At 64.1% G+C, this 49,387-nt stretch carries 41 protein-coding genes and 1 pseudogene (1 of these 42 only partly in view); 16 read left to right on the forward strand and 26 right to left on the reverse strand.

Annotated features, from left to right (window positions below; translation table 11 throughout):
• A protein-coding gene (locus tag HNQ71_RS06625; protein ID WP_184871727.1) for a Crp/Fnr family transcriptional regulator crosses the window boundary here: on the forward strand, positions 1–197 show its final stretch. Its footprint begins 523 nt before the window's first position; only the last 197 of its 720 coding nucleotides appear in the window; the start codon falls outside the window, past its left edge; it ends in the stop codon at positions 195–197.
• Between the two features lie 685 nt (positions 198–882).
• On the opposite strand, the gene HNQ71_RS34715 is transcribed toward HNQ71_RS06625, so the two are convergent.
• Positions 883–1,392, reverse strand: a complete 510-nt coding sequence (locus tag HNQ71_RS34715) for a hypothetical protein (protein WP_246461225.1) — start codon at positions 1,390–1,392, stop codon at positions 883–885.
• 298 nt (positions 1,393–1,690) lie between these two features.
• Between HNQ71_RS34715 and HNQ71_RS06635 the strand changes: the two genes are divergently transcribed.
• Positions 1,691–2,461, forward strand: a complete 771-nt coding sequence (locus tag HNQ71_RS06635) for an alpha/beta fold hydrolase (RefSeq protein WP_184872262.1) — start codon at positions 1,691–1,693, stop codon at positions 2,459–2,461.
• A gap of 125 nt (positions 2,462–2,586) precedes the next feature.
• Here the strand turns inward: HNQ71_RS06635 and HNQ71_RS06640 are convergent.
• Positions 2,587–3,572 (reverse strand): annotated as a pseudogene (locus HNQ71_RS06640) (aldo/keto reductase).
• 163 nt (positions 3,573–3,735) lie between these two features.
• On the opposite strand from HNQ71_RS06640, the gene HNQ71_RS06645 reads away from it, so the two are divergent.
• The 5 genes from HNQ71_RS06645 to HNQ71_RS06665 all read left to right on the forward strand — a co-directional run bounded on the left by HNQ71_RS06645 (position 3,736) and on the right by HNQ71_RS06665 (position 8,425).
• Positions 3,736–4,950, forward strand: a complete 1,215-nt coding sequence (locus HNQ71_RS06645) for an ABC transporter substrate-binding protein (protein ID WP_184871728.1) — start codon at positions 3,736–3,738, stop codon at positions 4,948–4,950.
• A 121-nt stretch (positions 4,951–5,071) separates the two neighbouring features.
• On the forward strand, positions 5,072–5,944 hold the full coding sequence (locus HNQ71_RS06650) for an ABC transporter permease subunit (RefSeq protein WP_184871729.1): 873 nt from the start codon (positions 5,072–5,074) through the stop codon (positions 5,942–5,944).
• Positions 5,941–6,978, forward strand: coding sequence for a branched-chain amino acid ABC transporter permease (locus tag HNQ71_RS06655; RefSeq protein ID WP_184871730.1), 1,038 nt, complete (start codon positions 5,941–5,943; stop codon positions 6,976–6,978). Before HNQ71_RS06650 ends, HNQ71_RS06655 begins: the two co-directional genes overlap by 4 nt.
• Positions 6,975–7,697 carry an ABC transporter ATP-binding protein gene (locus tag HNQ71_RS06660; protein WP_184871731.1) on the forward strand — a complete coding sequence of 241 codons (723 nt, stop codon included), beginning with the start codon at positions 6,975–6,977 and terminating at the stop codon, positions 7,695–7,697. Before HNQ71_RS06655 ends, HNQ71_RS06660 begins: the two co-directional genes overlap by 4 nt.
• A complete protein-coding gene (locus HNQ71_RS06665; RefSeq protein ID WP_184871732.1) occupies positions 7,694–8,425 on the forward strand; it encodes an ATP-binding cassette domain-containing protein in 732 nt (243 codons plus the stop codon). Before HNQ71_RS06660 ends, HNQ71_RS06665 begins: the two co-directional genes overlap by 4 nt.
• A gap of 8 nt (positions 8,426–8,433) precedes the next feature.
• Here HNQ71_RS06665 and HNQ71_RS06670 read toward each other — a convergent pair whose 3' ends face one another.
• Entirely contained in the window at positions 8,434–9,174 is a 741-nt protein-coding gene (locus HNQ71_RS06670; RefSeq protein ID WP_184871733.1) for a FadR/GntR family transcriptional regulator, read from the reverse strand.
• A gap of 127 nt (positions 9,175–9,301) precedes the next feature.
• Between HNQ71_RS06670 and HNQ71_RS06675 the strand changes: the two genes are divergently transcribed.
• Positions 9,302–10,207: an NAD(P)-dependent oxidoreductase gene (locus tag HNQ71_RS06675; RefSeq protein WP_184871734.1), complete on the forward strand. Its 906-nt coding sequence runs from the start codon at positions 9,302–9,304 to the stop codon at positions 10,205–10,207.
• Between the two features lie 41 nt (positions 10,208–10,248).
• Here the strand turns inward: HNQ71_RS06675 and HNQ71_RS06680 are convergent, their stop codons facing one another.
• From HNQ71_RS06680 to HNQ71_RS06695, 4 genes are all read right to left on the reverse strand, one after another.
• Complete coding sequence (locus HNQ71_RS06680) at positions 10,249–11,139, reverse strand: ankyrin repeat domain-containing protein (protein ID WP_184871735.1); 891 nt, start codon at positions 11,137–11,139, stop codon at positions 10,249–10,251.
• A gap of 212 nt (positions 11,140–11,351) precedes the next feature.
• Entirely contained in the window at positions 11,352–12,233 is an 882-nt protein-coding gene (locus HNQ71_RS06685; protein WP_184871736.1) for a GyrI-like domain-containing protein, read from the reverse strand.
• Between the two features lie 211 nt (positions 12,234–12,444).
• On the reverse strand, positions 12,445–14,199 hold the full coding sequence (locus HNQ71_RS06690; RefSeq protein WP_184871737.1) for an adenylate/guanylate cyclase domain-containing protein: 1,755 nt from the start codon (positions 14,197–14,199) through the stop codon (positions 12,445–12,447).
• Positions 14,200–14,302: 103 nt separating this feature from the next.
• On the reverse strand, positions 14,303–14,488 hold the full coding sequence (locus tag HNQ71_RS06695; RefSeq protein ID WP_184872296.1) for a hypothetical protein: 186 nt from the start codon (positions 14,486–14,488) through the stop codon (positions 14,303–14,305).
• Between the two features lie 95 nt (positions 14,489–14,583).
• On the opposite strand from HNQ71_RS06695, the gene HNQ71_RS06700 reads away from it, so the two are divergent.
• The gene (locus HNQ71_RS06700) at positions 14,584–14,898 is read left to right on the forward strand and encodes a hypothetical protein (RefSeq protein WP_184871738.1); all 315 of its coding nucleotides are present in this window, start codon (positions 14,584–14,586) and stop codon (positions 14,896–14,898) included.
• Position 14,899: 1 nt separating this feature from the next.
• On the opposite strand, the gene HNQ71_RS06705 is transcribed toward HNQ71_RS06700, so the two are convergent.
• Both HNQ71_RS06705 and HNQ71_RS06710 read right to left on the reverse strand, forming a co-directional pair.
• Entirely contained in the window at positions 14,900–15,613 is a 714-nt protein-coding gene (locus HNQ71_RS06705) for an SOS response-associated peptidase (RefSeq protein WP_184871739.1), read from the reverse strand.
• A gap of 290 nt (positions 15,614–15,903) precedes the next feature.
• Entirely contained in the window at positions 15,904–16,068 is a 165-nt protein-coding gene (locus tag HNQ71_RS06710; RefSeq protein ID WP_184871740.1) for a hypothetical protein, read from the reverse strand.
• Between the two features lie 234 nt (positions 16,069–16,302).
• Between HNQ71_RS06710 and HNQ71_RS06715 the strand changes: the two genes are divergently transcribed.
• Positions 16,303–16,866 carry a DUF45 domain-containing protein gene (locus HNQ71_RS06715; RefSeq protein ID WP_184871741.1) on the forward strand — a complete coding sequence of 188 codons (564 nt, stop codon included), beginning with the start codon at positions 16,303–16,305 and terminating at the stop codon, positions 16,864–16,866.
• On the opposite strand, the gene HNQ71_RS06720 is transcribed toward HNQ71_RS06715, so the two are convergent.
• Complete coding sequence (locus tag HNQ71_RS06720; RefSeq protein WP_184871742.1) at positions 16,747–18,594, reverse strand: reverse transcriptase domain-containing protein; 1,848 nt, start codon at positions 18,592–18,594, stop codon at positions 16,747–16,749. The genes HNQ71_RS06715 and HNQ71_RS06720 overlap by 120 nt on opposite strands.
• A 306-nt stretch (positions 18,595–18,900) precedes the next feature.
• Between HNQ71_RS06720 and HNQ71_RS06725 the strand changes: the two genes are divergently transcribed.
• A complete protein-coding gene (locus tag HNQ71_RS06725; RefSeq protein WP_184871743.1) occupies positions 18,901–19,503 on the forward strand; it encodes a DUF2971 domain-containing protein in 603 nt (200 codons plus the stop codon).
• A gap of 64 nt (positions 19,504–19,567) precedes the next feature.
• On the opposite strand, the gene HNQ71_RS06730 is transcribed toward HNQ71_RS06725, so the two are convergent.
• Together HNQ71_RS06730 and HNQ71_RS06735 are read right to left on the reverse strand one after the other, a co-directional pair.
• Positions 19,568–20,356: a FadR/GntR family transcriptional regulator gene (locus HNQ71_RS06730; protein ID WP_184871744.1), complete on the reverse strand. Its 789-nt coding sequence runs from the start codon at positions 20,354–20,356 to the stop codon at positions 19,568–19,570.
• A 7-nt stretch (positions 20,357–20,363) separates the two neighbouring features.
• A complete protein-coding gene (locus HNQ71_RS06735; RefSeq protein ID WP_184871745.1) occupies positions 20,364–21,803 on the reverse strand; it encodes an FAD-binding oxidoreductase in 1,440 nt (479 codons plus the stop codon).
• A 161-nt stretch (positions 21,804–21,964) separates the two neighbouring features.
• On the opposite strand from HNQ71_RS06735, the gene gloA reads away from it, so the two are divergent.
• Positions 21,965–22,378, forward strand: coding sequence for a lactoylglutathione lyase (gene gloA / locus HNQ71_RS06740; RefSeq protein ID WP_095080570.1), 414 nt, complete (start codon positions 21,965–21,967; stop codon positions 22,376–22,378).
• An 83-nt stretch (positions 22,379–22,461) separates the two neighbouring features.
• On the opposite strand, the gene HNQ71_RS06745 is transcribed toward gloA, so the two are convergent.
• The 4 genes from HNQ71_RS06745 to HNQ71_RS06760 all read right to left on the reverse strand — a co-directional run bounded on the left by HNQ71_RS06745 (position 22,462) and on the right by HNQ71_RS06760 (position 27,318).
• Positions 22,462–23,430, reverse strand: coding sequence for an ABC transporter permease (locus HNQ71_RS06745; RefSeq protein ID WP_184871746.1), 969 nt, complete (start codon positions 23,428–23,430; stop codon positions 22,462–22,464).
• Between the two features lie 153 nt (positions 23,431–23,583).
• Entirely contained in the window at positions 23,584–25,086 is a 1,503-nt protein-coding gene (locus HNQ71_RS06750) for a sugar ABC transporter ATP-binding protein (RefSeq protein WP_184872263.1), read from the reverse strand.
• Positions 25,087–25,091: 5 nt separating this feature from the next.
• Positions 25,092–26,075 carry an ABC transporter permease gene (locus HNQ71_RS06755; protein ID WP_184872264.1) on the reverse strand — a complete coding sequence of 328 codons (984 nt, stop codon included), beginning with the start codon at positions 26,073–26,075 and terminating at the stop codon, positions 25,092–25,094.
• A gap of 160 nt (positions 26,076–26,235) precedes the next feature.
• Positions 26,236–27,318, reverse strand: a complete 1,083-nt coding sequence (locus HNQ71_RS06760; protein WP_184871747.1) for a sugar ABC transporter substrate-binding protein — start codon at positions 27,316–27,318, stop codon at positions 26,236–26,238.
• Positions 27,319–27,531: 213 nt separating this feature from the next.
• Here HNQ71_RS06760 and HNQ71_RS06765 point away from each other — a divergent pair, with 213 nt between their 5' ends.
• Positions 27,532–29,127 (forward strand): GMC family oxidoreductase, encoded by a 1,596-nt coding sequence (locus tag HNQ71_RS06765; protein ID WP_184871748.1) that lies wholly within the window; start codon positions 27,532–27,534, stop codon positions 29,125–29,127.
• Between the two features lie 22 nt (positions 29,128–29,149).
• Here the strand turns inward: HNQ71_RS06765 and HNQ71_RS06770 are convergent, their stop codons facing one another.
• The gene (locus tag HNQ71_RS06770; RefSeq protein ID WP_246461229.1) at positions 29,150–29,980 is read right to left on the reverse strand and encodes an NAD-dependent epimerase/dehydratase family protein; all 831 of its coding nucleotides are present in this window, start codon (positions 29,978–29,980) and stop codon (positions 29,150–29,152) included.
• Positions 29,981–30,138: 158 nt separating this feature from the next.
• On the opposite strand from HNQ71_RS06770, the gene HNQ71_RS06775 reads away from it, so the two are divergent.
• On the forward strand, positions 30,139–30,870 hold the full coding sequence (locus tag HNQ71_RS06775) for a FadR/GntR family transcriptional regulator (protein WP_184871750.1): 732 nt from the start codon (positions 30,139–30,141) through the stop codon (positions 30,868–30,870).
• A gap of 33 nt (positions 30,871–30,903) precedes the next feature.
• Here the strand turns inward: HNQ71_RS06775 and kdgD are convergent, their stop codons facing one another.
• The 4 genes from kdgD to HNQ71_RS06795 all read right to left on the reverse strand — a co-directional run bounded on the left by kdgD (position 30,904) and on the right by HNQ71_RS06795 (position 35,057).
• Positions 30,904–31,836, reverse strand: a complete 933-nt coding sequence (gene kdgD, locus HNQ71_RS06780; protein WP_184871751.1) for a 5-dehydro-4-deoxyglucarate dehydratase — start codon at positions 31,834–31,836, stop codon at positions 30,904–30,906.
• Between the two features lie 76 nt (positions 31,837–31,912).
• Entirely contained in the window at positions 31,913–32,740 is an 828-nt protein-coding gene (locus tag HNQ71_RS06785; RefSeq protein WP_184871752.1) for an ATP-binding cassette domain-containing protein, read from the reverse strand.
• The gene (locus tag HNQ71_RS06790; protein ID WP_184871753.1) at positions 32,737–33,810 is read right to left on the reverse strand and encodes an ABC transporter permease subunit; all 1,074 of its coding nucleotides are present in this window, start codon (positions 33,808–33,810) and stop codon (positions 32,737–32,739) included. The genes HNQ71_RS06785 and HNQ71_RS06790 overlap by 4 nt, the downstream gene beginning before the upstream one ends.
• Positions 33,811–33,965: 155 nt before the next feature.
• Positions 33,966–35,057, reverse strand: a complete 1,092-nt coding sequence (locus HNQ71_RS06795) for a substrate-binding domain-containing protein (RefSeq protein ID WP_184871754.1) — start codon at positions 35,055–35,057, stop codon at positions 33,966–33,968.
• 187 nt (positions 35,058–35,244) lie between these two features.
• On the opposite strand from HNQ71_RS06795, the gene HNQ71_RS06800 reads away from it, so the two are divergent.
• Positions 35,245–36,273 (forward strand): aldo/keto reductase, encoded by a 1,029-nt coding sequence (locus HNQ71_RS06800; RefSeq protein WP_184871755.1) that lies wholly within the window; start codon positions 35,245–35,247, stop codon positions 36,271–36,273.
• A gap of 96 nt (positions 36,274–36,369) precedes the next feature.
• Here HNQ71_RS06800 and HNQ71_RS06805 read toward each other — a convergent pair whose 3' ends face one another.
• A complete protein-coding gene (locus HNQ71_RS06805) occupies positions 36,370–36,525 on the reverse strand; it encodes a YjiS-like domain-containing protein (protein ID WP_184871756.1) in 156 nt (51 codons plus the stop codon).
• Between the two features lie 235 nt (positions 36,526–36,760).
• On the opposite strand from HNQ71_RS06805, the gene HNQ71_RS06810 reads away from it, so the two are divergent.
• A complete protein-coding gene (locus HNQ71_RS06810; RefSeq protein WP_281391359.1) occupies positions 36,761–37,630 on the forward strand; it encodes a LysR family transcriptional regulator in 870 nt (289 codons plus the stop codon).
• A 40-nt stretch (positions 37,631–37,670) separates the two neighbouring features.
• On the opposite strand, the gene HNQ71_RS06815 is transcribed toward HNQ71_RS06810, so the two are convergent.
• The 4 genes from HNQ71_RS06815 to HNQ71_RS34720 all read right to left on the reverse strand — a co-directional run bounded on the left by HNQ71_RS06815 (position 37,671) and on the right by HNQ71_RS34720 (position 43,588).
• Positions 37,671–39,404, reverse strand: a complete 1,734-nt coding sequence (locus HNQ71_RS06815; RefSeq protein ID WP_184871758.1) for a tetratricopeptide repeat protein — start codon at positions 39,402–39,404, stop codon at positions 37,671–37,673.
• 47 nt (positions 39,405–39,451) lie between these two features.
• On the reverse strand, positions 39,452–40,864 hold the full coding sequence (locus HNQ71_RS06820) for an HlyD family type I secretion periplasmic adaptor subunit (RefSeq protein WP_184871759.1): 1,413 nt from the start codon (positions 40,862–40,864) through the stop codon (positions 39,452–39,454).
• 21 nt (positions 40,865–40,885) lie between these two features.
• On the reverse strand, positions 40,886–43,192 hold the full coding sequence (locus HNQ71_RS06825; RefSeq protein WP_184871760.1) for a peptidase domain-containing ABC transporter: 2,307 nt from the start codon (positions 43,190–43,192) through the stop codon (positions 40,886–40,888).
• Between the two features lie 216 nt (positions 43,193–43,408).
• Entirely contained in the window at positions 43,409–43,588 is a 180-nt protein-coding gene (locus tag HNQ71_RS34720) for a hypothetical protein (RefSeq protein WP_184871761.1), read from the reverse strand.
• Between the last annotated feature and the right edge of the window lie 5,799 nt (positions 43,589–49,387).

The raw sequence follows: 49,387 nt of genomic DNA on the forward strand, positions 1-49,387 counted from the left end.
ACAACAGCTTCGAATGCCCTCTCACCCAGTACGATCTCGCGGACGCTCTCGGCCTCACGCCGATACATGTCAATCGAATGTTGCGGGAACTGCGCGAGCGCAAGTTTCTCGAATTCCGCCAAGGCCAAGTGCGCGTGCTCGATCAACCGGGCCTGACCAAGTTTGCTGGATTCGAGCACGAATATATCGAAGGTTAAGGCGTATCGGCCTGCGACGGCACTAAAAGCGCGTCGCGTGGAAACGGATCCAACCGGCATGTGTGCGTCGGCGGCATTCCATTGCGGTCCGGCAGTGCCTGGTCCTGCTTCCGCGATAACACCATAGGCGCCAGCGGTCCGTCTGTTAGATTTGTCGGGTGGCGGATCCATTCCGCCTGGCCGGCGCCTTGACCCCAACCAGGCCCCCCGCCCAACAGGCGCCGGCCATTTTCAGTTTTCGCTTCCTGGCGTCATCTGTCCGATCCGCACCTTGTCACCGATCTCCTTGGCGATGTCAGAAGCCTTCCTGTCATTCGTCGTCAAAACGGTACGCCAGCGAGGCTTCTCGAACACGCAGGATGAAGGTCGTCACGGTTTGTCGGTCACCGCCGGACCGTTGTGTTCCCTCCTTCGGATGGCTTCACTTTACATTAGCGGAGGCGCATAAATCGGCCAGCCGGCGGCATTGTTCCTCACAGGCATCCTGTCGGTTAGGCCCGGTGTCCTAGCTCATCCCAACAGAAGGGATGCCGGGCCGCTCCAATCAAGCCGCGGGAAGAAGAGGCACGCGTCAAGACGATCGCGTCAGTTGCGTCCTTCACGGTGGCCATAGGAACGCTTGAACAGTCCGAGATGAACCTGAGGTCGATGCGCAATCAATGCGGCCGGTTGGATGGTTCTGTGATCATTGCTTGATGAACGGGCCGGTGTAGGTCTGGCCGGCAAGCGCAACGGTGCCGGCTAAGGTTCCTTCTGGCAGCATCACAAGACTGACGTCCGCGCCATTCGGGAGGCGTTTGAGCTTCAGTGTATTCCCCGCAATTCTTCCAGCGCCGGCTGCCTCTCCCGGACTGTTGTCGCCCAGATTGCCCCAGGCAACGGTGGCGGTCACATCGCCTCTCGGAGAAATCGTCTGCACAGCGACTTTGGCTTCGGACGTCCCCTCCAATCTTCCAGCCCACATGCCTGAAAATGCGGCGTACTTTGCTGGAACGCCCTTCGCTGGCGGGGTGATCGTTGTGGATTGATCCATTGTTGCCGAACCAGGAGCAGCAGCGGCGGGATCCAAGGTGGACAGGGGAGCAATGGCAGCGGGGTTCGACGCAGGGTCGGGAGCGGCCGATTGCGACGCTTCAGGAGCCGATTGGCACGCGGCCAGGGCAAGTGCCGCGAAGCCCAGTATCGTGTTCCGCATCAAGCTCTCCACTTCGTACCCAAACCATTGGTGGCCGCAGACCCGTCGAATTGCGTCATTCTACGCTACCGCCCCGCGCATCGAAATAGCCGGGCGAACCTGTGGATAGTCGTGGAGGAAATGCATCCTGAAGGACGCAGCCCGAGGCAGGCGATCACGAAGCGGTGACGGCTGTAACGAAGGCGCGGTGGGCCGCGAAGATTGGACGTGAGCGCTGCACAAAGCGCTTGCGGCTCGCCTCCGCCGAAGTTTCGGCACAAACTGGATCCCCATCTGCCAACCTCCCAAGGAATTCACGATCATGATAAATCGGCGTACTTTTTCCACCGCACTTGTCGCCGGGGTGGCGACGGGCCTATTGGCCGGCTCCCACAAGACGCAAGCGCAGACGGGCCCCAAGGTCCGCAATGTCGTCCTGGTCCATGGCGCTTATGCGGATGGTTCGTGCTGGTCGGAAGTGGTTGGCATCTTGCAGCAGGCCGGCTTCAAGGCAACCGTCGTCCAGCACCCGCTGACCACGCTGGAGGCGGGCGTCGAGGCGACGCGGCGAGCGATCGCGCTACAGGATGGACCGACGATACTTGTCGGACATTCCTTTGCCGGCATGATCGTCACCGAGGCAGGGATGGATCCGAAGGTTTCCTCGCTCGTCTATGTCGCGGCGCGCGCTCCGGATGCGGGCGAGGACTACACGGCGCTCGCCAAGACCTTCGCGGCGCCGCCCGCCTCCGCCGGCCTTGTCTGGTCGCAGGGCTACGGCAAGCTCAGCGAGGAGGCTTTCCTGCGGGATTTCGCCGGCGATATTGCCCACGAGAAGGCGCGCATCCTCTATGCCGTCCAGGGGCCGATCTCGGATAAGCTTTTCACCGGAAAGACGACGCAAGCGGCCTGGCGATCGAAGCCAAGCTGGTACGCCATCTCGACCGAGGACCGCACGATCAATCCGGATCTCGAGCGCTTCATGGCAAAGCGCATGAACGCAAAGACCATCGAGGTGAAGGCAAGCCATCTGTCGCTGATCTCGCACCCGCACGAGATCGCCCAGCTCATCTCGCAAGCCGCCGGCTAGCTCAGCCAGCGAAGTCGGCTGAGCTAGGGGAACCCGATGGCGGGCAATGTGGGCGTTCAGGACACGCTTGAGCCAGCCATCAGGTCCGCCGCGCCGTGAATTGACGAAGCCTTGCAGGCCTTCGATCACCAGCGCTGGTGCACATGGGGCTTGATGTCCTGGTCGTAGATATCTCGGATCTTGCCCATGAGTTCACCCGACAGCGGCGCAAGGTCCGCCGCTTCGGCATTGGATATCGCCTGCGCCGGATTGCGGGCGCCCGGGATGACCACCGTGACCGCGTCGAACATCAAGATCCAGCGCAGGGCGAATTTGGCCATCGTCGTGTCGCCGGAAACCAGCGGCCGGATGCGCTCGACCACCGCCAGTCCGACCTCATAGGGCACGCCCGAGAAGGTCTCGCCGACGTCGAAAGCCTCGCCATGGCGGTTGAATTTGCGGTGGTCGCTGTCGTCGAATTTGGTGTCCGCCTTGAACTTGCCCGACAGCAAGCCGCTGGCCAGCGGGACGCGGGCAATGATCGCCACATCGTTCTTTTTCGCCAGGTCGAAGAACAATTCCGTCGGCCGCTGGCGGAAGGCGTTGAAGATGATCTGGATGCTGACGACGCCGGGATACTGCATCGCCTTCAGCGCCTCCTCGACCCGCTCGACGCTGACGCCGTAATTGCGGATCTTGCCTTGCTCGATCAGCCGGTCGAGCCGCTCGAACACTTCGGGATGATAGTAGAGGTCGGTCAGCGGGCAATGCAGCTGCACGAGATCAGCGTGTCGGCCTCGAGATATTTCAGGCTGCGGTCGATCCAGTCGGTCAGGTTCTTCTCGCTGAACCCCTCGACCGTCTGCTCGGGCAGGCGCTTTCCGGCCTTGGTGGCGATGAACGGCCGCTCGCCGCCGCGCTCCTTCATCACCCTGGCAATGAGTTTTTCGGAACGGCCGTCGCCATAGACGTCGGCGGTATCGATGAAGGTGACGCCGGCGTCGAGGGCGGCATGCAGGGCGGCTACCGCATCGTCATCATTGACCTCGCCCCAGGCGGCGCCGATCGCCCATGAACCGAAGCCGATCTCGCTGACGTCGCGGCCGGTGCGGCCGAATTTCCGTGACTGCATGTCCTGTTCCTAACTGCGGCTTGGTGGTGATTCCTGATCTGCGGGCCGCCTTTTATCGCATGGCAACGCGATTGACATCCCTGTTCGTTAGATTTACCAGATAACAGGGTTGTATGACAACCCGGTAAGACTGCAATGATTTTGGAGTCGGGAGGATCTCAAGTTGAAAACCGTTCTGAAAATGGGCGCGTCGGCGGCCTTGTGCCTTGGCGTGCTTGCTCATCCGGCATTCGCCGAGGACAACATCGTCAAGATCGGCGTCGTCGCGGCGGAGTCGGGCTCGTTCGTTTCCGCCGGCCATACCTTGCCGGCAGGCGTCGGACTTGCCGTGAAACAGATCAACGACGCCGGCGGCATCAATGTCGGCGGCAAGAACTACAAACTGGAAATGGTCAAGCGCGACGACCGCACGGATATCGCGACCGCAATAGCCGCCACCCAGGAACTGGTGCGCGACGTAAAGGTGCAGGCGATCTTCGGATCCGAAACGCATGACTTCACGCTGGCCATGGCCAAAATCACGCAGCCGGCCAAAATCATCCATTTCGCCGGCAATTCGACACTGGCGAAAATCCTGACACCGGACTCGGTCAAGCCGGGCGGCGAGGATCACTACCTGTTCCAGTCCGAACCGCAGGAGTTCCAGCGGTCCGGGTCGACCGCGCGCGGCGTGCTCACGCTGCTCGAGCCACTGCTCGGCTATAAGCCGAAGAAGTCGGTCATGATCGTCGGCAACGACGCAACCGGCCAATTCCTGTCGTCCTACTACTTCAAGGCGCTGAAGGCCGAGGGGCAGGACGTCCCCGACATCATCTTCTATCCGCCTGACACGACCGACTTCTCGCCGTTCCTGACCCGCGCCAAGAGCCTCAATCCGGATATCATCCATTTCTGGTACAATGGCGATTCAACGCTGACGGCGCTGCCGCAGGCGCTCGAACTGGGAGCCGCCAAGAGCTACTTCCTGTTCGGCGTCGACCCCGGCATCTGGAAGGAAAAGCAGCTTTCGGCCGACGTGCCGGTGGCGATGAGCTGCGTGCCGGTGTGCTGGGGCGAGTCGTCCAACCCGAAGGCCAAGGCTTATTTCGACGCCTATTTCGCGGCCGGCGCGCCGCACGGCGTGACCTCGTCGGTGTCGCTGCTCTACCACGACTATGTGCACTTCCTCGCCGAAGCCTGGGAGAAGGCCGGCAGCTTCGATCCGGACAAGACGGTCGAGGCGTTGCTGACACTCCACCATCAGGGCGTGGTCTCGGATGATTTGACCTTCAATCCAACCCACCAGGTCACCCATGCCACCGAGGTCTGCGCCGCGGCACCCGGCGGCGCCATCTCCTGCTCGATGCAACAGCCGCCGGCTGAAGCGCCGAAGAGCTGATCTGGCGAACCGAGCCTTGAGTTGGCGGCGTCATCGCGCCGCCAACTCATGCCTCTCAGGCACAGGCAGGTCCGCCGGACACCACGTCAACAGCCCACCACGTCAACAGCGGAAGCGAGCCGTGGACATTTTCATACAGCAGATCCTCAACGGGCTTTCGATCGCCAGCGTCATCACACTGATCGCCATTGGCGTTACCCTGATCTTCGGCCTGACCGGCATCATCAACTTCGCCCATGGCGAATTCCTGATGATCGGCGGCATCGTCACCTGGCTTGCCGTCAGTGCCGGCCTCGGCTTCCCGCTGGCGGTGGTGCTGGCGATCCTGGCGGTCGGGCTGATGGGCTACATCCTCGAGCGCGGCCTTTTCCGCTTCACGCTGGAGCGGCCGACCAACGGCTTCATCGTTTCGCTCGGCCTCATCGTCGTCTTGCAGCATGTCGTCGTGCTGTTCTGGAATCCCAACCAGAAGAGCATTCCGCGCCCGCTGACCACGGTCTGGGAGGTCGGCGGCGTGCGCATCGCCTCGGTGCGGGTCATGGTCATCGCGATCACCATTGCCGTGGTGGCGCTGAGCTTCCGCATGATCACCGCCAGCCGCTACGGCCGCGCCTTGCGGGCGAGCGTCGAGGACCGCGACACCGCGGCCCTTATGGGCATTCCGGTGCGCCGCTACATCACCGGCGTGTTCGTGCTCGGCAGTGCACTGGCCGGGCTCGGCGGTGCGCTGCTGATCGCGCTGTTTCCGATCACGCCGTTCACCGGCGGCACCATGGTGATGAAGGGCTTTGCCGTGGCGCTGATCGGCGGACTCGGCAACATCTACGGCGCCGTCGCCGCCGGGCTCATCCTCGGCATCGTCGAGGGCTTCAGCGCCGGCTACGGCTTCTCGCAATGGACCGACGCCTATTCCTTTGCCCTGATGATCCTGGTGCTGATCGTTCGCCCGCACGGCCTGTTCGGCGGCACCAGCGGACCCAGGATGGCGTCATGACGGAAGGCCTCCACCAGGATCGCGCCGGTTGCGGCCTCAAGGCGTTGCGATCGCTGCTGCCGGTGCTGGTCATTCTGGCATTGATCGCGCTGGTGCCCTTGTTCTCGCCGAGCAACCGCTTCCTGTCGCTGGCGATCTCGGCCGGCATCAACGTGATCGCGCTCTACGGCCTGTCGGTGCTGTTCGGCCAGACCGGCATCCTGTCGATGGGGCACGCCGCCCTGGTCGGCGTCGGCGCCTATGCGGCGGCGATCCTGGCGCGCGACTTCGGCGTGGGGTTTTGGGCAGCGCTGCCCGCGGCAGCCCTGGCAAGTGCTGCGTTCGCGATGATCGTCGGCATTCCGTCGCTGCGCGTCGGCGGCCATCACTTCGTCATCATGACCTTCGCCTTCGGCCAATTGCTGGCCATTGTGCTCACCAATGGCGGCGACTATACCGGGGCTGCGACGGGGCTCGACCTGGCCGGCCCCGTCACCCTGTTCGGCGCCGATATGAGCGACCTGACGCGCTACTATCTGATGGTGGTGGCCTTCGTGACGACCGCGGCGGTGGCGAGCTGGGCGATCATCAACTCGTCCTATGGCCGCACCCTGCGCGCCATCCGGGAGAACGAGAAGCTCGCCGCATCGCTCGGCATCAATGTCGGCCGGCACAAGATCGGCGCCTTCGTCGTCAGCGGCATCTTTGCCGGCATCTCCGGCGTGCTGCTGGCCTATTTCCTCGGCCACATCTCGCCGTCGCAGTTCTCCTCGTTCCCCAGCATCTACCTGGCGCTGATGGTCATGATCGGCGGCGCCCGCCTGATCGAGGGACCGCTCGCCGGCGGCATCCTTGTCGCCTTCCTGCCGGAAGTGCTCAACCTCGACCCGGTGCAGTCGCGCATCGTCTACGGCGTCTGCCTGATCGCGGTGATCATGCTTTTGCCCGACGGCCTGATCGGCGGCGTTGTGCGAGCGCTTCGTGCGGCGCTTTCGGGTAAGCCGAAACCGGAGACGCAACAGCGCAACGCGACGCCCTCGGAGGCGCGCCGATGAGCCCGATCCTGGCGATCAATGGCTTGAGCAAGCAGTTCGGGGGCGTCACCGCCCTGGCCGGCGTCGACCTCGCCATCGAAGAGGGCGAAATCCTCGGCGTCGTCGGCCCGAACGGCTCGGGCAAGACGACGCTGTTCAATGTCGTCACCGGTGTCCACAGGCCAAGCGGCGGCACCGTGCTGTTTCGCGGTCAGGACATCACCGGCCTCAAGCCGCACGCGATATCGCGGGCCGGCATCGGCTACACCTTCCAGCAGGCGATGGCCTTTGCCGGCCTCGGCGTGCTGGAGAATGTGCGGATCGCCGGCGAACATGTGGGGACGGACAGCACCGCCAACCCGTGGCCGACGCCGCAAGCGCTGCTCGACTTCGTCGGGCTGAGCGCGGTTGCCAATGAAAAGGCCGGCGTGCTGCCGTTCGGCAGCCTGCGCCTGCTCGGCCTTGCGCTGGCGCTCGCCACGCGGCCGTCGCTGCTCCTGCTCGACGAACCCGCCGCAGGCCTCAACGACCGCGAGACCACGGCCCTGGTCGGGCTCGTCCGCCAGCTTCCCGGCCACGGCATATCCGTTTGCGTCATCGACCACGACATGAAGCTGATGCAGATGCTGTGCCGGCGCCTTGCCGTGCTCGATTTCGGCTCCAAGATATCAGACGGGCCGACCGAGGCGGTGCTTGCCGATCCCAAGGTGCTCGAAGTCTATCTGGGAGGCGATCTGTGAACCTGCTCGCCGTTTCCGATGTCGTCACCGGCTACGGGCCGACCATCGTCAACCGCGGCGTCTCGCTGACGCTCGGGGCTGGCGAGATCGTCACCATCCTCGGCCCCAACGGCGCCGGCAAGTCGACGTTGCTCAAGGCGATCGCCGGGCTGATCCGGCCGAACGCCGGCAGCATCTCGTTCGACGGTGCCGAGGTGACCGGGCTTGCCGCCGATGTCATGGCCAGGCGCGGCGTCGTGCTGGTGCCGGAAGGGCGCAAGATCTTCGTCGAGATGAGCGTCGAGGAGAATTTGCGCCTCGGCGCCTATGCACGCCGCGACGACGCGGCCGTGGAGGCCGATTTCGCAACCATGCTTGCCTTCTTCCCGATCCTTGCCACCAAGCGGCGCGACAAGGGCGGCTCGCTGAGCGGCGGCCAGCAGCAGATGCTGGCCATCGCGCGCGGGCTGATGACGCGGCCGCGCGTGCTGCTGCTCGACGAGCCGTCGCTCGGCCTGTCGCCGCTGCTGGTCAAGGAGATCAAGGCGATCATCCTCGGCATCGGCGAGCGCTTCGGCGCTTCAGTGCTGCTGGTCGAGCAGAATGCCGGCCTGGCGCTCTCCGTCGCGTCGCGCGGCTATCTCATGCAGAACGGCCGCATCGTCGTCTCCGGGCCGATTGCCGAATTGCGCGACATGTCGCTGATGCGGGAACTCTATCTTGGCGGCGTGGCGGGAGCCACGGCATGAGCAAGCGCTCAGTCGTGGCTTGCCCTGTCGCGCAACTCCTCGAAGCGGGCATAGCTCTTGGTCAAATGGCTGCGCATGGCGCGCCGCGCCGCGTTGGCATCCCTGGCCTCAATTGCGGCGAGAATGGCGCGGTGCTCGCGCTGCATGCGGGCCAGGTATTTCTCCCGCTCAGGCAGGGTCATCCGGTCGAGCCGTATCCATTGGCGCGGGATCATGGCGCTGCCGAAGGTGTCGAACAGCCGGGTGAAATTGGCGTTCTGCGTCGCCGCGAGGATGGCGCGATGGAAGCCGAAATCCTCTTCCGAGCCCGACCCGCCGGCGCGCACCGCCGCCTCCAGCGCGTCCAGCCGCGACCCCATCTGCTCAAGTGCCGCGTCGCTGCGCCGCTCGGCCGCAAGCCCGGTCGCTTCGACCTCGATACCCATGCGCAGTTCGAGCACGCGCAGCACCTCGTCGATCGATTCAAGGTCGTCGGGCAGGATGGAAAAGGTCCTCGGCAGCGGATCCTTGGCAACGAAGGCGCCGAGGCCCTGGCGCGTGGTGATCAGGCCACGGGCGCGCAGCGCGGCGAGCGCCTCGCGCACAACGGTGCGGCTGACGCCGGTGGCGGCGACGATCTCCTGCTCGGTCGGCAGCCGCTGACCCGGCGCCAGGTCGCCGGATTCGATCTGCGCGATCAGCGTGTTGACGAGCCCGGTCCGCAGATTGGGCGCTTGCGGTATGGCATCGAAAAGCATGGGCTCCGCCATCGGGGGATACGGCCTCCGGTCCGATTCTTCGGCAAAGGCCGATTCTTCTTCGAAGGATTGCATCGACAGGTGCCCGCCGCAAGGTGACGAAATGCGGCCCGCCAACGTGGGCCATTTGGAGGATTGCATGAAAGAACGCATCGGCTTCATCGGTCTGGGCAGCATGGGCGCCGGCATGGCCGACAATCTGCTGCGCAAGGGCTGGCCGCTGGCGGTGTGCGTGCATCGCAGCCGCACCGCCGCCGACCGGCTCATCGGAGCCGGCGCCACCGAGGCGGCAAGCCCGCGCGCGCTCGCCGCCGCCTGCGACGTCGTCATCCTGTGCGTCACCGGTTCGCGCGAGGTCGAAATGCTGGTCAAGGGACCGGATGGACTGGCCGCGGCAGGCAAGCCGCTGCTGGTCATCGACTGCTCGACCTCCAACCCGTCGTCGACGACGGCACTTGCGGCCGACCTCGCGGCACTTGGCGCGACGCTGATCGATGCGCCGCTGGCGCGCACGCCCAAGGAAGCGGCCGAAGGCAAGCTCGACGTGATGGTCGGCGGCCCGGCCGAAGCTGTTGCCCGCGCGCGGCCGGTGCTTGAGGCCTTTGCCGCGCGCGTCGTCCACACCGGGCCGACCGGCAGCGGCCACACCATGAAGCTGCTCAACAATTTCGTCTCGATGGGCTATTCGGCGATCTACTCGGAGGCGCTGACGCTCGGCGCCAAGGCCGGGCTGACGCCGCAGGTGTTCAACAGTGTGATCTCCGGCAGCCGGATGGATTGCGGCTTCTACCAGGCGTTCTTCGACTTCGTGCTGACCCGCAACGAGAATGCGCAGCGCTTCGCCATCGTCAATGCGCTCAAGGACATGACCTATCTCGCCTCTTTCGCCCAGGCCGCCGATGTCGCCAACCCGATCGGTGCGGCGGTGCGCAACGGTTTTGCCACCGCGGTCGCAACCGGCCATGGCGAGAAGTTCGTGCCGGCGCTGTCGGATATCATCGCCGGCCTGAACGGCGTCTCGCTGGTTGAGCCGCCGGCAATGTGAGGGGGCCGGGCCGATAAGGCACGGCCCGAGAGATCATCGATTCAGGGCAGCGGGATCGGCTTGTCACTGAGCGTTCGCAAGTAGGCGATGACGTTGACCCGTTCCGTCTCGTCCGGGACACCAGGCGTCTCCATCTTAACGCCCGGCGTGGTGAGCATGGGCCCGAAGAGATATCTGTTCAGGTCCTCGTACGTCCATACACCCTCCCAGCCCAGCAAGGCGTCGGAGTAACGCATATTTGCCATGGATGCCTTGTCGCGGCCGACGACGCTCCACAAGTTCGGTCCTGTTTTGGTCACTCCCGCTCGCTCCGCGTTGTGGCAACGGACACACGCGTGGGTGAAGTAGGTTCGGCCTTTCTCGACATCGGCAGAAGCCAACTTCATCGAGATCGGGGCCGGTGTTGGCAAGACGACGCCGTGCGACAAGAGATAGTCGGCAACTTCGCGTTGCCCCCTTCTTTTTGCCAGATGGAGCGGCGTCTTGCCGTCCATTGTCTTCGCATTCACGTCTGCGCCGGCCTCAACCAGTGCCTTCACGCAGTCGAAGCAATCGAGATTGACGGCGACATGAAGGGCGAATTCGCCGCCACGGTCGGAATTGGGATCTGCACCCCGCTTCAGCAACAGACTTAACAGATCGATCTTACCTACCCCCACGGCCGCCATCAGCGGGGGACCCCAAGTCGTCTGGGCGTTGACGTCCGCACCACGTTCTATGAGCAGCTTTGCCGCTTCGATGTGGCCCATCCAGACCGCAAAATAGAGCGGCGTTGCGGTTCCATCACTCTCATCAATGCCGGCGCCTGCATCGAGCGCCGCCGCGATCGCCGCGACATCGCCGTTCATGGCGGCGTCGTGAATGGCGGCGGCATGCGATACGATCGGGGTGTGTGCAAGCAGGAGTGGAATGACGAGCAAGGACATGCGCATTGGCATCTCCCAAGGCAAACCGCCGTACGGCGTCACGCTTTCAAGGCGGCAAAAGTATACTACGAATGCCTGATCCTAGCCACTCCCATCGGTTCGACGCGACCGAGATACGAACGTTCGTGAGTTCACGTCGAGGTTGGGCGAATGCGGAATGACCGGGTGGGCAACGCCCGGTCCGCTTCCGGCGATCGGAAGGGCGCCGTCCAGCGGTCCTATTTCAGCGGCAGGAACAGCTCCGCGACCGTCTCATGTTCCGGCACCTCGGGGAAGAAGCTCAGCCGCTGGCAATAGATCGGGAAGTCGCGTGCTTCCTCGCCGCTGGCCGGCAGCCAGTCGCGATAGAGGTAGAGCGCGGCAGGCTCCAGATTGTGGGTGTCTCCGACGACGCGCAGCACGGCGCAGCGCCCGCCGGGGATCTCGCCGGCTTTGACCTGCCCGCCGTTCGCCTCGATCGGTTGGCCGGTCCCGACACAAAGGTCGACGCTATAATCGGCGGGCGACGCAGGACGCCGCTCGGAACGCCAGACATTGAAGGTCGGACTTGTCCTGGGGTGCAGGCCGGCGGCCTTGCGCCAAGCGATGAACCGCTGAATGGTGGTGCCGAGCAGCGCCGGGTCGCCCCGATGCTCCATGATCGCCACCGGTGTCGGGGCCACATCGCGGATCGTCACGTCGTCGGTGGTAAAAGTCTTGCGCATCAGCTTGCTCCTGGCGTTGTCGAGAGGCCCGAAGGCAGCAAGCCACGGCTCCCATTCGGGAGACTTCCGGAACGACGACGGCGATTGCCCGAACCGCTGCCGAAAGGCGCGGGCGAAGGCATCGGGTGCGTCGTAACCGGCATCCATCGCTATGTCCGTAACGCTTTGGGCGTCCGTGTAGGCTAGCCGGTACGAAGCGCGCTTCATGCGGGCGAGTTGGACATAGCGATGCACGGACAACCCGAAGATGGACATGAACTGCCGGTGGAAATGGTATTTCGAGAACGCCGCGACGCCGCTCAACGCATCCAGGCCCAGATCGTCGTCGAGATGCCGGTCGATGTGGTCCAGCACCCGCTGCATCCGGGCATGGTAGTTTTCAAGTGGCGCCTTCACCGTCTCTTCCTCCGTGGCGGCACCAGCTAGGCCCTTCGGGATATGTCGCGCTCGACCGATCTTGCGATTTGGCATGGCTACCAGCACGGCATACAGGCAAGCCCGCTCTGCGTGGACGGCGGGACATGGGTCGGCGAAAGGCTGACGAAGACACTGCGATAGGAGCCCACCCTCACCGGGTACGCCGATGGCAAAGCGCCGGCGTTTCGTCTCATTCCCGCATGCCGGCCCTGCGTAAATTCTCGCGAAAGTGTTCCAGGTCACTTGAATTCTTGTATGGCGCCATGTCCGAGGTCGTTCTCACCGTGATTGTGGCTCGTGGCTCCAGTTCCAAAACATGCTCAATGGCCTGCTGCGCTTCGCCTTCGCTCCCTAAAGCCGCGTAGCTCGCTGCCAGGTATAAGTGTTGGTATACGGTGTCGAGGGTTCGTAGACCTTCCAACGCCGCAATCGCTTCATGATATTTGCGAACGTCGTAGTAAATCTGGCCAATCTGTAGAATGTACCACTCGGGGTAGTGAGGGTTGAGACGCATGGCTTTTTGCGCGGTCTCAAGGCCTTCCTGTGCCCTCCCGCAATAGCTTAGGCAGGAACCAAAATCCAACAGCACGTCGGCATCATTTGGATTGAGCTCAAGGGCGCGTTGATACTCAATGATAGCGCGTTCGTATTGTCCGCAAAATAGGCAATGCGCTGCGAGAGCGTAATGCCCCCATGCCTCGGCGTCGTCGCGTTCGATCGCCAGATTGGCGTATTTCAGGCCATTTGCCAGTGAGGCCTCGGGATTCTCGCTCCAACCGTCGTTTGCGTCGATCATGTGCGTCCAAGCGAGCTTCGCAAACGCTTTTCCGAACTTCGGATCGAGTTCACCCGCCTTTTCAAAAAGTTCGCGGGCACGCAAGTTGTCCTCTTTTGTGTAACGGTTGACAGACTCCATGCCGCGCACGAAATAGTCCAGGGCCTCAAAGTTCCGTGTCCCCGCGACTTCCGGGCGCTCTTGCCACGCCTTTAACAGTCGGCCTCCGTACGCTGTGGCTAAACTGCCGATTATCCTTTCAGTGACATCGTCCTGCACGGCAAAGATATCATCGATGCCTCGGTCGTAGCGCTCTGCCCAAAGGTGCCGCCCGGTCTTGCCGTCTATGAGCTGGGCCGTAATCCGGACACGGTCTTTCGACCTTTGTACGCTGCCCTCCAGGATATAGCGGGCACCCAGTTCCCGACTGGCATCTTGTATCTTCGTGGGTTTGCCCTTGTAGGCAAACGTCGAATTGCTCGCGATGACGAAAAGATCGCGAAACCGGGACAATCCGGTGATGACGTTCTCTGTGATCCCATCGGCAAAGTAGTCCTGCTGACGGTCGTCGCTCATATTGACGAACGGCAGCAAAGCGATGGAGGGCTTGTCAGAAAGCGAGGTCGGCGAAGTGGGGGGACCGTCGAGACGCACCGCATAAGCTCGCACGGGGCGCTCAATATTTTTAAGTATCTGCTCACCGTTGTCGTCGAATTGCAGGTCAAGCCGGTTTCCGAGGTGATCTCGCACGGTGCCCGAAACCATGACACCTCCAACAGGAGCGATGCCTTCGAGCCTCGCCGCCACGTTCACGCCGTCACCGAACAGATCGTCACCCTCGACGATTACGTCGCCGAGGTTGATCCCAATGCGGAATTGTATCGCCCGATGTTCGGAGACGGCCCCGTTTCGGTCCGACATGGCCCGCTGGATATCGACCGCACAAGCCACGGCGTTGACGACGCTTGGAAACTCGGCGAGGACGCCATCGCCGGTCGTCTTGAAGATGCGGCCTTGGTGCTCGGCCATCTTGGGGTCGATAAGGTGGGCCCGTATCGTCTTCAGTTCGGCAAGTGTGCCGGCCTCGTCGCTGCCCATCAGGCGCGTATAACCCACCACGTCAGCGGCCAGGATTACGGCAAGACGGCGTTGGACGCGTCCCTCGGCCATTCGCGAGATTGTCCTTCAAGCGCAGCAGAGCCGCGATTGTACGGGCGACGGCTGGCCGAGTCCACGAGCCGCAACATCGCCGTGGCCATTTGCGGTCCCTCCCCTAGCGGCTTGCCCTGCGCGGGGCCGAGAGCGCCTCAAGTCGCTCTTGAAGGTGCCCGTTGAGCACGATCATTTCCTTGAGCGCCTTCATCACGTCGCCCTTGTGGACTGCAATGAAATCCTCGGCATGGGCCTGGAGGGCGGCCTCCTGACGGCTGTTGAGTGTGACAAATGCTATCCATGGCAATTCCTCCAAACGCTGTATGGTCGCAGTGAACAAAAAGGGAACGAAAATGTCAAGGACGAATTGACTCGGAGAGGAATGGGTTCCTATTTTCGGCCATGCCGGAACAGAGCAGACGACCGCGCCGCCTTGTGCAGACCCTGTGCCGAGCGCATGAGGTCGGGCAGCTCATCCGCGTCCGCTGCATCAACTGCAACATCACCCGCCACTACCTGCCGGGGGACCTCGCCAAGCTCGTCGGGGACATTCCGTTTTGGGACGTGGCCCGGCACATGCGTTGCGAGCGGTGCAAACGCCGCGAGCTCGACGTGGATATCCTGCTGCCAAGCGCATTGGAGGGCATGAAGATACGCGTCAGGCGGCTTGTCGAAATCCGCATGGTGCGGCGGGTGATCTGGAGGGATGACAGCTAGCCTAGAACAGTGAGCCCTGAGCCGGTGCCGGCGGTGCCTGCTGCGGAAACTTGATCTGCGTGGCCGGCTTCTCGACAATCACAAGGGCATCGTCCGGTGCCGTGCGCTGCAGCCGCTTCGCTTCCGCCCATGGCGCTGTCAGCCACGTTTCCGTTTCCTCCTGCGTCCTCAGGATCACCGGCATGGCCTTTTCGTGGATCGGCTTGATGAGGGCGTTGGGGGCGGTCGTCATGAATCCGTAAAGCTCGAAGTCGCCGGGGCCGTCCTTGACCTTGCGCACCCCATGCCATGGCGTCCAGAGGCCGGCGAAGAAGAACAGCGGGCGATCCTCGTTGAGCGCGAACCAATAGTTTCGCTGGATGCCCGTCTCGGGGTCCTTGTCACCGGGCATCGGGCTCGGTTCTGCAAAGCTCGTCACGGGGACCACGCAGCGGTTCTCGACACCGACATATTGCTGCCAATGGCCATACTGGGGATTGCGTATGTTGGTGGTGCCATAGTCGGCCTTGCCCTTCATCCGCTCAGCGGGTGTCGGCATACCCCACAGCAGGTTGGCAAGCTCGCGCTGCCCGTCCAGAGCGTTGCGCACCACCGGGCCGGGTTGGTTGGGGTAGATGTCGATGGACGGCTCGAGGTTGCCCAAGATGTCCCGCAAAGTCCGGGTCCACTGGCGGATAGCTTCTTGCGACGTGGTGATGTTGTAGAGGTTGCACATGGCCGCACTCTGCCGTGAGAGCACTCTGCCGACCAGTCGAAAAATTCGAACCCAGCGACCGGCAGCAAATGTCGATGGAAGAGTGGACGGCAAGGTTCGCGCCGAAAGCCAACTGACCGCTTTCGCCATCAGCATCTTGCTGCGCCCTCGCAGTGCTCGCCGAGTCGCGGTCGGGCCACTCGCGCTCGTAACCCGGCTTCGAGCCGAGATAGCCAATCGCATTGTTCACTGAAATGGAAAAGCCCAGCGCGGTGGCTGGCTGTCCAAAGTACTCCGAACCGGAATAGTTTTCAGTTACGGTTCGGCGGCTTGTAGCTCTCCCACCGCGATAGACGGGTCTCGATGTCGAAGCGGGACGCCTCGAAGTTGGTGCCGGTGTTATCCTTGTTTTTGCCGTCGATCAGCCGATACAGCTCCTCGTTCTCGACATCGTCAACAGGGTGGGTCGATCGCACCACCCGCAGCCATAGCGATTGTGCTCGATCGCAAACGTCCTGACCCGGCTCATTTCTTCCTCCCGTCGGTCTCCGTGCTGCTCGAGGTTTTCACCGCACACACGATGGCCGGGCCCGCCCGGGGCTCGGTCGGTGCGCTCAACTTGCTCCTGATCTGTCAACCCGTCAATGTCATCGCATCCAGTCAGGTCACCGACATCATCAGTCGCGAGGCAAGGCAAAGCTCCGAAGCACGTGAGCCCGGCGCGTCGAAGCAGCAAACGCCGCTTCGATCCCGCCGGCAGCGCATCCCCCTGGCATTTCCAGCAGACGGGGGCGGGCCATATGGGGGCGCTGCCTGATGCCGACGCTCCAGATAGGCCGAAGGCAAATCCCCTACGAACTTCGTCGCTCGGCTGCGGCATCGGACGCCGCATCACCGTCACGCCGGGCCATGTCGAGGTGCTGGCCCTCACCAGCGACGACGACCACGACATCGCAGACTTCTTGGAGCGCAAGCGGCAGTGGGTGTTCAACACCGTTCGCGAGATGGAGCGGGTCATCTCCAACCGGCATGCCGTGCCGCGCTTCATGACCGGCTCGAAGATACTGTTTCGGGGCCGCCGCATGAATCGCCCGGCGCAAGGCGAAGAACTCGACTATATCGCAATTCAACAGACCGATAATGTATCCGAAATCCTATATTCGAATTTTGTTGATCACCTTCACATAAATCGGGTCATTCAGGTACACCAGAACCTCGTTCTTAAGTTTGCGGCGCAGCGTGACGTCGATTTTGCTGCAGGTCAGGACATGTAAGCAAATCAAAAACCGCGGAATCGAATAAGTGCCCAAATTGCGCCCATTCAGAATATAAAGTCGTACCTCTGGCCTGATGGCATTGGCCAATTCGACCACACGATCGAACGATCTCAAAACGGAGGTGGCGGAGGCGAACCGGAGCTGATTGAGTTGTTGCCTAACGACTTCGCCTTCACGATGGAACCGGAATTTCCCGTAAGTCGAGGCTACCTGTCTCGCGAGAAACTCCGAATGGGTCCAAATATCGATATTGTCTTGGATGACCGGCAAGATGTGCCTTCTCATCCCATACTTCGCGAGAAGCCAAAGTGATGTAACGAAGAAAAAAGGGTTGCGCTGGGCATAGGCCTTTCCGCCGATCAACTGTCCTAGCGTTCGAATGTCGCGATGCAACCTGCTGTTTGGCTTAACGTGCCATGCTGTTAGTGTCTTCGCGATGTACATTAAGGATGCATCATCGAGGACATGATCACTCAGGACGTAGGCTCGCATTGATGAGAAGGTGTCGCGGCGAGGGCCGAGTTCCTCAAAATATCTAAACACGTTTTCGCGAAGCCCCGGCTCTGATTGAACTGAAGCGGCGACGAATTTGACGGCGTGATCATCTAGCGTTGCGGTGAAATGACTAAGATATCTCTTGACGATTTTTTCCGAATGACCGTAACCGGGACGAGCGCGAAATTCATCGAATTTGGTCCGTACCCTTCCGAGAAGCTTCTGCCGCCTTTTACTGGAATGCCCATATTTATTCAGGCGATCTTTTACGTCGTCAAGAAACTTATTTTCGTCGGAATGAAAGAATTTTCTCGCTTGTACGGCAGAAAGTATCTGTGTTTTTCCCGCGTTTAATCTAAGACCACGTGTAAGTAGTAGGTGGTCAAGGTCTCTTAGTAGAATTTTGCCAGCGGCGATTGACGACGCAGTAACCGTAATATCATCGACCCACCGCACAAAGCTGTTCGAAGTGACACCTTTGAGAAAGGCATCTACCTCGTACAGATATACATGACTTAAAAGTCGCGGCGCATCAAAATTTACCTGAGGGAGGCTTCTCTCGGGAGAGGGAAGATAATCTGGCCGCCAACTGATCCGATCCAACACTGAAAATAAGATATCGAGTGTGACCTCCTCAACGTTATTTAGCATCGAGAGAATGTTACGGAGGTGGGAATAATCAATGTTATCAAAATAATTTGCAATGTCGGTAACACATATATAGCTGTGGTTGCTTATCATTTCAAATCGAATGTTGGAGAATTTTGCCCATCTTCTGAACCAGATATAATCTCTCTCAAACGTGAACCGAGCGTCCTGAAAGCCGTGGCTTCGGCTAAAAAACGAGTTGCTGGACGGCTGTTTCTTCAGCGCCTCAGGTAAAATGTCTTCGACTATGCATTGTAGGACTATGCAGTCCTCGGGCGAAGGGAGGACTAGTGTCCTAGTCACCCCAAGCTTTTTTTCAACACTAACTGGTGTTGATCTCTGAGGAATGTATCTGCCAGAACAAAGTGAAGTGTGGAGCTTCGTGAATATTTGTTTTCGATCCCAGTGAAAATCGTTGTAGTCGTGGAGGTCAAGGACCTCTTGGTCACGAAGGCCCGGCCGGACGTATTTTTTCCAGACCTTGTCCATCGAGGATTCCGAGAAGACTTTCTCGATTGCTGCACGGCGGCTCGCCAGTCGTTTGGTGTGAAAGGTGTGCGATTGGAATGCAGATTTAGCCACAGGTAATTATCCCCCAGTCTGGAGGTACCATTAGCAAGGAGAAGTAAACGCAGGACGAATAGGAATGGAATCATCAGTGCGTGACGTGCAGCTTGCAGTTGATTTTGCGGTGGACATGGAATTTGGATAACCAACCGACTATTGGCACGCAACTGGCGGGAATTGAACTCGGCATCGAGTGATGGGGTTGATGTGGCGACCATAGACACATACGCACGACCGACTTGGCTATATCGATATCGGCCCCTTGGCGCTGAACGCGCAGACGGTAAATCTCGGGCGAACGTTGCGAAGCTCGAACGCGAATTGAACGCTATCGAGCTGGGTTACATTTATTGCTCGACGTTCAATCAGATGAACGACCCGATGGAGGGGTTTTACCGATCAAGCGAACGCGTTCGCTCTCACCCGCAGTTTGACCAGTTTTCCGAGCGCGTACGAAACGAGAAACTGAACCTCGGCATCGCCTCGCTGTCGGAAACCTGGAACAACGAGTTGATGTGGGCGCACTATGCCGGTGGCTTCAGTGGCTTGTGCGTTGGTTACTCGGTGTCGAGCCTTCTTGCCGGCTTGAATGACCAGCACGCGCTGGCGAGAGTCGCATATGGTGACAAGCCGTACCTTCTCAATCTCAACGGCGTTAGGAACGAGGACGAACGCGCTCGCGCGATCCTATCCACTAAGAATCTGAAATGGTCCTATGAGCGCGAATGGCGGCTGTTCGCTGCCATGCCGGGGTTAGCGAAGCATGGGCACGGCGCAGTCACCTCAGTTTTCCTCGGAATGCGTATGGCCGAAGCTGATCGCAAGATCATCCGCCGACGCTTGCGCGCGGCGGGAATTCGGGTCTCGCAAACGCTGGTCGACGGGTATTCGGTGAAGCAGCGTCGAAATACAGAGCAAGAGTAGCGGTGGCCAAATGGTGCCGTTAGAATGGGATTTCATCATCCAGCTCGCCCGCAGGAGGGCGACCTCATCCCGCGGCTTGCCCGCGGATAGCCTTCCTCAACCTTGAGTGTTGCACCGCAGGTTTTGCCTCCGCAACCGCCTCACCACCATCCTGCAACCCAACCCGCAGGGCCGCGCCCGCGAGGTGGTCGCGCATCGCGGTCTGCGCGGCCTCGGCGTCGCCGGCGCGGATGGCGGCCAGGATGCGCTCGTGCTCGCCGAGCGTGATGCGGGCCATGTCGTCCGATTTCTGCTGGTTGCCGGCGGCAAGGATGCTCTCGCGAACCCGCTCGGACACGAAGACCAGGAACTGGCCCATATAGGCGTTGCGCGTCGCCTCGGCGACGGTGCGGTGGAACTCGAGGTCGCTGCGCAGCCAGGCGACGCTGCCATAGGGTGCCTCGCGCATGCCGGCCAGCGCATCGCCCATCGCGGTGAGATCGGCTTCGGTGCGCCGCCTTGCGGCAAGGGCGGCCGCCTGCACTTCGAGGATGCCGCGCAGTTCGAACAGGTTGCGGAAGGAGTCGGCGCGCTGCAGCGCCTCGTAGTCGATGGTCAGCACCGTCGGGTTGGTGCTCTCCACCACGAAGGCGCCGCGCCCCTGCTGCGACCAGATGCGGCCTTCCGAGCGCAGCCGGGCGATCGCCTCGCGCACGACGTTGCGGCTGACGCCGAACGTGGTCGCCAGCGCCTGCTCGGTCGGCAGCTGGTCGCCGGGCTTCAGGCGCCCCTGTGCGATCTCGCGCGAGATCGAACTCGCAACCAGGGTTGAGAGGTGCGGACCGCGATTGACCTTGTCGAGCTTCAGCGTCATCGCTCACCTATAGACCATGATTGGCCTTGCTTGCCAGAATGCGGCCATTGCTCAGGATATGGCGCGGATCGAAGACTTGCTTGATGCCGGTCGCCAGATCAAGCGTCACCGGATCGATCCGGTCGAGGAAAGCCTTCTGCTTGACCCGGCCGATGCCGTGCTCGGCGCTGATCGAGCCGCCATAGCGGTCGACGACGGCAAAGATCTCGGCCTCCGCCTCCTCGAACAGTTGCTCCACCGCTTGCGGGTCCATGCCTTCCGGCGGCACGACGTTCAAATGGATGTTGCCGTCGCCGACATGGCCGTAGGTGACGGCGAGCGCGTCGGGGCGCGCGCGCTGCAATTCGAAGAGCGCATCGGTGACGAAATCGGCGAGTTTGGAGATCGGCACCGAGACGTCGGTGCGCAGATAGCGGCCGCCCCTGCCCTGCCGCTCGACCATGATCTCGCGATAGAGCCACAGCCGCTCGGCCTGCGCCCGGGTCGAGGCGACGATGCCGTCCTCGACGATATCGGCGACACCGCCGAGAAAACCCATGAGCATGGCCGACAGGTCGATCAGCCCGCCGGAGGAAACCTCGATCAGCACATAGGCTGGATAGGCTTTTGCCAGCGGATCGGCAAAATCCGCGCCCTCGCGCATGGTGATCTCGATGCCCTGGCGCAGGATCAGTTCGAAGGCGGTGAGAAGATCGCTGCAGTCGCGCCGCGCCCGCGCATAGAGTGCCATCGCGTCCTCGACCGAGCGCAGGCCGACCAGCGCCGTCTCGATCTGCGTCGGCTTGGGAAAGAGCTTTAGCGCGGCGGCGGTGACGATGCCGAGCGTGCCTTCCGAGCCGATGAATATCTGCTTGAGGTCGTAGCCGCGATTGTCCTTGCGCAGCACCTTCAGCCCGTTCCAGATCCGGCCATCGGCCAGCACCACTTCGAGGCCAAGCACCAGGTCGCGCGTCATGCCGTAGCGCAGCACGTTGAAGCCGCCGGCATTGGTGGCGACGTTGCCGCCGATGCGGCAGCTCCCCTGCGCCCCGAAGGTGATCGGCAGCAGGCAGTCGCTCTCCCCGGCGGCGCGCTTGGCATCCTCGAGGATGCAGCCGGCCTCGACCACCATGGCGAAGTCGATCGGGCTGATCGAGCGGATCCGGTTCATGCGCTCCAGCGAGATGACGACCTCGCCACCATCGGCGGCGACCGCCGCTCCGACGAGGCCGGTCAGGCCGCCTTGCGGCACCACCGGAACGCGCTCGGCATGGCAATGCCGCATCAGCGCCGACATCTCCTCGACCGAGGCCGGACGCGCGACCGCCAGCGGGCGGCCGAAATGGTCGCCCGACCAGTCGCGGCTGTAGCGCGCCAGGTCTTCGTCGCTGGTCAGCAGCCCGCCATCCGGCAGCACGCCGGCAAGGGCCGATAGCAGCGATGCGGAAGTAGGCGGCACGACATTCATGACCTGGTTCCGGACCCTCTGGGAAAACGACTGGACAACCACCTTGCTTGTCGTGTTATCATACAACCCTGATTTAGAACATCAAGCGAGGCCATGTTCCCGCCAGCTGCTTGATGTGGACGGTCAGACCAGCCAATCACCAAATTCGGAGGACTTCCCCAATGAGCGACGCCCCGGGCTTTCGCTATATGCACACCATGATCAGGGTTCTCGACCTCGACAAGTCGATCGCCTTCTACACCGAGGTTCTCGGCATGACCTTGCTGCGCCGGGAGGACTATCCCGGCGGCAAGTTCACCAACGCCTTTGTCGGCTATGGGCCGGAGGACAAGGAAGCCGTCGTCGAGCTGACGCTGAACTGGGGACGCGAGGAGCCCTACGAGATCGGCACCGGATTCGGCCACCTGGCGCTCGGCGTCAACGACATCTACGCCGTCTGCGCCGAACTGGAAAAGCGCGGCGCCAAGATTCCGCGCAAGCCCGGGCCGATGCAGCACGGCACCACCCACATCGCTTTCGTCGAGGACCCGGACGGCTACAAGATCGAGCTGATCGGTCTCGACACGATGCAATGACCTGAGCGGGCGGGGCCGCATCGCGCCTTCGATGCGACCCCGTCCGGTCCGCGCTTGCTCGGGAGGCGGTGCGGATGGATCTGTCACTTGATGACCGCGATCTTGCTGCGGTCGATGGTGATGGCGACGGCGGCGATGAGCACCGCGCCGAACACCATGTTTTCCAGGAAGATGTTGACGCCGACGAAGGTCATGCCGATGCGCACGATCGAGATGATCAGCGCGCCGACCGCCGTGCGCGCGACGCCGCCCAGCCCGCCGGTGATGGCGGTGCCGCCGACGATGACGGCGGCAATGGCCGGCAGCAGCAGCTGGTTGGCCAGAACCGGCGAGCCGCTCGACAGCCTCGCCGCCAATACCACGCCGGCGATTGCGGCAAGCATGCCGGAGGCGGCGAAGGCAATGATCTTGGTGCGGTCGACATTGATGCCCGCCGCCCAGGCGGCCGGCTCACCGGCGCCGACGGCGATCGCCTGGCGGCCAAAGCGCGTGTAGCGCAGCGCCAGGAAGCTGGCGATGCCGATAACCGCCGAAATCAGCACCACCACCGGCAGGCCGGCGACCGTGGCGTTGATCCAGGCGGTGTTTTCGCGGCCACCTTCCTCGATGGTGATGGCGCGGCCGTCCGACACCCACAGCGCGATGCCGGTGACCACGCCGCCGGTGGCGAGCGTCGCCACAAAGGACGGAACGCGCAGCTTGACATGGACGATGCCGCTCAAGGTGCCGAAGGCGAGCCCGGACAGGATCGCCACCGGGAAAGCGGCCAGCCCAAGCGAGGGCAGCAGCTGCGCCAGGATGACGCTGGCCAGCGAGGCGACCGCCTGGATCGACAGGTCGATGCCGCCGAGCAGGATGGCGAACGTCACGCCGGTCGCCAGGATGAACAGCACGGCGGTGTTGGCGAACAGAAGCGCCACGGTTTCGCCGGTGAGAAAACCGGGCGCGGCGATCTCGATGATCAACAGCAGGGCGACAAGCAGGACCAGCGGAATGGCGCCTTGCGTCCACTTGCCTTCGAAGATGCGCCGCAGCGATAAAGCTTCATTCATCGGCCTGCCTCAGAGACTGTTTCGAAACTCGCTCTGGCGAGTCATATGATGGTGGTTTCGAGAACCGGGGCGCAGCGGACGTTGGTCCGTGAGCACCGGAAGCGCAGAAAACGCCTTCAGATGGCGGCCGGAGTAGAGTTTCCAAACGGTCTCTCATACCATCGCCCGCAACAGTTCCACCTGGTTCGGCTTGTTGCCCGGGCTGGCGTCGAAGCGCGCCGTGATCTCGCCGTCGCGCATCACCAGGACCTGGTGCGACAGGCCGATGGTCTCCTCCAGCGTGTCGGAAATCAAAAGGATCGCCACGCCTTGCGCGGAGAGATCGCGGACCAGTTCGTAGACCTCCTCCTTGGCGCCGACATCGAGGCCGCGCGTCGGATGGTCTAGCACGAGGATGCGCGAGCCCGCCGTCATCCAGCGCGCCAGCACCACCTTCTGCTGGTTGCCGCCGCTGAGCTTGCGGCAGGCGGCATCGGGGCCCGGCGCCTTGATGCGCAGCCGCTTGATCCAGTCGGCTGCGAGCCGGCGCTCCTTGCCATAGTCGATGGCGCCATGGCGCATGACGCTCGACAAATCGGCCAGCGAAATGTTCTCGGCGATCGACAGGAACATCACCAGCCCTTCGAGCCTGCGCTCGCGCGGCACATAGCCGATACCCCTGCGCACCGCGGGTTCCGGCGAGGCGAAACGCACCGCGTCGCCGGCGATCTTCATTTCGCCGGCATCGTGCTGGAGGAAGCCGCCGATGGTGCGCGTCACCTCCTCGCGACCGGAGCCGACGACGCCGGCGATGCCGACGATCTCGCCGGCCCTGATCTTGAGGTCGACGCCATGATAGGCGCCGCCCGCCCCCAGCCCCTTTGCCTCGACCATGACCGTCTCGCGCGGCGCCTGCTGGCGGGCCTCGCGGTAATATTCCGCCTGCAGGCCGCGCCCGACCATGATCTCGTGCAGTTCCGGCGCGGTGACATCAGCCGCGCGATGCTCGGCGACGACCGCACCGTCCTTCATCGTGTAGACGCGGTCGGAGATTGCAAGCACCTCGTCGAGACGGTGCGAGACGAAGACGAAGCTGGCGCGCGATTTGAGCGAGCGCACGCGCGCGAACAGCACCTCGATATCGGCGGCGTTGAGCACCGAGGTCGGCTCGTCGAGCAGGATGAGCAGCTGCCGCTCGACCACTTCCTCAAGCGTCAGCGCCTTGGCCAGCTCGACCATCTGGCGCGCGGCGAAGGTCAGCTCGGAGGTGCGCGCGGTGACGTCGATGTCGATGCCGATCTTGGCCAGCTGGCGCCGCGCCGCCGCGTTCATGGCGCGCCAGTTGACGATGCCGAAGCGGGTGAAGCGGTCTTCCTCGCCGAGATAGATGTTTTCGGCGACCGTCAAATTGAGCACCAGCGACTGTTCCTGGAACACCATGCCGATGCCATGCCGGGCCGCATCGCGCGGACTGCGCATGCGCAGCTGGTCGCCGTCGAGGGTGAGGCTGCCGCCGTCCGGGCGGTAGCTGCCGGCCAGCACCCGCATCAGCGTCGACTTGCCGGCGCCGTTCTCGCCGATCAGCCCGACCACCTCGTTCGGCCGGACCGCGATCGAGACGTCGCGCAGGGCCCGGACGCCAGGAAAATTCTTGATGATGCCGGAAGCGCTCAGCATGGCGGTCACTTGACTATCCTGAGGCGGACGCGGTCGAGCGACAGCGCCACCGCGGCGATGATCATCAGGCCCTGCACCGTCTGCTGGATGTAGGGCGAAATGCCGAGCAGGATCATGCCGTTGGCGAGCACGGTGACGATCAGCACGCCGATCAGCGTGTTGACGACGCCGCCTTCGCCGCCGGTCAAGGCCGTGCCGCCGACGACGACGGCGGTGACCGCGGCAAACAGCCGGCCGTCGCCGATGACGGCGTGCGACTGACCGAGTTGTGCTGCGGCAAGCACACCGGCAATGCCGAAGAAGAAGCCGGCGAGCGCGAAGGCGGTGACGCGCACGCGAACCACGTTGACGCCGGAAAGCTTGGCGACGTCCTCGTCACCGCCGATGGCCAGGATGTGGCGGCCAAGCTTGGTGTGATACTGGATGACTGCGGCGAGCAGGAATGCCCCGGTGGCGACCCACACCGCCAGCGGCAGGCCGAGGAAGCGGGTCAGCGCCAGGTCGCGGATCGAGGCGTCGTTGAGACGGATCGCCGAACCGCCGAGCATATAGACCGACAGGCCGAGGCCGATGAACCACATGCCAAGCGTGGCCATGAAGGATGGGATGCGCAGCATGGTCTGGACGAGACCGCTGACGAAACCCATGGCGGTGCCGGCGACGATCGCGGCCAGCACCGCCCACCAGCCATAGTCGTTGCCATTGCTGTCATTGGCGGCGAGCAGCACCACCACCATCGCCGATACCGACAGCGTGCCCTCGACCGAGAGGTCGATGCTGCCCATCAGGATGATGAAGGTCAGCCCCATGGCCAGCGTCAGCGGCACGGCGGCGGAGTTGGCGAGGCGCACCAGGTTGCGCAGCTCGATGAAATTGGGATTGGCGATGGCGATCAGCAAGCACAGCACGACCAGCACCGCCAGCGGCGCCAGGCTGCGCCAGCGCCTGCCGCCGAACACGGCGGCGATGCGGCCGGGGAGAAATGTCATAAGCGTCGTCCGCTCGATGTCCGAAACGGACTTCAGGGGTTCTGTATGGATTGTCAAGAAACCGCTTCCCGTCTGCTGATGACCATCGCCGGGCGGGTACGATGCACGACGAACTGTAAAGGGGAGCGGGCCGCCAGGGAGCAGCAGCCCGCCCCGGCGGTCAGGTCCGGATGGCTCCGGTCACCCGACCCCAAAGATCGTTCCAGTCGATCTCCGGTTTGGCGTCGACATTGGTCTTGTAATATTCCTCGACATTGTCGTGCGAGATCAGCACCGCCTTGCCGTAGAATTCGCGGTGTTCCGGCGGTTCCTTGACCGGGTCGAACTTGCCGATCTTGGCGTTGTAGCCGATGGCCAGTCCCATGCCGCCCTGCCAGAACGGATCCGAGGTGACGGTGCAGGCGAACTCGCCGGTGCGCACCGCGTCGACCGCCGTCTTGATGCCGTCGACGCCGACGATCGGCACCTTGCCGGCGAGGTTTTCGGCGCGCAGCGCCTCGAGCGCGCCGGAGCCCATGTCGTCATTGGCGGCCCAGATGCCCTTGATGTCGTCACCGAAGCGGGTGAGCAAATTGCCCATCAGGTCGAAGGCTTCGGTCGATTTCCAGTTGGCGACCTGGAAGTCGAGCAGCTTGATGTCGGGATTGGCGGCAAGGGCCGCGTCGAGACCCTTCTTGCGCTCGATCGCCGCCGTGGTCGAGATCAGGCCGCCGAGGGCGACGATGCCACCCTTGCCGCCGATGGTCTTGAACAGGATCTCGGCGATGGTCTTGCCGCTTGCGATGCCGTCGAACTCGATGTGGGAAACATAGTTCGGGTTGAAGTCCTTCGGATGCAGATCCGCCGGCTTGTTCCACTGCGTCACCACATAGGCGCCGGCCTTGGCACAGGCCTCGACGATCGGGCGTGCATCAGGCGTGTCGTTGGGATCGGAATTGAGCACCATGTTGCCGCCGGTCTTGGCCAGCATCGCCTTGATGTCGGCGATGCCTTTCTCGCTGTTGCCTTCCGAAACCAGCGTGACGTGTTCGAGACCGGCCCATTTGGCGTAGGCCTCGGCGCCGGTCTTCCACACCGCGTGATAGGGGTTGGACAACGAGCGGATCGACGTCACCAAAGTCGGCTTTTCCTGCGCGCGCAAAACTTTTGGCATGGCGAGCGCCGCCATTCCTGCGGTGGCGCCCATCATCAGCGTCCGGCGGCTGACTGCGCCGGAAAGCGTTAAACTTGTCCTGTCCTTCATTTATCGAACCTCCCGATTGAATTCCGTTTCCCGCCCGGCGGCTTGCGCGGGGAGCGCGGCCGGGCCTCCGATCGACGGGTTGCCAAGCTCCTCACTTGTACGACAACCCTTCAACACGGCAACCATACCCTTTCTCTTGACGCGGCACAAGGGACTTGAGATCGTCGCGCACACGAGGCTGCCGCAATCTGTGGCCGTGGCATCGGAGGAAAAATGCCGGATTACATCATCGTCGGCGGCGGCTCGGCCGGCTGCATTCTGGCTGCCCGGCTGAGCGAGGATCCCGACCTGTCCGTCGTCCTGCTGGAGGCCGGACCGGCGGACACCGATCGCTACATCCATCTGCCGGTCGGCTTCTTCAAGATGACGGCCGGACCGCTGATCTGGGGCTATGACACGGCGCCCGGCAAGGCGATCGACGGCCGCACCATGGTCTATCCGCAGGCGCGCGTGCTGGGCGGCGGCTCCTCGATCAACGCCCAGGTGTTCACGCGCGGTTGCCCGCAGGATTACGACGGATGGGCGGTCGACGATGGCTGCACCGGCTGGAGCTACGCCGACGTGCTGCCCTATTTCCGGCGCTCCGAGGGCAACGACACCTTCGCCGGTCCGCAGCACGGCACCGATGGCCCGCTTGGCGTTTCGAGTGGCGCGCCGCATCCGCTGACGCGGGTCTTCGTCAAGGCCGCGCAGCAGGCGGGTCTTCCCTTCAGGGCCGATTTCAATGCCGGCGAGCAGGAAGGCACCGGATTCTACCAGACGACGACGCGTCGGGGGAAACGCAGCAGCACGGCAGTCGCCTATCTCAGGCCGGCGCTTGGCCGCAGGAACCTGACCTTGCGCACCGACGCCACGGTCAGCCGCATCGTCGTCGAGAACGGGCGCGCCATCGGCGTCGAGATCGTCGTCAACGGCAGTACCGAATTGTTGCGCGCCGGGCGCGAGGTGATCGTCACCGCCGGCGCCATCGGCTCGCCCAAACTCTTGATGCTGTCCGGCATCGGCCCGGCCGGGCACCTCGGCACGCATGGCATCGAGGTGATCCATGATCTGCCCGGCGTCGGCCAGAATCTGCATGACCACATGGATGTCGACGTCGTCGCCGAACTCAACGGGCCGCACGGCATCGACCGCTACAAGAAGAAGCGCTGGCAGGCCGTCGCCGGCCTCGAATACGCGCTGTTCGGCAAGGGCCCGGTGGCGTCCAACATCGTTGAAGCTGGCGGCTTCTGGTGGGGCGACCGTGCGGAGAAGACGCCGGACATCCAGTTCCATTTCCTGCCCGGCGCCGGGGTCGAGGAAGGCATCGGCTCGGTGCCCGGCGGCAATGGCTGCACGCTGAATTCCTACCATGTCCGCCCCCGCTCGCGCGGCAGCGTCACGCTGCGGTCAGCGGATCTGCGCGATCCGCCGGTGATCGATCCCAACCCCTTCGCCGAACGCTACGACCTGGAGCGCGCCGTCGATGGCATCGAGATCAGCCGCGAGATCCTGTCCCAACCGGCCTTCGCCAGATACATCAGCCGGGAACACCTTCCCGGTGCGGCAACGAAAGGACGCGCGGCGCTGGAAGCCTTCGCCCGCGAACATGGCCGCAGCGCCTACCATCCGGTCGGCTCCTGCCGGATGGGCGGCGATGCGCAAAGCGTCGTCGATCCCGAGCTTCGCGTGCGTGGGCTTCAAGGCCTGCGCGTCTGCGACAGCTCGGTGATGCCAAGCATCGTGTCGTCAAACACCAACGCCGCGGTGATCATGATCGCTGAAAAGGCTGCCGACATGATCGCCGGGCGGGGCTGGTTGCCGGCGTAGGTAGCTCACCGGCGTAGGCAGCTCACTCGTCCGGGAACATCGAACGCGGCGGGAAGTCGGCGCGGCTGTAGTCGACGACGATGAACTTGCCGCCCTGGTATCGCTCCACGACCGGATTGTCCGTTACCTTGCCCCGCACGCGCTCGGCCTGGCCGTCGGAACTGTCCAGCGGCGTCCAGCCGATCTTTTGCCTGGCATCATGCCGCCAGAAACCGCGGCTGTTGTTGGACTGCCCCCAGATCACCGAGCAGCCGACATGCTGGGCCTCGGCGCAGCGCTCGATCAGGCGGACGAAATCGTTGTGGGATATCCAGGTCGAGAGGATCCGTTCGTCGGGAACTTCCGGCAGCACAGAGCCGATGCGGATCAACACGCTTTCGATCGCGTGCTTGTCCCAGTAAAGCCGCGCCAGCATTTCGCCATAGGCCTTCGACAGCCCGTAATAGCCATCCGGGCGCAACAGGCAGTCCTGGTCGAGAATCTCTGTCCGCTCATAGAGGCCGACCGCGTGCACGGACGACGGGAACACCACGCGTGCCTTCTGGCTGCGTGCCGCCTCGTAGATGTGGAAGCTGCCGCGCAGATTGGGACCGAGCACCGTCTCGAAGGATTGCTCGGTGGATATGCCGCCGAAATGCAGGATCAGCCCGCAGCCCTCGGCGAGACGGTTCACCGCTTGCTGGTCCTCGAGATCGACACGATCGAAACTTGCGTTCTGCGGCAGTGGAATTGCCAACGGCACGACATCGGTCAGCCGCAATGTCCAGCCCAGTTCTGCCAGCTTGACCGAAAGCAGGCGTCCGATCGTGCCGGATGCCCCGGTCAGCAGCACCGGTTTGTCGGAGAGAGCCAATCCCTGTCCTTTCATGATAGGGAGATCGGGAGACATGTTCGCGCCGGCCCGGCAAGGCGAATGGCTGTAGTGCGCTTCAGGCGACCGAGGAATGTCATCATATCACCATATAAATAATTGGTTGCCAAGAACTGCGGTTCGTTTATTGCTTGGTGGCGATGAAACGTTCCTTTGGCCTTCCCCCTCAGATCAGCCGCACGGCGCAGGTGGCCGACTGGTTTGCGCGCGAAATACGCGCCGGCCATCTGACCAGTGGCGAGAAACTGCCGACCGAGCAGGAACTGATCGCGCAATTCGGGGTGAGCCGAACGGTGATCCGCGAGGCGATGGCCTCGCTGCGCTCGGAAGGGCTGGTCGTCAGCCGCCAGGGTTCGGGCGTGTTCGTCGCCGACCACGAGGCCAACACCACATTTCGCATCGTCTCCGACGAGCTTCGTTCGCTGACGGAAGTCCAGAACGTGCTGCAGCTGCGGCTCGCCGTGGAACTTGAAGCCGCCGGCATCGCCGCCGAGAAGCGCAGCGACGACGACCTTGCCCGCATGCGCGATTGCCTCGACGCCATCGATGCGTCGATCGCGGCCGGCGACAGCGCCATCGAACCGGATTTTGCCTTTCACCGCGCGATCGCCTCGGCCACCGGCAATCCCTATTTCGAGCGCTTCATGCATTTTCTCGGACCCGTCATCATTCCGCGCCAGTCGATCCGCCCGCGGGCCGAAACGCCGGAGCAGCGGCGGCTCTATCTCGAGCAGGTCCAGACGGAGCACCGCCGCATCTACCAAGCCATCGAGCGGCAGAACGTCGAAGCCGCCCGCTTCACCTTGCGCGAGCATCTGGAGGCGGGCCGCGAGCGCTATCGTCGCATGGTCGACGGTTCGGTCAGCTCGTAGCACGGCGTCGCGCCTGACCTTGGTTCCGTGATCTCACGCCAGTTCTCCAACCGGCATGCGGCAGGACTGCATGAGCGTCGCGAGCTGCCGCTCTTCATCCACTGTGAGGTCAAGCAGCGGTGACCGGACCGGCCCGCAGTCGATCCCCGCGATGCGCGCGCCGGCTTTGACGATCGAGACGGCATAGCCGGCGCGCCGGTTGCGGATGGCGAGATAGGGCAGGAAGAAGCTGCGGATGAGATCGCCGACCTCGGCCGCGCGGCCGGCGCGCAAGGCGTTGAAGAAACGCAGCGCCATTTCGGGGGCAAAATTGTAGATCGCCGACGAATAGGTCGTCATGCCGATAGCGGCGGCAGCACTGGCATGGACTTCGGCCGTCGGCATGCCACCGATGAAGATCAGCCGGTCGTCCATGCGGTAGCGCAAGGCGGTGAGAAGCTCGATATCGCCGACGCCGTCCTTAAGCCCGATCAGGTTCGGGCAATCCTGCGCCAACCGGTCAAGGGTCTCGGGCGTCAGCACCGCATTGTCCCTGTTGTAGGCGATGACGCCGATACCGACCGAGCGGCAGATGGCGGTCAGATGCCGGCGCAGGCCATCCTGTTCGGACTTCACCAGATAGGGCGGCAGCACCAGCAGGCCGTCGGCGCCGTTGGCCTCCGCCGCCTTGGCGAACTCGACCGCCATATGCGTGCCATAGCCGACGCCGGCCAGCAGCGGCAGATGATCGGGAACTTCATCCGATGCCGCCCGCACGACCCGCTTGTACTCCTCGAGCGTCAGCGAGAAGAACTCGCCCGTGCCACCGGCCGCGAAAAGCCCGCTTGCCCCGGCAGCGCCCTGCTGCGCGACATGGGCGCGATAGCCCGCTTCGTTGAAGGCGCCGGCATCGTCGAAGAAGGTCAGCGGAAAGGACAGCAGCCCGCGGCCAAGGGATTTGGTCAGTTCGGTCGGTGAGAACGTCAAAACGAGTACTCCGTGTGTGGGGCCGGTAGATGGATGGTCGGCCGGCAGACTTCCGCAGCCGTGGCGTTGTGCGGGCTCATACGATGCCGGGCCGGACTTCGGCCGCGGCGGCGTCGATCGCCTTGCGGCCAAGGCCCGACTTGACGATGCGGATCAATTCCTCCTCGCTGGTATCGGCCGTGGACGCGTCGAGCGCGACCTCGCCCGAATGCAGGAAGTTGATGCGGTCGCAGACTTCGAAGATCTGGTTGTAGTTGTGGACGATCAGGATCACCGAAACCTGGCGCTGCTGGCGCAGGTTCTGGATCAGGCCCAGGACATGCGCGCTCTCGCGCACGCCGAGTGCCGCCAGCGGCTCGTCGAGGACCAGGATTCTGGGCGACGAATAGATCGAGCGGGCAACGGCGATGCACTGGCGCTGTCCACCCGACAGGAGGTCGACGGTGCTGTTGACGCTGGGGATCGAGATGCCCAGCGTGTCCAGGTAGATTTGCGCCTGTTTGCGCATCTTCCTGTTGTCGAGCAGGTTCAGCCCCAGGATGCGCTTGCGGTATTCGCGGCCGAGGAACATGTTGTGGAAGACGCTGAGGTCGCCGATCAGCGCAAGGTCCTGGTAGACGGTTTCGATGCCCTGGGCGCGCGCGTCGCGCGGCGAGGCGAAGCGCACCTCCTTGCCTTGCGAGACGATCGTGCCGGTATCCGGCTGGTGGAAGCCGGACAGGATCTTGATCAGCGTCGACTTGCCCGCGCCATTGTCGCCGACCAGGGCCAGGACCTCGCCCCGGCGCAGCTTGATCGAGACGTCGACCAGTGCCGTGACGGCGCCGAAACTCTTGGAGATGTTGGTCATTTCCAGGACGACGGGCGCGTCGGCCGCGAGCGGCGGAATCGTCTGCATGTTCATAGGCGCCTCCGTGTGCGTAGCCGGTCGACCTGGATGCTCAGGATCATCGCCGCGATGATGGCCGCGCCCAGATAGATGTCGGAAACGGTGGCCTGGGCGCCGATCATCACCAGGCCGTTGTTGAGCGAAGCGACCACGAAGGCGCCGATCAGCGCGCCGATGACGGTGCCGGAGCCACCCAGCAGCGAGGTGCCGCCGATGACTGCCGCCGCGATCGCCTGCAAGGTGAGGAAGGGGCTGCCGGCCTGCGGGTCGGCGGAGGTAAACTGGGCGGTGTTGATGATGCCGGCGAAGGCCGCGCAGCCGCCGGCGATCATGAAATTGTAGATCTTCATGCGGTCGGTGCGCACACCGATTTCACGCGCGCCGATGATGTTGCTGCCGGTGGCGATCGTGTGCAGGCCGAAGGTGGTGCGGTTCAGCGCCAGCGCCAGCGCGAGCACGATCAGCACCGCCCACAGAAACGGCGTGAAGGCCGTCACTCCGTGCCAGGAGAGCAGCGCATCCGACGGCTGATAGAGGCTCTGCCCGAAGATCGCGTTGAAGGGCTGCTCGACCGGCGCCACGATCGGCTGGCTGTTGTAGATCGAGACGACGATGCCCTGCAGGAAGAACAGCATGCCGACGGTGCTGATCAGCGACGGCACGCGGAAACGCACCGTGATGATGCCGTTGATGGCGCCGACCAGCACACCGATTAGGACGCCGACAACGGCGCCGACGGCCAGCGGCACGCCCCAGGTGACCGACATCAGCGCCATGACATAGGGCGCGATCGAGAAGATGGCGCTCAGGGAAAGGTCGATCTCGCCGGTGATCATCAGCATGACTTCGGCAGCGGCGATCAGGCCTAGGCGGCCAGTGTCGCGCAGCACGACGCTCATGAATTGCGGCGACAGGAACCCGCCATCGCTGCCGACCTGGAAATAGACCACCAGAACGATGGCGACGACGGCGATGCTGGCCTCGCGATAACGGGAAAGCAGGATGAGCAGCCTTTCCGCCATCGTGTGCGGAACCTTGACGCCAACGGCGCCCATCCCGGCTTTTGCGATTTCGATTGGCGGCACTCTTGTCTTCCTGATTTCGAATTCTGGACGAAGAGACTTCTGGGCGAAAAAGACGGGTCGGTGACGGCAAGCCGGCGGCATGCAATCAGCGGTGCCCCCGCCACGTCATCGGACAATGACGTGGCGAGGGCAGGAGTTTTCGCCTGCTGGAGGCGTCAGGTCGGCTCGACGTCGCTGCGGCCCTCGAAACGGGACTTGCCGACATAGGCGTCGACATTGTCCTTGGTCACATAGGCCTGGCTGGTGTCGCTGTTGGCCGGACCGACAAGACCGCCCGACAGCTTGTAAAGATACATCTGCTGGACCGGCAGGAAGCCTTGCAGATAGGCCTGCTGGTCGGTGGTGAAGTTGACGTCGCCGGACTTGATGAAGTCCAGCGTCTGCGGGAAGAGGTCGAAGCCGGCCACGGCGCCGCCGGCTTTCACCAGGCCATATTTGTTGGAGATGAAACCGCAGGCGTAGGTGTCGGAACCACCGGTGCCGAACATGCCCTTCACGTCCTTGTGGCTGAGATAGTAGCTCTCGACGCGCGAGATTTCGGTTGCCGGATCCGGACCGGTGTTGACGACATCGTAAGTGACGCCGCTGCCGCTGTCCTTGATCGCCTGGATATAGCCGTCGAGGCGCGGCTGCGTGTTGAGCGAGCCGGGCACGCCGATCGACAGCATGACGTGGCCGCCCTTGGGGATCAGCTTCAGCCACTTCAGCGCCGAGTTGTAGCCAGACTGATAGAGCGGCTGGCCGACATAGGACAGCCGCTTGTTGGGGCTGCCGACCGGCACGTCGGCGTTGAAGGCGACGACCGGGATGCCGGCTTGCGCGGCCATGTCGGTGGCGGCATCGAAGGCGGTCGGATCGACCAGGCAGACGGCGATGCCGTCCGACTTCTGCGCAATCGCGGTCTGCATGGCGCTGACCATCTCGGAGACGACGTTCTTCTGCGAACCCGTCCACTGGTAGCTGCAGCCGAAGGCGGCGCAGGCGTCCTGGATGCCATAGACGGTCGGGGTGAAGAACTGGTCGAGCGTCACATGGCAGACGAAGTGGAACTTGTAGGGCTTCTTCGGCAGGCCGGCCGATGAATCCGCTGCTTTCGCTGCGCTGACGCCGCCGGCAAGTCCGGCACCCGCCAATCCGCTGGCAAGGCCGGCGGCACCGAGACCGAGTTTGCCCGCCAGCGCGAAGGCACTGCGCCGGCTGATCGCGGCATTGACCATCTCCATCTGATTTTTCGTTTCGTCGTCCACTTGGTTCCTCCCTCTTCGTTTTGCGGGCTTGCCCACATTTGTCGTCTGGTTACATTGTTATATGACAACTTTTGTGTCAATGGTTTTTCGACACCGGATTCACGACCGGCTTCCGCGGCTCGAGCGCGGTGCGGGAAGGCCGCCGCTTGGCCGGCACGAAGAACAGCAGCGATCACAGGAAGAGAAAATGGCTGAAATCGAATTCAGGGCTGTCGCGAAGAACGGCCTGGAGGTGACGACGATCGGGCTCGGCGGCACCGGGCTGGGCAATATGTATCGCGCCGTCGACACCGACGCCGCGGTCAGGACAGTGCAGGCGGCCTATGACAATGGCATCCGCTATTTCGACACAGCACCTGTCTATGGCTTTGGCGTCAGCGAGACCCGTCTTGGGCTGGCGATCAGGTCGCTGCCGCGCGCGGACATCGTTATCTCGTCGAAGATCGGCTACGACCTCGTGCCGATCCCGCCCGAGGAGCTCCAGCCGGCGCTCTGGGACCAGCCCGGTTCATTCCGCGCGGAGTTCGACTATTCGCGTGATGCCGTGATGCGCTCGCTCGAAGGAACGCTGAAGCGCCTCGACACCGACTATGTCGACATGGTCTCGATCCATGATCCGGACGGAGCCATTCATTTCGGTCCCGGCGAGGATCCCTATGCCAGGAGCCGTTTCAGGGAAGCGATGGACGGCGCCTATCCGGCGCTCGACGAATTGCGTTCGCAAGGCGTCATCAAGGCGGTCGGCGTCGGCATCAACCAATGGCAGATGCTGTCCGACTTCGTCGTGGCGGGTGCGTTCGACTATTTCCTGCTCGCCGGCCGCTACACCTTGCTCGAGCAGGAACCGCTGGCGACCTTGCTGCCGCTGTGCGAGCAACGCGGCACCAGGATCATTATCGGCGGACCCTACAATTCCGGCATCCTGGCCACCGGCGCCATCAAGGGCGCAACCTTCAACACCAGGCCTGCGCTGGAGCCGGTGCTCGAGCGCGTTCGCCGCATCGAGGCGACCTGCGCCCGCCATCATGTGTCGCTGCCGGCGGCCGCGCTTCAGTTCCCGCTCGGCCATCCCATCGTGTCGAGCGTCATTCCGGGGGCGCGATCGGCCGACGAGTTGAAACAGAACCTGGCCTATCTGCGCGAGGACATTCCGCCGGCTTTGTGGGCTGATCTCAAGCAGGCCGGGCTGATCGAAGCCGGCGCGCCGGTACCTTGAGCGCCGCGTTCGGCAGCCGATAGAGCGGTTCTGCGTCTTGCGTGAAACGACGGAACCGCACTAGGCGGTCTCGGCGCATGCCCGCCTTCCACGATCTCAAAGACGCTGGCTGGCTTGGCGGGCGCGCTTGCGGATCTCCTGGCGAGAAATGCCGGCGTCCGCCAGCGTGCTGTCCGGCACATGCCGCAAGCTCGCAAGCGTCTGGCGGTAGGCACGCCAGCGGGCGAAACGGCGTCGAAGTTCATTCAGCATGATCGTCTCCTCTGGCGCGCGGATGGCCGCGCGCCTGGTTCGTCGAAAGCGCAAAGCATCCGCGCAACGCGCAGGCGCGATCGAAGGGATTGCACTGGCTTGCCGGCCAGCCGAGGCGCTTGGTGACGGTTCCCGCCAGGCAGGATTGTCCAACGCCTCCAAGGCCTGCATACTTGCGTATGATGCCCGCTTCGCGCTACAGCCAGGGTCGCAAGGAGTTTTTCATTTCTGCAAAATGGATATCGGCTGGGACGATCTAAGGTTGTTTCTCGACGTTGCGCGGCTGGGTGGCCTGAGCGCGGCGACGGGAACCACGCGGCTCAGCGCAGCCACCCTTGGACGACGCGTCACCGCGCTCGAAAAGCAGATCGGCGAACCGCTGTTCGTGCGCCAGCAGACCGGCTACCGGCTGACCCCGGTCGGCGAAGAACTGCTGCGGCGCGCCGAGGACGTCGAGGCGGCAATGCAGTCGCTGACCCGCTGGCGCGAGGGAAGCCTGCCCGACCGCATCGTCCGCGTCTCGGCCGGGCCGTGGACCTCGGCCTTCGTCTCCGCCCATATCGGCGATATCTGGACGGTCGATGACGGCATCAGGGTGGAGTTCGTCACCACCACCGACCGGGTCGATATCGGACGCCGTGCCGCCGACATCGGCATCCGCAGCGAGCGCCCGACCGAACAGTGGCTGGCCGGCCGGCTAAGCGGCAAGGTCGCCCATGCCATTTATTCCGGACGCCACCTGATCAACGGCATCGCCGCCGGGTTGTTCGTCGGCGTCACCGGCGAAGGGGCAAACATTGCTTCGGCGCGCTGGCTGCAAGCTCATCACGGCGACCGCATCGCCGTGCGCGGCAACAACACCCATTCGGTGCGCGAACTGGTGGCCGCCGGCGCCGGCCTTTCGGTCTTCCCGTGCTTCGTCGGCGACAGCGATCCGCGGCTGGTCCGCGTCGCCCAGCCTATCCCCGAACTCGAAACCGACCAGTGGATCGTCACCCATCACGAGGAGCGTCATTCCCCGCCGGTGCGAAAGGTCGCCGACCGCATCGCCAGCTTGATGCGGGCGCACCGGCCGCTGTTTCGCGGCGAGACGCCGATCAGGTAAGCGCGTCGTTCGGCAACGTGCGGCGACCGCCACACCGGCCTCAAGTCGACGCGAATTCGGAGAGTTCGTCGACGGCTTCCTGAACACCTTGTGCAGCCGCTCGCTCGAACCACAGGCGACCGGCTGCCGGGTCATGGTCCCCGGCAAGACCATTGGAGAGATAGCGCCCGAGCATGAGTTGGGCCTGGCCATGTCCCCGCTCGGCAGCGGCGGCGAACCATTTCTGCGCTGCCGCCGGGTCGAGTGACAGACCCTGGCCGCTCCCGTACAGGGCGCCGATCGCAAACATCGCCCCGACGTGATCGGCGGCGGCGGCCCGCTTGAACAACTGCGCCGCAGCCACGGGCAAGGATGCGCCGCCGCGCCCATTGAGGAGCATTTCGGCAAGCGCCACCTGCGCGTCGACCATGCCGGCGTTGGCCGCCCGCTCGAACCAGAGACGGGCCTGTTTCTGGTCGGCGGCCACGCCGCGCCCATCCTGAAGCATGCGCGCATATGCATATTGCGCCTCGGCCACGCCTTCGGCCGCGCGCCTCACCCATTGCGCCGCCTGCTCCTCGTCCTTTCGCACACCGACGCCCTGGGCAAAGCAGAGCCCGAGGTTGAAGGCTGCAACCAGATCGCCCGACGAGGCAGTCGCCTCGAACCATCCGGCAATGCTGGCGCGGTCGTCAGGCTCGCCTGCGCCTTCGAGGACCAGATTGGCAAAGTCGACCTGCGCTTCCTGATTTCCCGCATTTGCGGACGTGCGCAGCCAGCGCGCTCCCTCCTCGACGTCCTGGGCGACACCGTTTCCCGACAGATAGAGCGATGCCAGGGCGCGGGCGGCGGCCTGATGGCCTGCATCGGCCGCCCGTCGATACCACGTCGCGGCCTCCGCATAGTCGGGCTGCGAACTCTTCACGTAACGATCGCCGAGACGGTAGGCAGCCTCGATATTTCCCGCCAATGCGGCGCGCCGCAGCCATGCCTCGCCGGCCGCGATATCCTGATCCGCAAGGCCACCATCAATGAGCCCCAATCCCAACCGGAACTGGGCCGAGGGCAGACCTTTCTCCGCGGCAAGCTGATACAGTCGCGCCGCTGCCGCTCGATCGACCGGCACGCCGCGCCCATGCTCGGTCAGCACCCCAAGCACGTAGATTGCAGTGGGCAGGCCGGCGTCGGCAGCGCGTCGAACCTCGGTGGCAATCTTGTCCGCCTGCCCAGGCTGCCTGCGCCGGGCGAGGGAAAGAGCAAGGCCCAGACATCCCTCCGGGCAGCCGGCGGCCGCGGACTTCTCATACCAGCCATGCGCCGCATCGAGATCGCGCATCGCTTCGGGGCCTCTGCTCAGGATATAGCCGAGGATTGCCTGCCCGGTCGGGGAGCCGGCCTCGGCGGCTTTTTTCGCAAGTTCGAGCGCTGGCGCGAAATCCGGCTGCCGCGAGGAATCCCGTTCGAACAGGCTTTCCGATCCGATGCGATTGCCGTCGGGCTCCTGTGTCGCCAGTCCAGCCACGTAAAGCGCGGCGAGAAGCGACTGCGCATCGGGGTTGCCTTGATCGGCCGCCCGCCGCAGCCAGCGCGCGCCTTCCGACCGGCTCGGCGGCACACCCAAACCTTCGAGATAGCAACGAGCGACCCGGTATTCGGCCTCGGCGATGCCGGCGCGTGCGGCAATTGCCATCAGCGGAAAGGCTTCTGAAGGCTTGCCACTGTCGGAAAGCTTTATCGCCCGGCGCAACACCAGCGCCGGCGGGGCAAAGGCAGTCAGCCGGTCAAGGATTGCCATCGATGCGAGAACTCATACCTCCGTTTGTCGCGGCACGACACCCAAGCCTATGGCTCCCTCATCGCTTCCTGGCCTACGGGGAGCATGGCGCCGAGAATGTACTTGAGCACGGTGCGGCGGCCAACCTTGACGTCAGCCGTCACCGGCATGCCGGGGCTGATCGTGAAACTGGCGGGCACGCCATGGAGGGCAACCTGATCGATGGAAATCTGCGTGCGATAGAAAAGGTCAGTGTCCGATGGCAGCATGGCCAACGAGCTGTTCGGGTCGCGCGCCTGTTCGCGAGCCGAGAAGGAATCCGGACTGACCGCGCGCACAGTGCCATGAGCCAGGCCATATTGCGAATAAGGAAAGGTGTCGAATTTGATGGCCACCGGATCGCCGACATGGACGAACCCACTGCTGCGACCGACAATGTTCGTCTCGATCTCCAGCACCGCGTCGTCCGGCACCAGCGTGATCAATCGGTCGCCGGACTGCAGGATCGAGCCGACGGAGACCTTGGCTACCGACTGGACGATGGCGTCCGCCTCGCTCTTCAGCTCGACCAACTGCTTGCGCAGCTTTGCCTTGTTGAGAAGCTCACGGGCGTCGGACATGCGCGATCCCGCCTCCGACAGGCCCTGCGAGACTTCCGCGCGCCAGCTCTGGATGTAGCCATCGCGGTCGGCGGACACCGTCGCCTGCTGCCGCTTGGCGGCTTCCGATGTCTGCAAGGCGTTGCCGAGCGCCCGGGACATTTCGGCCGAGTTGTCCTCGGCCAGAAGCGTGTTGAGGCGGCTCCCCACCTGTCTTTCTTCCAGTTGCTTGCGCATCTGTTCGATCGAGGCCGCGACGGCCAGCCGCTGGCGGTAGCCGTCAGCATCGGACTGGGAACGCGAGATCACGGAGCTGAGCTCATCGCTCTGCCGGTCGAAACTCGCCAGCTTGGCGTCGTAGACGGCTTTGCGGCGATCATAGATCGACGCCTGCAGGGTCCAACTCGGGTCCAGGCCGTCATAGTTGAAGGGCTTGCCGTCGGCCTCCGCTTTCAACCGCGCCACTTCGGCTTCAAGCGTCGAAACCTGTGTCGCCAGCGCGGTGAGGTCCGCCGAGGCGAAGGTCGCATCGAGGCGGGCAAGCGTTTGACCGGCTCGCACGCGCTGTCCTTCGCGCACCTCGATCGAGCGCACGATCGCCGTCTCAAGCGGCTGCACCACGATGTTTGGCGATTGCGAGACCACGAGCCCTCTGGTGGTGACGACCTGATCGACCGGTATGATCCCTGCAAGTGTTATCAGGGCGACGACCATGCTCGTGATGATCCAGACGACGCCGCGCGCCATTCGCGGAACCGGCGCATTGGCGATAGCCGTCGACGGCCACTGGAATTCCAGGATGGCGGGCATCGTCGGATCGCTCGGTTCTGTCCGGCGCCGGCGGGCGGGAAGGCTGGATTGGGTGATGCTGATGCTGCTCATGGGGCGCCCCGAAGCCGATGCTCAAACAAGTCGCGGCGGGACGGCGGCCAGACGACCGTGGCGGCTGTCGAGATGCCGGTTCTGCTGCAACCAAAGCTGGCGGTAGAGCGCGCATCGTTCGAGCAGGGTCGCATGCGGCGCGACATCGAGGACCTTGCCCTGATCCATGACCAGGATCTGGTCGCACTCGGTCAGCGACGCAAGCCGGTGCGAGACAATAATCATCGTGCGGCCGCTGGCGATGCGCATGAGATTGGCGCTGACCACCGCCTCGCTCTCCGGGTCAAGCGCGCTGGTCGCCTCGTCGAGGATCAGGACGGTCGGATTGTGGATGAGCGCGCGCGCGATCGCCAACCGCTGCTTTTGACCACCCGACAGGTTGGGCGACCCTTCCTCGATATAGGTGTCATAGCCGTTCGGCATGCGTTCGATGAATTCTTCGGCGCCGGCGAGGTGGGCGGCTCGCATGGCGTCGGAAAGGGTCAGACCGGGGCGCCCGGCGATGATGTTGTCACGAATCGACCCGCGGAAAAGGAAATTGTCCTGGAGGACCACGCCGAGCCCCTGGCGAAGGTGACGCAGGTTGATTTCCTTGAGGTCGACGCCATCCAGCTTGAGAAAACCGCTATAATCGCGATTGATCCCCTGCAGCAGCCTCGCAACCGTCGATTTTCCCGAACCGCTGCGCCCGACGATGCCGAACATCGTCCCTGCCGGAATGTCGAAGCTGACCCGGTCGAGCGCCGGCGTCTTGGTGCCAATGTAGGAGAAGGTCAGGTCACGGAAACTGATCTCGCCAACGAGCTTCGGCCTCAGGCCGGTGGAATTCGAACTGCTTTCCAGGGGTCGGTTGAGGACGGATCCGGCTTCGCCGATTGCCGCCCCTACCTCCTCGAAGTCCTCGACCAGTCGGGCAAGGCCGACGAGAGGCTGCGCGACGCGTTGGGCGATCATCATGAATGCGAACAGGCTGCCGACCATGTAGCCGGAGGTGTCGCTCATCGCGAGATAAGCGCCGATCAGCATGGTGCCGAGGACCATCACACGCTCGATTGGCGTGACAAGCGTCTGCGGCCAGTTGGCGAGCTGCCCGAAGGCAAGGCGGGCCCTGCCCGCGTCCGCCACCCGCTCGTCCCAAAGCGCCTTGCGTTGCGGTTCCAGACCAAGCGCCTTGACCGTCTTGATGCCGACGACGGTTTCGCCGAGCGCCGCCGACTTCCAGGTCTCCGCTTCGACCACCTGCTGGTAGCTGCGGCGCAGTGGTGCGAGAAAGGCGAAGATGATCAGCATGATCACGCCCGCGCAGGCAAGCACGATCCAGCCGAGCGTGGCGTTGATGTAGAACATCACCGGGATCAGCACGCAGAGCGTGATCAGATCGAGGAACGTGCTGAGGAGTTTTCCGGTCAGGAACTCGCGGATGCGATAGATCTGTGCGAGGTGGTACATCGTCTGGCCGGCCGGATGACGCTCGAAATAGTCAAGCGGCAGACGCAGGAGCCTGCTGAAGACATGCAAGTTCAGTTTGGTGTCCAGCCGGGCGCCGACGACGTTGATGATCAGCCTTCGGGCGTGACCGAGGAGCGTCTCGTAAACGAACAGGACGGCGATTATGGCCGACAGCAGCACGAGGGTCGAAACGCTGTTGAACTGCAGCACCTTGTTGACCAGCGTCATGACGATGAGCGGCGGCAGAACGGTAAGGATGCTCAGCGTGAACGAGGCGATACCGATGTCACGCATGGAACGGCTTTCTAACCGTACCAGGTCGATCAACCAGCGCAGCGTGAAAGGCGCATCGGCCGCGATGTAGGATCGCGCCGGACGCAACAACACCGCCTCACCCGTCCACACCTGCGACAGCCGCAACTCGTCGATGGCGATGGCTTCTTCATCGTCGGGCGCGCCCGCGCTCTTGAGGAAGACAACCTTCCGCTCCGGGCTGGCCCCGGTGAGGAGACCCGCGCCACCGTCATTGAACAGCAGGACGACCGGCCCCGTGTGCTCGAAGCGCAGGAGATGCGACCAGCGGATGCGAAGCGCGCGCGACCACATGCCGCCGTTCTGGGCCCATTGCGAGAGGTCGGTCGCGTTCGGGACCGGGCTTGGGCTCGCCGCCCTGAACTCGTTGGGGTCGAGTTCGACGCCATGATAGCGCGCGACCCGCAGCATCGCCTTGAGGCGCGGCTGGATCCGGTCGAACTCGGCGGGTCCGCCGGGCATCCGGGCCGCGCTCTCGCCGTCCGCCCTGCCCGTCGCGACTTCGGCTTCGGTGCCGGCGCGGATCGGAACCGGCTGGTTTTCGGCGTTCACTGGGACGTTCACCATGGACTTCTCATCCGGTACGCAGGGCGAGGGTTCAACAATGCCCGGGCCGAGGCGTTTCAGCCGAGGTTTCCGGCAATTCCGCAGTGTACTCCGAACTGATCGGCCGCGCGACTCTCATGCCACTCCTTGTCTTGAGATGATGAACGCGCGGATCCGCTCTTCCGAGAAATCCGCGCGCACTTTTTTCTGCCGGTCGTCTCTTATCAAGGTTCTTGCTCACTCGTGCGGCTTCAAGAGGTCCTTCAGTGTCGTCTTGGCGGTGTGGTCGTTGTTGGCGTAGCCGGCGCCATGCTTGGTCTGGTCCGAGGTGAGATCCGCGCTCGACCCCGACGGCTTGTTCTGGTTCTGACCAAATCCGCTCATCGTCTTGAGGACATTGAGCAGGTCTGTCGTCACGGATGTGGACGCCAGGCCGATCAGGTTGCGGAACGACGCATGGCTGCCGTGATCACTGTTGCCATGTGACGAGCCCGACTGCAGGAATTTCGTCGCGTCCTTGAGCCCGAGCGACTCGGACGTGACCTTGCCGGCGTGACCGTTACCCGGTTTGCCATCGTGGCCATCCTTGTTGTGTCCCTTCCCTGAATTGCTGCTGTTCTTGTGGTCGTTGTCGTGGCCGTTGTTGCCGTTGCCGTTGTTGCTATGGTGGCCGTGGTGGCCATGGTGGCCATGGTGGTCGTGATCATGATCATGATCGTGATCACCGCCCCAACCGGTCGCACCAGTCAGACCAGCCGCACCTGTGGAACCGCTCGAGCCCGCCGCTCCGGTCGAGCCGGTTGCACCACTCGTGGCGCCTGGATCTCCCGTTGCGCCGGTAGCTCCGGTTGCACCGGTCGAGCCGGTCGAGCCGGTTGCTCCGGTGTGGCCAGTCGCACCAGTCGAACCCGTGGCGCCGGTATGACCTGTTGCTCCTGTGGCGCCGGTTGCACCGGTCGAACCCGTGGCACCTGTCGCTCCGGTTGCTCCGGTAGAACCAGTCGCTCCAGTCGAACCCGTCGCGCCGGTTGCCCCGGTCGAGCCGGTTGCTCCGGTGTGGCCAGTCGCACCCGTCGAGCCCGTGGCGCCGGTATGACCTGTTGCTCCTGTGGCGCCGGTTGCACCGGTCGAACCCGTGGCACCGGTCGCTCCGGTCGAGCCGGTTGCTCCGGTAGAACCAGTCGCTCCAGTCGCGCCGGTTGCTCCGGTCGAGCCGGTTGCTCCGGTAGAACCAGTCGCTCCAGTCGCTCCAGTCGCGCCGGTTGCTCCGGTAGAGCCGGTATGACCCGTTGCCCCAGTTGCGCCGGTTGCCCCGGTCGAGCCGGTCGCTCCGGTGTGGCCGGTCGCACCAGTCGAACCCGTGGCGCCGGTTGCTCCGGTAGAACCAGTCGCTCCAGTCGCTCCAGTCGCGCCGGTTGCTCCGGTAGAGCCGGTATGACCCGTTGCCCCAGTTGCGCCGGTTGCCCCGGTCGAGCCGGTCGCTCCGGTGTGGCCGGTCGCACCAGTCGAACCCGTGGCGCCGGTCGCCCCGGTCGAGCCAGTCGCACCGGTATGGCCAGTCGCACCAGTCGAACCCGTCGCGCCGGTTGCCCCGGTCGAGCCGGTTGCTCCGGTGTGGCCAGTCGCACCAGTCGAACCCGTGGCGCCGGTCGCTCCGGTATGACCCGTCGCTCCAGTCGCGCCGGTCGAGCCGGTTGCTCCGGTGTGGCCGGTCGCACCAGTCGAACCCGTGGTGCCGGTCGCCCCGGTCGAGCCAGTCGCGCCGGTATGGCCGGTCGCGCCCGTCGAACCCGTGGCGCCGGTCGCCCCGGTATGACCCGTTGCCCCGGTCGCGCCGGTCGCGCCGGTCGAGCCGGTCGAGCCGGTTGCTCCGGTGTGGCCAGTCGCACCAGTCGAACCCGTGGCACCTGTAGAGCCAGTTGCACCGGTCGAGCCAGTAGCGCCGGTATCGCCGGTTGCTCCAGTCGCACCTGTCGAACCCGTTGCTCCAGTCGCGCCTGTTGCTCCAGTCGCACCCGTGGCGCCGGTATCACCAGTTGCGCCGGTGGAACCCGTAGCCCCTGTGGCTCCGGTCGCACCGGTCGAGCCAGTAGCTCCGGTATCGCCGGTTGCGCCAGTAGCACCTGTGGCTCCGGTATCGCCGGTCGCACCTGTGGCTCCAGTCGAACCCGTTGCGCCGGTATCGCCGGTCGCACCTGTGGCTCCAGTTGCCCCAGTCGAACCCGTGGCACCGGTAGAGCCAGTTGCTCCAGTCGAGCCCGTCGCTCCGGTATCGCCAGTCGCACCTGTGGCTCCAGTCGAACCCGTGGCGCCCGTATCGCCGGTTGCTCCGGTCGAGCCCGTCGCTCCGGTATCGCCAGTCGCACCTGTGGCACCAGTCGAACCCGTTGCGCCGGTATCGCCAGTTGCTCCGGTTGCACCTGTGGCGCCGGTTGCTCCGGTCGAGCCAGTAGCGCCGGTTGCGCCAGTCGCACCGGTATCGCCGGTCGCACCGGTTGAACCCGTGGCGCCTGTAGAGCCAGTCGCTCCAGTCGAGCCGGTTGCTCCGGTAGAGCCAGTTGCGCCGGTGGAACCCGTAGCACCTGTGGCTCCGGTTGCACCGGTCGAGCCAGTCGCTCCGGTTGCGCCAGTAGCACCTGTGGCTCCGGTATCGCCGGTCGCACCTGTGGCTCCAGTCGAACCCGTTGCGCCGGTATCGCCGGTCGCACCTGTGGCTCCAGTTGCCCCAGTCGAACCCGTGGCACCGGTAGAGCCAGTTGCTCCAGCCGAGCCCGTCGCTCCGGTATCGCCAGTCGCACCTGTGGCACCAGTCGAACCCGTTGCGCCGGTATCGCCAGTTGCTCCGGTTGCACCTGTGGCGCCGGTTGCTCCGGTCGAGCCAGTAGCGCCGGTTGCGCCAGTCGCACCGGTATCGCCGGTCGCACCGGTTGAACCCGTGGCGCCTGTAGAGCCAGTCGCTCCAGTCGAACCGGTTGCTCCGGTAGAGCCAGTTGCGCCTGTGGAACCCGTAGCACCTGTGGCTCCAGTTGCCCCAGTCGAACCTGTGGCACCGGTATCGCCGGTTGCACCCGTGGCGCCGGTATCACCGGTTGCGCCCGTCGAGCCTGTGGCGCCAGTGGCACCCGTAGAGCCCGTGGCTCCCGTTGAACCTGTGGCTCCGGTCGAACCAGTTGCGCCCGTATCGCCGGTCGCCCCGGTATGACCCGTTGCTCCAGTCGAGCCCGTCGCCCCGGTCGAGCCGGTTGCTCCGGTGTGGCCAGTCGCGCCGGTGTGGCCAGTCGCGCCCGTCGAACCTGTGGCGCCGGTCGCTCCGGTATGACCCGTTGCTCCAGTCGAGCCCGTCGCGCCGGTATGGCCGGTCGCGCCCGTCGAACCCGTGGCGCCGGTCGCTCCGGTATGACCCGTTGCTCCAGTCGCGCCGGTTGAACCGGTGGCACCTGTAGAGCCAGTTGCTCCGGTCGAGCCCACGGCGCCGGTAGAGCCGGTCGCACCAGTCGAACCCGTAGCGCCTGGATCTCCCGTCGCGCCGGTAGCTCCTGTGGCTCCGGTGTTACCCGTTGCTCCCGTCGCGCCGGTTGCACCGGTCGAACCCGTGGCGCCTGTAGAGCCAGTTCCCCCGGTCGAACCTGTGGCGCCCGTATCGCCGGTGGCGCCTGTGGCTCCGGTTGCACCGGTCGAGCCAGTAGCTCCGGTATCGCCGGTTGCGCCAGTCGAACCCGTGGCACCTGTAGAGCCAGTTGCTCCAGTCGCGCCGGTATCGCCGGTCGCGCCAGTCGAACCTGTGGCACCGGTAGCGCCGGTATCGCCAGTGGCGCCTGTCGAACCCGTAGCGCCCGTATCACCGGTCGCGCCTGTGGCTCCGGTTGCTCCGGTCGAGCCAGTAGCGCCGGTAGCGCCGGTCGAACCTGTGGCTCCAGTTGCCCCGGTCGAACCTGTGGCACCGGTAGCGCCAGTATCGCCAGTGGCGCCTGTCGAACCCGTAGCGCCCGTATCACCGGTCGCGCCTGTGGCTCCGGTTGCACCGGTCGATCCAGTAGCGCCGGTATCGCCGGTCGCACCTGTGGCTCCAGTTGCCCCGGTCGAACCTGTGGCACCCGTAGCGCCAGTGGCGCCTGTCGAACCCGTAGCGCCCGTATCACCGGTCGCGCCTGTGGCTCCGGTTGCACCGGTCGATCCAGTAGCGCCGGTATCGCCGGTCGCACCTGTGGCTCCGGTTGCTCCGGTCGAGCCAGTAGCTCCAGTATCGCCGGTCGCGCCTGTCGCGCCTGTCGCGCCGGTTGCTCCGGTCGAGCCAGTAGCTCCAGTATCGCCGGTCGCGCCTGTCGCGCCTGTGGCTCCGGTTGCTCCGGTCGAGCCAGTAGCTCCAGTATCGCCGGTCGCGCCTGTCGCGCCTGTCGCGCCGGTATCACCAGTTGCGCCAGTGGCACCCGTTGCTCCGGTTGAGCCGGTTGCACCAGTGGATCCGGTCGAACCTGTGGCACCGGTAGAGCCCGTCGCTCCAGTATCGCCGGTTGCGCCAGTCGCACCTGTTGCGCCCGTATCGCCAGTCGCACCTGTGGCTCCAGTTGCCCCGGTCGAGCCTGTGGCACCCGTATCGCCGGTCGCGCCGGTCGAACCTGTTGCACCGGTATCGCCGGTCGCACCTGTGGCTCCAGTTGCTCCAGTCGAACCTGTGGCTCCAGTTGCCCCAGTCAAGCCCGTCGCTCCGGTATCGCCGGTTGCGCCAGTCGAACCCGTGGCTCCGGTCGAACCTGTGGCGCCCGTATCGCCGGTGGCGCCAGTCGAACCCGTGGCGCCGGTATCGCCAGTCGCGCCTGTGGCTCCAGTTGCACCGGTATCGCCGGTCGCACCTGTTGCTCCAGTTGCACCGGTCGAGCCCGTATCGCCGGTTGCGCCAGTCGAACCCGTGGCGCCGGTATCACCGGTCGCGCCTGTGGCTCCGGTCGAACCTGTGGCGCCCGTGTCGCCGGTCGCGCCAGTGGAACCCGTGGCGCCGGTATCGCCAGTCGCACCTGTGGCTCCGGTTGCACCGGTATCGCCGGTTGCACCGGTATCGCCGGTTGCGCCAGTCGAACCCGTGGCGCCGGTATCGCCGGTCGCGCCTGTGGCTCCGGTCGAACCTGTGGCGCCGGTATCGCCGGTCGCACCTGTGGCTCCGGTTGCTCCGGTCGAGCCAGTAGCTCCGGTATCGCCGGTTGCACCGGTCGCGCCGGTATCACCAGTTGCGCCAGTGGCACCCGTTGCTCCGGTTGAGCCGGTTGCACCAGTGGATCCGGTCGAACCTGTGGCACCGGTAGAGCCGGTCGCTCCAGTATCGCCGGTCGCGCCGGTCGCACCCGTTGCGCCGGTAGAACCAGTTGCTCCGGTCGAGCCGGTAGCGCCCGTATCGCCGGTTGCACCAATGGCTCCGGTCGAACCTGTGGCACCTGTAGAGCCAGTTGCTCCAGTCGAGCCAGTCGCTCCGGTATCGCCGGTTGCGCCAGTCGAACCTGTTGCGCCGGTATCGCCGGTCGCGCCTGTGGCTCCAGTTGCCCCGGTCGAGCCCGTCGCTCCGGTATCGCCGGTTGCGCCTGTCGAACCTGTGGCGCCGGTATCACCAGTCGCGCCTGTGGCTCCGGTATCACCAGTCGAGCCAGTCGCTCCGGTATCGCCGGTCGCACCTGTGGCTCCGGTTGCTCCGGTCGAGCCAGTAGCTCCGGTATCGCCGGTTGCACCGGTCGCGCCGGTATCACCAGTTGCGCCAGTGGCACCCGTTGCTCCGGTTGAGCCGGTTGCACCAGTGGATCCGGTCGAACCTGTGGCACCGGTAGAGCCGGTCGCTCCAGTATCGCCGGTCGCGCCAGTGGAACCCGTGGCGCCGGTATCACCGGTCGCGCCTGTGGCTCCGGTCGAACCCGTGGCGCCAGTATCGCCAGTCGCACCCGTGGCTCCGGTTGCACCGGTATCGCCAGTCGCACCTGTGGCTCCGGTTGCACCAGTATCGCCGGTCGCGCCAGTCGAACCCGTGGCGCCGGTATCACCGGTCGCGCCGGTCGAACCTGTGGCGCCCGTGTCGCCAGTGGCTCCAGTCGAACCTGTGGCGCCGGTATCGCCAGTCGCACCCGTGGCTCCGGTTGCACCGGTCGAGCCGGTATCGCCGGTTGCGCCAGTCGAACCCGTGGCACCGGTATCGCCAGTCGCGCCTGTGGCTCCAGTTGCACCGGTATCGCCGGGGTT

The sequence above is a fragment of the Mesorhizobium sangaii genome, assembly GCF_014207355.1.
GTDB classification, from domain to species: domain Bacteria; phylum Pseudomonadota; class Alphaproteobacteria; order Rhizobiales; family Rhizobiaceae; genus Mesorhizobium; species Mesorhizobium sangaii.

Excerpts from the sequence above, each read along its gene's own strand:
- HNQ71_RS34715 (WP_246461225.1), bottom strand. The coding sequence starts at position 1,392 with ATGCGGAACACGATACTGGGCTTCGCGGCACTTGCCCTGGCCGCGTGC.
- HNQ71_RS06655 (WP_184871730.1), top strand. The coding sequence starts at position 5,941 with ATGACGGAAGGCCTCCACCAGGATCGCGCCGGTTGCGGCCTCAAGGCG.
- HNQ71_RS06660 (WP_184871731.1), top strand. The coding sequence starts at position 6,975 with ATGAGCCCGATCCTGGCGATCAATGGCTTGAGCAAGCAGTTCGGGGGC.
- HNQ71_RS06670 (WP_184871733.1), bottom strand. The coding sequence starts at position 9,174 with ATGGCGGAGCCCATGCTTTTCGATGCCATACCGCAAGCGCCCAATCTG.
- HNQ71_RS06675 (WP_184871734.1), top strand. The coding sequence starts at position 9,302 with ATGAAAGAACGCATCGGCTTCATCGGTCTGGGCAGCATGGGCGCCGGC.
- HNQ71_RS06680 (WP_184871735.1), bottom strand. The coding sequence starts at position 11,139 with ATGCGCATGTCCTTGCTCGTCATTCCACTCCTGCTTGCACACACCCCG.
- HNQ71_RS06690 (WP_184871737.1), bottom strand. The coding sequence starts at position 14,199 with ATGGCCGAGGGACGCGTCCAACGCCGTCTTGCCGTAATCCTGGCCGCT.
- HNQ71_RS06700 (WP_184871738.1), top strand. The coding sequence starts at position 14,584 with ATGCCGGAACAGAGCAGACGACCGCGCCGCCTTGTGCAGACCCTGTGC.
- HNQ71_RS06705 (WP_184871739.1), bottom strand. The coding sequence starts at position 15,613 with ATGTGCAACCTCTACAACATCACCACGTCGCAAGAAGCTATCCGCCAG.
- HNQ71_RS06730 (WP_184871744.1), bottom strand. The coding sequence starts at position 20,356 with ATGACGCTGAAGCTCGACAAGGTCAATCGCGGTCCGCACCTCTCAACC.
- HNQ71_RS06735 (WP_184871745.1), bottom strand. The coding sequence starts at position 21,803 with ATGAATGTCGTGCCGCCTACTTCCGCATCGCTGCTATCGGCCCTTGCC.
- gloA (WP_095080570.1), top strand. The coding sequence starts at position 21,965 with ATGAGCGACGCCCCGGGCTTTCGCTATATGCACACCATGATCAGGGTT.
- HNQ71_RS06745 (WP_184871746.1), bottom strand. The coding sequence starts at position 23,430 with ATGAATGAAGCTTTATCGCTGCGGCGCATCTTCGAAGGCAAGTGGACG.
- HNQ71_RS06750 (WP_184872263.1), bottom strand. The coding sequence starts at position 25,086 with ATGCTGAGCGCTTCCGGCATCATCAAGAATTTTCCTGGCGTCCGGGCC.
- HNQ71_RS06755 (WP_184872264.1), bottom strand. The coding sequence starts at position 26,075 with ATGACATTTCTCCCCGGCCGCATCGCCGCCGTGTTCGGCGGCAGGCGC.
- HNQ71_RS06760 (WP_184871747.1), bottom strand. The coding sequence starts at position 27,318 with ATGAAGGACAGGACAAGTTTAACGCTTTCCGGCGCAGTCAGCCGCCGG.
- HNQ71_RS06765 (WP_184871748.1), top strand. The coding sequence starts at position 27,532 with ATGCCGGATTACATCATCGTCGGCGGCGGCTCGGCCGGCTGCATTCTG.
- HNQ71_RS06775 (WP_184871750.1), top strand. The coding sequence starts at position 30,139 with ATGAAACGTTCCTTTGGCCTTCCCCCTCAGATCAGCCGCACGGCGCAG.
- HNQ71_RS06785 (WP_184871752.1), bottom strand. The coding sequence starts at position 32,740 with ATGAACATGCAGACGATTCCGCCGCTCGCGGCCGACGCGCCCGTCGTC.
- HNQ71_RS06800 (WP_184871755.1), top strand. The coding sequence starts at position 35,245 with ATGGCTGAAATCGAATTCAGGGCTGTCGCGAAGAACGGCCTGGAGGTG.
- HNQ71_RS06805 (WP_184871756.1), bottom strand. The coding sequence starts at position 36,525 with ATGCTGAATGAACTTCGACGCCGTTTCGCCCGCTGGCGTGCCTACCGC.
- HNQ71_RS06810 (WP_281391359.1), top strand. The coding sequence starts at position 36,761 with ATGGATATCGGCTGGGACGATCTAAGGTTGTTTCTCGACGTTGCGCGG.
- HNQ71_RS06815 (WP_184871758.1), bottom strand. The coding sequence starts at position 39,404 with ATGGCAATCCTTGACCGGCTGACTGCCTTTGCCCCGCCGGCGCTGGTG.
- HNQ71_RS06820 (WP_184871759.1), bottom strand. The coding sequence starts at position 40,864 with ATGAGCAGCATCAGCATCACCCAATCCAGCCTTCCCGCCCGCCGGCGC.
- HNQ71_RS06825 (WP_184871760.1), bottom strand. The coding sequence starts at position 43,192 with ATGGTGAACGTCCCAGTGAACGCCGAAAACCAGCCGGTTCCGATCCGC.